Raw genomic sequence first — 54,500 nt, forward strand, 5'->3', positions numbered from 1 at the left:
TACCGGGTGCATCAGGGGCTCGATCTCGCGTTCGAGGAGGTGATCGTCACCTCAGGCGCTACCGAAGCGATTGCCGCCGCGATCTTCGCGCTCGTCTCGCCGGGCGATGAAGTGGTGATGTTCCAGCCGATGTATGATGCCTATCTGCCGCTGGTCGAGCGTGCGGGCGGGGTGGCGCGGCTGGTGCGGCTCGAGCCGCCTGAGTGGCGTATCACCGCTGAGGCGCTGGCCGGCGTGGCCGGTCCGCGGACCAGGCTCGTCATCCTCAATAGCCCGCTCAACCCGACCGGTACGATGACCAGCGTCGCGGAACTCCAGCTGCTCGCCGATTTCTGCACGAGCCATGATGCGATCGCGATCTGCGACGAGGTTTGGGAGCATGTCGTGTTCGACGGGGCGATCCACCGGCCGTTGATCGGTTTTCCCGGCATGCGCGAGCGGACGGTGAAGATCGGATCGGCCGGCAAGATCTTCTCGCTGACCGGCTGGAAGGTCGGTTGGATGTGCGCCGCGCCGCCGATCGCCCAGGTGCTGGCCAAGGCGCACCAGTTCCTGACTTTCACCACGCCGCCCAACCTTCAGGCTGGCGCGGCTTATGGCCTTGGCAAGGACGCCGCCTATTTCGCGGAGATGCGGGCTGGCTATCAGCGTTCGCGCGATCGGCTGGCGGCGGGGCTGACCCGGCTCGGCTATGCGGTGCTGCCGAGTGCGGCGACCTATTTCCTGTCGATCGATCTGCCGCGATCGGGCGTGAATATGGACGACGTCGCTTTTTGCGAATGGCTGATCGAGGAGGCGGGGGTGGTCTCGGTGCCGGTCTCGGCTTTCTATGCGCAGGACCCAGTCACCAGTGTGGTCAGGCTGTGCTTTGCCAAGCAGGATACGACGCTGGATGCGGCGCTGGAGCGGATGATCAGGCGACCTTGACGGCATCGGGGGGCCGCCAACCCCGCCTTCGATGTGACGCCTGCTCGGCTGGTGACGAGCTACCTCACTGAGCGGGGTTTGTTGGACCAGGCCTGACGAATTATGTCACACTCTCCAACACGAGCGCGATGTTGGAGATTTAATCAATATATTGATATATAATGATAATACTACGAGTGACATAATGCCACTTCGCGCCAAAAGGGCCGAAGGGCATGACATAATTCGGGCCGGATCTAGCGTGCACGCGGATGCTCCCACCCTCGCCCGCGACATGCGTAACCTCATCGGCGCAGCGTTCCTCGATTGGCACGTCAGCCCCGGTCGCGGTTCCGGCGTCCAAGGTCGTGTAGGGCAGGGCGACATGGAAGGGCACGTCATTGTCTTCGCTGCGAGCGCCTTCATTCAAAACGGCCAACGATGTTGCGTGATCCCTATTCGCGGGATGTCTCGAGCAATTGTAGCCACCTCGCGAAGATCAGTCGCCCGTATGCGTTACTTCCAATCTGGTAAGCGCCCAGAGAATAGCCGTCATTTGCTTCCACCAACGCCGTTTCTCCCGACGCCAGAATGCCAAAGTCGATGCCATAAGCGACGGGTGCTTCGCCCGATTGAGCATAATCTTTGATAGCCATGGCGACGACATCCAGATCAAGCGTCACATCCTCATCGCCGTCATAATGGTCGACTGAGACCAAGTCGGTTCCGATGACATACACGCGATATTCCGATCGCCAGGCGACAACGTCGGAGCACCATACCGGCTCGTGCCGGCTTGTCCCGCCTGTGTGATAGAAATCGGCGTGGTTCGAAAAGACGCGACCCGTGAAGATTTTTGCCCGGGATGCCGGCTTTGCAAAGACGGGTGTGCCCGCGTCGTGGAGGCGCGTTCGGACATTTCCCAATGTCTCTTGCCAGACATTGCGATGCAGGTACTTCCTTAACGAGGCTGGATAATATCTCGCGTCGGGAATGGGAATCTTCAGCTGACGCATCGCGCCGTGCATGCAATCGATATTACCAAAAACGAGAGATCGGCTAGTCAAAGGAAGCTGGCGCCGTTGAATACGCTTCGGGGTGTAGAGCTCGGTATCGATCCCCTTTTGGATACAATGATCTCGTACCAGCACGCTTTCGTGCATCAGCCGGCCGCTGCCCTCTTCCTGTATGAACGCAACGTCAAACACTCAGGGCCTCGCTGGTGGAGTCTTAAACCTATGCGACTTTGGCCGATGTGCCGCCACAGGCTTCAACGGCGTTTGCCCGGCTCGGTGGATACGACAGGTATAGGTCGGAGGCTCGGAGTATCACACCTTTTCCAACAAACCCCGCTCAGTCAGATAGCCCGTCACCAGCCGGGCGGGCGTCACGTCGAAGGCGGGGTTGGCGGCGCCCGATGCCGTCACGCGGATGCTCCCGCCTTCGCCGGCGACATGGGTGACCTCGTCCGCGCTGCGTTCTTCGATCGGCACGTCAGCCCCGGTCGCGGTGCCGGCATCGAAGGTCGTGTAGGGCAGGGCGACGTAGAAAGGCACGTCATTGTCCTTCGCCGCGAGCGCCTTCAGATAGGTGCCGATCTTGTTGCAGACATCGCCGTTCGCGGTGACGCGGTCAGTGCCGACGATCACAGCATCGACCTGCCCCTGCATCATCAGATGGCCGCCGGCATTGTCGGCAATGACGGTGTGCGGCACGCCGTGGCCAGTCAGTTCGAAAGCGGTGAGCAACGCACCCTGGTTGCGCGGCCGGGTCTCGTCGACCCAGACATGGACCGGGATGCCGGCATCATGGGCGAGATAGATCGGCGCGGTGGCGGTGCCGTAATCGACGGTGGCCAGCCAGCCGGCGTTGCAATGCGTCAGGATGTTGAGCGGGCGGTCCGGGTGTTTCGCATGGAGCACGCGGAACAGCTCGAGGCCATGCTCGCCGATCGCGCGGTTGAGCTCGACATCCTCGTCGCAGATCGCGTCGGCCCGGGCAAAGGCGGCGGCGGCGCGCTCGGCTGGCGGCAACGGCCGCACCGCATCGACGATCTTGTCGAGCGCCCAGCGGAGATTGACCGCCGTCGGCCGCGATGCGAGCAAAGTCGCATAAGCTGCGTCGAGCGCGGCGTCCGATCCGTCCTCGGCCAGCGCCATCGCCAGGCCGTATGCCGCCGTCGCCCCGATCAGCGGCGCGCCGCGCGTCCACATCTCGCGGATCGCCTGCTCGGCCTCGGCCATGCTGCGGAGCTCGACCCAGACGATCTTCCACGGCAGTTCGCGCTGATCGAGGATACAGGCGCCGCGGCCGTCAGCGGTGCGTTTGATCGAGCGCTGGTGGGTACCGTCGAGCTTCATGCGTCCACATCCTCGAAGGTGGCGATATCGCCGGCCGCGCCGTCACGATCGATCAACAGCGCCGAGAGGCGGGCCTCCCGCGCGGCGACGATCTCCTCGGGCGTGTCCGACAGGAACAGGATCTCGTCACCCGCCAGGCCGATCGCATCGGCGATGGCACGATAGGATGCGGCCTCGCGCTTCGGCCCGGTGGTCGTATCGAAATATCCCGAGAAGAGCGGGGTCAGATCGCCGGCGTCGCTATGCCCGAATAGCAGTTTCTGCGCGGCCACCGAGCCTGATGAAAAGACGTAGAGCGCCATCCCCGCCTCATGCCAGCGTCGCAGTGCCGCCGCAGCATCCGGATAGATATGCCCGGTAAAGGCGCGCTCGCGATATCCGTCAGCCCAGATCATCCCCTGCAGCGTCTTGAGCGGCGTCGCTTTGCGATCCTCGTCGATCCAGCGCGTCAGCGTTGCGACCGGGTCACCCGGCTCCATGGCCGCGACCTCGGCGAGGATCGGCGCCGTCTCGTCCGGATGGGCCGCCACGAAAGCGGGCAACCGTGCCCGCGCATAGGGAAACAGGGTCTCGGCAACAAAGGCGATGCTCGAGGTCGTGCCCTCGATGTCAGTCAGGATCGCGCGGGGCATTCAGGCGAGTGCTGGCTCGTGGCGCGGGAAGCGCGCGGCGATATCGTCGCCGGTGAAGCGCGCGACCCAGCCATCCGGGTTCGCGAACAGCCGGATCGCGGTGAAGCGCGGCGCGGGGCCCATATCGAACCAGTGGCGCATGCCGGCGGGCACCGAGATCAGATCGCCTTTGGTGCAGAGCATGTTGAAGACGCGTCCTTCGTGATGGAGCGTGAACAGCCCCTCGCCATCGACGAAGAAGCGGACCTCGTCTTCGCCGTGCGTATGCTCGGAGAGGAACTTGCCCCGCAGCGCCTCGCGGTCGGGATGATCGGGCGCGAGCGCGACGACATCGACTGACTGATATCCGGCTTCCGCCTTCAACGCCTCGATCTCGGATGCATAGACCTGGAGGATCGCTGAGGGCTCAGGCAGCTCGCGGGTCGGCCAGCGCTCGAAGCGGACGCCGATGGTGGCGAGCTCAGCGGCAATCGCGTCGCCATCGCCTGTGTCGAGCAGCGGTGCGGTGCCGTCCGCCTCGTCGAAAACCTGCAATCGGCTCATCGCCTGCCTCCTTGCCGGAATGTGAGCTCGGCGAGCTCGGTGGCGATCATCCATTCGACCGCCTCGATCACCCGCTCGGCCTCGGCCATGTCGCGGCCCCAGCCATAGAGGCCGTGGCCGCGGATAAGATAGGCGGGCGGCGCACCCGGCGCCAGCAGGCGCGGCGCGACGGCGGCGTCGATCACGGTCATGTCCTGGCTGTTGTCGACGATCGGCAGCGTGACCTCTGTCTCATGGGTGACGATGCCGGGCAGGGCCTTCAGCATCTCATGGTCGGCCAGCGTGTAGCTGTCAGCGTCGGGAAAAGCGCGGGTCAGCCCGACAGCGGCGGGGGAATGGCTGTGGAGCACCGCACCCACCTCGGGGAAATCGCGATAAAGTGCGAGGTGGAGCGCGGTCTCGGCGGAGGGCTTCTTGCCGTCGAGTGCATGCCCCGCCGCATCAACGCGCATCACGTCGTGCTCAGTGAGTCGGCCCTTGTGACGTCCAGAGACCGTAACCGCGAAGCTGCCGTCGTTGAGCCGCATCGAATAATTGCCCGCGGTCGCCGGCGCCCAGCCCTTCGAATCGAGCCAGCGCCCGACCGATATGATCGCTGCCCTCGCGTCGAGCGTGCTGGCGGCCATCGCGTGCGATTCCTCAGGAGATTGGAGCGGGTAGCGGGAATCGAACCCGCGTATTCAGCTTGGAAGGCTGCTGCACTACCATTGTGCTATACCCGCGCTGGCGCCGAATTACCGACAAGGTGGCGATGGCGCAAGCGCTCCGGATGTGCAACGAGCAACTCCAAGGATTCTGGGTACTTAGGGGATTCGCAATGGCGCGTATCGCGATCGTCACTGGCGCCGGCAGCGGCATAGGTCGCGCAGTGGCGCTTGCGCTCAGGGAAGCGGGCTGGTCCGTCGCGCTGGCGGGGCGCAACGCCGCCGCGATCGAGGAGACCGCGCGGCTCGCAGGCGGCGCACGGATGCTGCCGGTGGCGACTGACGTGACCAATCCCGCCGCGGTCGACGCCTTGTTCGCGCAGGTCGCGAAGACCTTCGGGCGGCTCGACCTGTTGTTCAACAATGCCGGGGCCAGTGCGCCGGCAGTCCCGCTCGACGAACTGCCGGTCGAGACGATCTGGGAGATCATCGACGTCAACCTGACCGGCAGCATGCTCTGCGCCCGGGCCGCGCTCGGCATGATGCGGCGGCAGACGCCGCAGGGCGGGCGGATCATCAACAACGGCTCGGTCTCGGCCACGTTGCCGCGGCCGATGTCGGCGCCTTACACCGCCAGCAAGCACGCCATTACCGGCCTCACCAAGTCGCTGATCCTCGATGGGCGCGCCTGCAACGTCGCGGCCKGGCAGATCGATATCGGCAATGCAGTGACCGAGATGAGCGGACCGATGGCGACCGGCGTCCTTCAGGCCAATGGCAGCACCAGCCCGGAGCCGCGCATGGACGTCGCCCATGTCGCCCGGTCGGTCGTCCATATGGCAAGCCTGCCGCTCGACGCGAACATCCCGTTCATGACGATCATGGCGACGGCTATGCCGCTGTACGGGCGGGGGTAAAGGAGCGCGCGGGGGTATCCTTCACGGCTTGCTTACCATTGCGGGGCTATGTCGCCCGCAATGTATCACGACACCGCTCTCGCCGGCGCGGCCAAGGCCGATCCGCGGCCCCAATCCGCGGTCAGCACCGGCGTCGGCATGGTCGGGCTCGCCGGCATGCTCAGCTGGATCGGCGTTGCGCGCTGGTTCGGGATGGACGGGCCCTTTGCGGCTCTGGTCAATGTCGCGGCGTGCGCTCTGCCGATGGTGCTGTGGTCGGTTTTCGTCGACAAGGTCCATCGCAACCCCTCGACCGGCATGGACTGGTCGAACCGCAAGCCATGGCGCGAGACGCTCGACATCAGCCTGACCAAGCTTGCCGGCCTGTGGCTCACCTGGGCTGGGATTGCGCTGATCTACGGCACCGGGCGCTTCTACTGGGAGGGCAATTTCTCCTTCTCGATGTGGTGTTTCATGGCTGCCGCGCCGATCCTGTTCGTCGCTTCGATCCCCTATATCCTGTGGATCGATCGCCATGCGGTGGAGCCGAAGGACGGCTGCTGGTCGCTTGGCGCCTGGCTGATGGGGCTGAAGGAGCCGGTCGACAGCGAGGCGATCTTCAACCATTTGCGCAGCTGGGCGGTGAAGGCGTTCTTCACGGCCTTCATGGTGGCGATCGTGCCGGGCGGCTTCGGCGATGTCATCCGCGGCGACGTCAGCCAGGTGCTGCACGATCCGGTGGCGCTGGCCAATTGGCTGATCACCTTCATGTTCATGATCGACGTCGCCTTTGCGACGGCCGGTTACATCGTGGCGCTGCGCCCGCTCGATTCGCATATCCGCACGGCGAACCCGTTCGCAGCGGCGTGGATGGCGGCGCTGATCTGCTACCCGCCCTTCATCCTGATGAGCGAGGGCGGCCCGCTCGATTATCATATCGGCACGGCTGACTGGACTCACTGGTTCCAGGGGCATCCGCTGCTGCTGACGCTGGTCGGCGCGGTGCTGGTCGGGCTGACCGCGATCTATGCCTGGGCGACGATTGCGTTCGGCTTCCGCTTCTCGAACCTCACGCACCGCGGCATCCTGACGCACGGGCCGTATCGGTTCTCGCGACACCCGGCTTATCTTTCGAAGAACCTGTTCTGGTGGATCTCGACCATTCCGGTTCTGACAACGGGCAGCGTGGTCGATGCGGCGCGGGCCACCTTGCTGATGTGTGCGGTGAGCGGGGTGTATTACTGGCGGGCGCGGACCGAGGAGCGGCATCTTGGGCTTGATCCGGCCTATCGGGACTATTCGGCCTGGATGGAGCGCAATGGGGCTGTGCCGAGGTCCATTGCCTGGGCGATGGGAAAATCCCCTCCCGCTTCGGGGAGGGGCTAGGGGAGGGCTAGGTCGGAACGGCTCGTTGTGAGTCCCATGACCCGTTCCGACCTAGCCCTCCCCTGGCCGGCTGCGCCGGCTTCCTCTCCCCGATGGGAGAGGAGTTTAGAAGCGCATCTCGTCATACACCTTGCTGACATCGCCGCCCCAGGCGACGTGATATTTGTCCAGCAGCAACTCAGCCGGCACCTTGCCCGACCGCACGATCTCGCGGAGCGGATCGAGGAAGCCAGTCTCGTTGCTGCCCGACGCATCGACGCGGTTTCGCGCGGTAAGCCCGGCATTGGCGATATCGAGCACCTGGCCCGCAATATCGCGCAGCTTGCCGCCGCCCGGGATCGGCGCGTCCAGCGCGAGTTTCGGCACCGCATCGCGCAACGCCTGGCGCTCCTCGATGGTCCAGTGCTTGACCAGATCCCAGGCCGCGTCGAGCGCGGTGCCATCGTAAAGCAGCCCGACCCAAAAGGCCGGCAGCGCGCAGATACGGCCCCAAGGCCCGCCGTCAGCGCCGCGCATTTCGAGGAAAGTCTTCAGACGCACCTCGGGGAAGGCGGTCGAGAGATGGTCGTTCCAGTCATCGAGCGTCGGCTTCTCGCCGGGCAGCACCGACAGCCGGCCTTCGAGGAAGTCGCGGAAGCTGAGGCCTGCCGCATCGATATAGCGGCCCTCGCGGTAGACGAAGTACATCGGCACATCGAGCGCATACTCAGTGTAGCGATCATAGCCGAAGCCGTCCTCGAACACGAAGGGCAGCATGCCGGTGCGCGCCGGATCGGTATCCGACCAGATATGGCTGCGATAGGAGAGCATGCCATTGGGCTTGCCCTCAGTGAACGGCGAGTTGGCGAACAGCGCGGTCGCCAGCGGCTGGAGCGCGAGCCCAACCCGGAACTTCTTCACCATGTCGGCTTCGCTCTCGTAGTCGAGATTGACCTGGATGGTGCAGGTGCGGAGCATCATGTCGAGGCCCATGGAGCCGACGCGCGGCATGTGCCGCAGCATGATCGCATAGCGGCCCTTGGGCATGATCGGCAGCTCGGCGCGGGTCTTGTCGGGCCACATGCCGAGCCCGAGGAATCCGATGCCGAAGCGGTCGCCGATCGCCTTGACCTGTTCGAGGTGCCGGCCGGTTTCGGCGCAGGTCTCGTGGAGATTGTCGAGCGGCGCGCCGGAAAGCTCGAACTGCCCGGCTGGCTCGAGGCTGATCGCCCCGTCGGCGCCGGAAAGCGCAATCACCTTCCCGCCTTCCTCGATCGGCTGCCAGCCGAACTCCTTCAGCGCCATCAGCAGGTCGCGGATGCCGCCGGGTTCATCATAGCTCGGCGCGTGATGGTCCGAGAGCGAATAGACGAACTTTTCGTGCTCGGTGCCGATCCGCCAGCGGTCGGCGGGTTTCTCGCCCCGGGCGAAGCTCTGGACGAGCTGATCGCGGTGCTCGATGACCGCCTTCTTTTCTGTGGAAACGGTCTTCGTGCTCATGGCGCGCATGTAGCGATGGCGAAGGTGGGGCGCTAGTGGGCGCCGTTGCGATTACCAGTCGCCCGCGGCCGCCATCCACAGGCTGACCGCCGCCGCAGCAGCCGTGTCGGCGCGCAGGATACGAGGGCCGAGGCTTATGCCCACCGCGCCGGGCACCGCGCGGATCGCCTCCCGCTCCTCTGAATCGAAGCCGCCCTCAGGACCAATCAGGATCGCGGCAGCACCCCGATGTGAGCGCATTGCTTCCAGCGCGGGCTCACCGCCGGTTTCGTCAGCAAAGAACAGGGTCCTTCCCGCCGGCCAGTCGCGCAGCAGGGCGGGAAGCTTCACTGTTTCGGCCAGCTCAGGCACCGCAGTCCGCCCGCATTGCTCGGCTGCTTCAATCATGTGTGCACGAAGCCGATCCAGATTGAGCTTGTCGACTACCGCGCGCCGGGTGAACACCGGCACCAGCCGCGCAACCCCCAATTCGCAGGCCTTTTCCGCCATCCAGTCGATCCGCACTTTTTTCAGCGGCGCGGCGCACAACCAGAGATCGGGCACCGCCTCGCGCTCGCGCAGCAGTTGAGTCACATCGAGCATCAGATCGCGCTTGTTGACCGCGATCGCGATGCCGAGCCACTCGCCGCTCTCGCCGTCGAACAGCTTCACCGGATCGCCGGGCTTCATCCGCATCACCGCGATCAGATAATGCGCCTGCGGCCCCTCGACGCGAAGCTGCACGCCCTGGCTGAGCGCGGTTTCAACGAACAGCCGCGGGGTCGATTGCGGCGGCCAGGCAGGGGTGGCGGGCATCAGGCTTCTTAGGGGGCAAATCGCGACTTTGGTACCCGCCCGAAGACAGGCCGAATTCCAACCAATAGTGTCATTGGCAGCCCAACGGTTTGATGGCACCCATCAGAAATGCGAGCCGGCTTCAATCCCACGAGACGCAATCGAGATATTGGCACTGTCAAACAGGGTCACGGGCAGGACAACCGCATGGTTGTGCCCAATCCCGGGGGCCATTCGGTGCTCGATCGGATCGGCGAACATAGCGTCGTGCGACGGCGCGTTGCTGGAATCGACATGACATTCATCGTCGAAAATCTGAGAACCGGCTGCCGGCATCCCTGCACGGTGGACGATGTTGCCGCCGTGCTCGAACTGGTTCCGGTATCGGACTGGGCTGGCATCAAAACCGTGGTTTTTCGGCAGCCGACGCGAAAGCAAGCTATCTTGGCCCCTGTATGGGGACGCCTGCGCTATGCCGGCGAAATCTCGACCACGCGGAAGCGAATTGTGGCGACCGGCCCCATGATACTCCTCGATTCCATAGAGGCGGATTTGGTTATCGATTGGTCGGCCGGACTAGCGTTGGATGACCAGGTTGAACTGGATCGTTTGCGCGTTGACGGGCATGTCGTCGAGCGTGTCGGAAATCGCTATCGAATCCATGTCTCACCGAACTCCGCGAGGAGCACCCAACTCTTTCGCACCCTGCTGCATGAGATCGGACATTGGTTCGACTGGCTCGAAAAAGTAGAAGCCCCAGCGATGCGCGGCGAGGATTTCGGAACACTCGTGGAGCATTATTTTGCCCGGCCACAAGCGGAGCGAGAAGCGTTCGCACATCGCTATGCCGATGGCATGAGCAATATGCTGAGGAACGCAGGCGTGATTCCGTTCGAGCCTCGGACTTAGGAAGGACTAAGCTGTATGCCCTGGGGCGAGCGCGGTTTCGACGAAGAGCCGCCGGGTCGATTGCGGCGGCAAGGCAGCGGTGGCGGGCATCAGGCTTCCTGGTGGCGAAACCACAGCTTTGGTACCCGTCTGGGGAACGGCCGGGTCGATCAATGTCAGCCGCTCCAGGCGTGTTTATCTGTGCGGAAAGCGGGCAGCTGTGGCGCAATGAATCGCTTCACAACTGCCTGATAGAAAATAGATGGAAAGGGTCCGGGCGGCAGTCGACCCCCATGTATGGACCTTGGCTAGCCAAATTGATCGCTAACTGTTCGCTGCTGGAACGTGGGAAAGCATCCTGATAAAAGAGGTCCATGCAGCCAAGACCCTATTTTCGTCTCCGTGATATCGCAATTTTAGGGGCGATTGCCATCATGATCGGCGTCGTGGGGGACGCTCTCTCCGCGAGAACGACGATCCGATCGCCGCGGCTGCCTTCCTGGATTGATCTGACGAATTCGCGACTTTCGCCCATTCACCTGGATCAGCGCGTGTCCGTGGAGGCCGAAAAGGTCCGGGTTTGCCGAGTGATCAAGAACGTAAGCGCACACGCGTTGGACATGCCAATCGACTTGGGTGCGGGCGACGTCTCCGGTCAACTATCTACTTTCACCTTCGATAACAGCGGAGCGATTTTCACCGACCACCGGCGTGGATTTATGCCGGGCCCGTCCGTGCTCCCGCCACCGCCAAATCCCGATGGCTCGACCCCTTCTTTGAAGCTCGATGCCGGCGCGGAAGTGATCAATTGCACTGAGTTCGCACAACCGAAGCGTCGGTCATTCAGCGTCGTCAGCTTCTATTTTCCGCACGGACATTATACGTCCCCGCTCGGCACTAAAGCGCAATATCGAGTCGCTTCCGACCCTTGCTTCATCGAGCACCTCGAGATCAGATGCGGCGAAAAGGCGCATTGACTGCGGCAGGCGTGATGTGAGCAAAGTCCATATGAACCGCCCCGTCCTGCGCCCGCTACCGGAGCATTCGCTGCTCTTCGCCTATCATGCCAAGGGTGATTACACCGATTGCTTCACGGCCGATGTTGCCGGCGACGTTTCGCAGCAGCAGTTCGTGACGGCGTTCTACACGAGCCGCCTGTTCAAGGTCGAGCGGTTCATCCTGAAATGGCTTGTTGCCAAGCCCTCGACCGATCGACAAGCCGGCCTGCTGGCCGCCGGTTCAATTGACAGCTTTGCCGCCTGGACCGTGGAGGGGCGGAAACGTCATCAACTGCTCGTGTTGGACTACCAAGGGTGCACACGATCATGGCTGATGGTGGAACCGATGAAGGTTGGCCATGGTGCCGCCACCCGACTTTTTTTCGGCACCGGCATCGCATCGGCGACGGATCGAAAAACGGGACGCAAAACCATGCCGCTGCTCTTCCGTTTGCTGCTCCGTTTTCATCGCCGATATGCACCAGCATTATTGCAGTCTGCGGTGACGAAACTGGCGGCGAACGGCCTGAGCAATTCGCAAGCCGAGGATTCAGATCGCCAGATCAAGGGTTAGAAACTGGTTGTGCGGGCTGGGCTGGTAATCGGCGAACGCCCCGCAAGAGACGAAACCCGCGCTACGGTACAGCGCGATCGCCGGGGCGTGCAGCGTTGCCGTTCCGGTTTCCAGGCTGAGGCGTGCATAGCCGCGTTTCCGCGCTTCCATCACGATGTGGCCCAGCATGGCGCGCCCAACCCCGGTGCCGCGTGCGGCCGGCGCGGCACGCATCGACTTCACCTCACCGTGGGCGGCGTCCAGTTCCTTCAAAGCCCCAAAGCCGACCAGCGCATCACCCTGCCAAGCCGTCCAGAATGTGACGTTTGCCGCCGATAAGCCGGTCGCGTCGAGGGCGAAGGCGTGTTCGGCCATCACGTCCTGCAATTCCCGGAGATGATGCGCCAGCAGGTCGGCCACATGTGGCGCCGCTGGATTATCCTGCCGTATTTCCATTGTCGGTTCCTTCGATGCGCCTTTTGCCACTATCCTGGTTCCAGTCGCATGTTCCATCCCTCGCGATTCCTGTTAGCCTCAAGCGCGAAGCGGGTGGGAAGCCCGACGGAATGGGGGATGGTCTCGATGAACGATCAATCTGTCGCCGCGCAACCTGCCGCGCCATCGGGCGGGATTGATCCGGACGGCGCGCCTTACGGCGCGGGCGCGCTCGGCCTCGGCATTATCGGCCTCGTCTTCGCCAGTTTCGCGCTTCAATGGCAGCCCGTTCCGGCCTGCATTGCCCAGCACGGCGCCCTTGCGATCCTCAGCGCCATCATCCTCGCGCTTGGCGGCGTCGCGACCATGCTTCGCCGCACCGCGACGCTCGGCGCGATCATGCTTGCCTTGTGGTACGGCTTATGGGTTCTCGCCCTCCATGTGCCGGTCGTTTTCGCCAAGCCGTCGGTCGCCTCGCTGCTGGGTGTGGCGGAGATATCGGCGCTCGCCAGCGCCGGGCTGCAGCTCCAATATGTCAGGCGCCTCAGAACCGGCCCGGTGCTGGTCTGGGTGCGGATCCTGTTCGGGCTCTGCCCGCTCGTCTTCGGGCTCAGCCATTTCGTCTATGCGGATTTCACCGCGCAGATGGTCCCAGGGTGGATTCCGGCGCCGCTCTTCTGGGCCTATGCGACGGGCACTGCGCACCTCGCCGCCGGCATCGCGATCGTCACCGGCATTCGTGTCCGGCTCGCCGCAACCCTGCTGGCGACGGTGTGCGGGCTGTTCGTCCTTCTGCTGCACCTGCCGCGGGTCATCGCGACGCCGGGCAGCCAGCTGGAATGGACCATGTTGTTCGTGGCGCTCTCGATCACCGGCGCGGCGTGGATCATGCGCACCGCGGGCGGCTCGCGCTGAGGGCGAAGAAAGCGCGATTGTAATTCCCACTTCTATGATATGCTTTCACGCCTGGACGGGTGGAGGAAAGCATGAAAGCATCTTATCTCGGCGTCATCCTGGTGGCGGGTCTTGCCCTCTCGGGTTGTGACAAGGCCTCGTTCTGGACTGAAGACGACACCAAGCCACATCACGGGCGCTATACCGGCATCGGCATCTATTCGGCTGATCCCACCTGGTCCCATATCGCGGGTGCCGACAAGCCGAAGGATGAGCTCGCGGCGACGACCGCTGACGATCAGAACATCATCGTCGTAGTCGATGGCGAAACCGGGGAGATCCGCCAATGCGGTAATCTCTCGGGGTACTGCGTGGGCATGAATCCCTGGAGCCATAAACTCACCGGCAAACAGATCGCGCCTCTGGGTCTGGACAAGCATGCCGCCGATCTCAGGAACGAGAGCGCAGTGTCGAATGAGACCGAGCTGCCCGACAACGCTGCTGAAGCGGCACCGGCCAAGCATTAGCCTTGTCGCGACGATCGCGGTTGCCGCCGGCTGCTATCGGGCTAGAGACGGGGCATGACCACGCCCGAAATCGTGCCCGACAGCCAGCATCGCGGACTGGTCGGGATGCTGCCGGCAACGATCCGTCCGTTCGCGCTGCTCGCGCGGTTCGATCGGCCGATCGGCTGGTGGCTGCTCTACTGGCCGTGCGCCTGGGGCGTCGCGCTGTCGGGCAATCCGGACGGCGGCTGGTGGCTGCTGCTGTGGTTGTTGATCGGCGCGATCGCGATGCGCGGGGCGGGCTGCGTCTACAACGACATTGCCGATCGCAAACTCGATGCGAGCGTGGAGCGCACCCGCAACCGGCCGCTCGCCAGCGGCCAGGTGTCGCTCCGCGCGGCGTGGATCTGGCTGCTCGCGCTGGTCGCGATCGGCTTCGCGGTGTGGGGGCACATCAACATCTACGCCAAGGGGCTGGCGCTGCTGACAATCCCGCTGGTCGCGATCTATCCTTTCATGAAGCGGATCACCTGGTGGCCACAGGCATGGCTCGGCCTTGTCTTCGGTTCGGGCGCGGTGGTCGGTTTCGCCGCTGCCGATGCGGCGATGTTCGAGGCGCGCTGGTGGCCGATGATCGAGGCGATGATCGCGCTCTATGGCGGCGCGATCCTGTGGGTGATTGGCTATGACACGATCTACGCGCTGCAGGACCGGGAGGATGACGCGCTGGTCGGCATCCGGTCCTCGGCGCGGCGGCTGGGCGGCCATGTCAAAGCCGGGGTAGCGGCTTTTTATCTCGGCGCGCTCGGTTTCTGGGCGGGAGCGATCTGGCTGATCCGTCCGGATGTCATCGCGCTTGCTGCGCTGCTCCCGGTCGCACTCCATTTCGTGTGGCAGGTCGCGACGCTGGTTCCGGACGACGGCGACAATGCCCTCGCCCGATTCCGCTCGAACCGGTTCGCCGGCTTCCTGATGTTTGCGGCCTGTCTGGTCGTCGGTGTGTCATCGGCACTTTGACGTTGGGCCTGTGCATCCCTAAGTCCGCGCCATGCTTACCGTAGAACAGGCGCGCGATCGCGCTCAGGATATCGTTGCCCGCGCCAAGGCCGCCGGCGCTGACGCAGCCGACGCAGTATTCGCCGACGATACGTCGCTCGATGTTTCGATCCGCCTCGGGGCGCTCGAGGATGTCGGGCGTTCCGAAAATGCCGAGCTTGGCCTGCGCGTCTTTGTCGGACGCCGCTCGGCCAGCGTCTCGACCTCGGATCTGTCGGGTGACGCGATCACTATCCTCGCCGAGCGCGCGGTCGCCATGGCGCGCGAGGCGCCCGAGGATGCCTGGGCCGGCCTTGCGCCTGAGGATCGCCTGCTGCGCGGTGCGCCGCCTCATCTCGACCTTGACGATGGCGGCGAGGCATCGCCTGAATCGCTGAAGGAAGCCGCGCTGGCGGCCGAAGATGCGGCGCGCGCGGTGCCTGGCGTGTCGAACAGCGAAGGCGGCGGTGCAAGCGCGTCGCGGTCGATCTGGGCGCTCGCCACCAGCCATGGTTTTGCGGCTGCGTACGCTGCATCAGGCTATGGTCTCTCGGCGAGCGTGCTTGCGGGAACGGGCGGGTCGATGGTGCGCGATTACGCCTATCATTCGGCGCGCCACCGCAACCGGCTCGAGGCGCCCGAGGTGATCGGGGCGCGGGCAGGCGAGCGCACTGTCGCTCGGCTCGATCCGGGTCGCATTGCCAGCGGCGCGATGCCGGTGGTGTTCGATCCGCGCGTGGGATCGAGCCTGATCGGGCATCTGATCGGGGCGATCTCGGGCCAGGCGATTTCGCGCAAGACCAGCTTCCTGCTCGATGCGCTCGGCACCCAGATATTTCCGGCCGGCGTCACCATCTGCGACGATCCGCACCGCCCGCACGGCCTGCGCTCGCGGCCCTTCGACGGCGAGGGCCTGCCGGTGTCGCCGGTCGAGATCGTGTCGCACGGCGTGCTCGAAACCTGGCTGCTCGACAGCGCTTCGGCCCGCCAGCTCGGGCTTGAGCCGACTGGCCATGCCTCGCGCGGCGCCAGCGGCAGCCCCGGCGTCTCGACCAGCAACGTCCATATCGCCGCAGGGCTCGTGCCGCCGGCAACGCTGATTGCCGATATCAAGCGCGGCGTGTTCGTGACTGAGCTGATCGGCATGGGCGTCAACGGCGTGACCGGCGATTACAGCCGCGGTGCCGCGGGCTTCCTGATCGAGGACGGCGAGATCACGACGCCAGTCGCCGAGTTCACCATTGCGGGGAATCTGAAGGACATGTTCCTGAACCTCACCCCGGCCAATGATCTCGAGTTCCGCTATGGCACCAATGCGCCGACCCTGCGCGTCGACGGAATGACGGTGGCGAGTGGCTGAGGTTCTGGCGGACGCCATTGCGGCGATCGCGCGCGAAGCCAGCGCGCTTGCCCTGTCGAAGTGGCGCACCGACTTCAAGCAATGGGAAAAGAGCCCGGGCAATCCGGTCTGCGAGGTCGATCTCGACGTCAACGACCTGATCCGCCGTCGCCTGTCTGCCTTGGTGCCGGATGCCGGCTGGCTGTCCGAGGAGACGGTCGACAATGCCGATCGGCTGGCGCAGTCGCGGCTCTGGGTGGTCGATCCGATCGACGGTACGCGCGACTTTGTGCGTGGCCGCCCGGGCTGGGCCGTTTCGATCGCGTTGGTGGAGGACGGCCAGCCTTTGATCGGTGTGCTCGATGCGCCAGCGCGGGACGAGGTCTGGCGTGCTGAGGCCGGACGGGGCGCGACGCGCAATGGCGAGCCGGTCCATGCCGGGGACCGTATTGTATTTGCGGGTGCGCGGGTGCCGACTGACGTGCTGCCCAAGGTCGATCAGGATCTGGTCGCAATCGCCAAGCCCAATTCGATTGCGCTCCGCATCGCGATGGTTGCGGCGGGCGAGGCCGATCTCGTCGCGACGCTCCGCTGGGGGTATGAATGGGATATCGCCGCCGCCGTGCTGATCGCCAGCGAGGCAGGCGCTGCGGTGAGCGACGCGTTCGGCAAGCCGCTTCACTTCAACACGCCTAGTGCACAGGCTTTTGGCGTTTTGGCGACTGCTCCTGGTATACACGCAGCGGCGGTGGAACGGCTGGCCGACCGGGCCAGGGTAGCTACTACTTAATTCCTCCCCGAGCTTGCTCGGGGAGGGGGACCGCCCTGCTTCTTCAGCGGGGTGGTGGAGGGGCTTGGAGCGCGGCACGGTCTCCCCGCTCCAAGCCCCTCCACCATTCGCCGGAAGTGGCGAATGGTCCCCCTGCCCGTGCCGGGGAGGAACAAGGGAGCGCGCTTGCCCACTCCCAGCACGCCCCCTACGCTCCGCCCATGCGCACTCTCCTCCTCGCCACCGCCGCGCTCGTCGCGCTTGCTTCGACCCCTGCCGCCGCCGAGCCCGACTATGCAGCCCGGGTCGCCCGCGTTCTCAAGAAAACCCCGCTGATCGACGGCCATAACGACTGGGCCGAGACGCTGCGCGAGCGCGAGGGCGACAAGCGCTGGATGATCGATCTCACGCGACTGCCCGCGACCGGCGACAAGCGCTATAATACCGATATCGAGCGGCTCCGCGCAGGGAAGGTCGGCGGGCAGTTCTGGTCGGTCTTCGTGTCGCCGGGCCTGCCGCCGCTGGAGCAGATCAAGGAGACGCTCGAGCAGATCGATCTCGTCCGCGCCATTGTCGCGCGTTATCCCGCCACCTTCGAGCTTGCCCGCACCGCTGCTGACGTTCGGCGCATCCATAAGGCAGGCCGGATCGCTTCGATGATGGGTGTGGAGGGCGGTGGGCAGATCGCCGACAATCTCTCCGTGCTGCGTGCCTATCACGATCTCGGCGCCGGATATCTGACGCTGACCCATGCGCTCACCATCGACTGGGCCGATTCAGCGACCGACAACCCCAAGCACAACGGTCTCACGCCCCAGGGCGAGGCGGTGGTGCATGAGCTCAACCGGATCGGCATGCTGGTCGATCTCAGCCATGTCAGCGAGGCGACGATGCGCGGGGCGCTGCGCGTGTCGAAGGCGCCGGTGATCTTCTCGCATTCCAGCGCGCGCGCGCTGGTCGATCATCCGCGCGACGTGTCGGACGATGTGCTGAAGCTGGTCGCTGAGAATGGCGGTGTCGTCATGGTCAACTTCGCGCCCGACTATGTATCCGATGCCACGCGGCATTGGTCGGCCGAGTTCGCGGCGGAGAAGGCCCGGCTCAACACGCCGCCCTTTGGCGGGCTCTATATCGGCCAGCCGGACAAGGCCGATGCGGCGCTGAAGCAATGGCAGCTCGACAACCCCAAGCCGCAGGCCACGCTCACTCAGGTCGCCGACCATATCGACCATATCGCCAAGGTCGCGGGCGTGGACCATGTCGGCATCGGATCGGACTTTGATGGCCTCAGCAACCAGCTGCCGGCCGGGCTGCAGGATGTGGCGACCTATCCAGCTTTGCTCGCCGAGATGATGCGTCGCGGCTGGAGCGATGCCGATGTCGCGAAGCTCGCCGGGGGCAATGTGCTGCGAGTGATGGCGGCCGCGGAGACAGTCGCAGCCTCGATGCGGGACGAGGCGCCGGGGACGATGGCCATCGAGGCCGGCAAATAGGGGCTCAGCCCCCCATCGCGTCGTCATCCCGGTACTTGATCTCCAAGAACCGGCCGCGCGTTGCGAGGCTGTCGAGATCACCCTGGGCGAGCTGGGCTGACATCTCACTGATCTCTCGGTCGATGAGCTGAAGCCCTTCCGCGAGCTGTGCGTCGGGCGTCTTGCCGTTGCGTTCGACGGTGCGCAGCGGCTGCGGCACCCGGGCATAGCCCTTGAGCAGCTCGGGCAATTGCTCGCCGACCAGCTTGCGCACCTCCGCCGCCGCGGGCTCCTGTTCGTTCAGCGTCGCGAGCTGCGGCGCCAGCGTTTCGAGCCGCACGCCGATGCCGTCGAGCAGGGTCTGCATTGGCGCGGGGAGGGCGGGGCGCTGAGTCTCGAGCCATTGCTCGGTTCTGAGCGGGAGAGCCTTGAGCGGCACCTCGACGAGCTTTTCGGGTGTCACCGGCGCTTCGAGCGACACGAAGGCAAGCAGCAAGGTCACCGCGACCAGCAACGCCGCGACCAGCAATGCGCCGCCCATGCCGAGCGGCATGATCCAGCCGACCACGATCGCGGCGATCACGATCGCGAGATCGGCGCCGACAATCAGCCCGGCACGCTTGGCAAGCCCAGTGCCCTGACGCCGGCGTCTGCGCTGCGTCAGGACGCGGTCGCGCGACCGATCGAGGAACTCGTTGCTGCGCGCGATCTGGCGATCGACGTCGGTCATGTTACACGGCTTCCAGCTTGAAGGTTTCGCCACCCGCGCCCGCATTCTGCGCAGCGCCCTCGGCCCGGGCGATATAGCCCTTCGACTTCTCGACCTCGGTGCCGAGAAGATTGACCGTGGTCTTCATCGAATCGAGCGCCTTGAGCTTGAAGGCGTCGATCGTGTCCATCGTATCGTAGATATTCTGGAAGGCGCGCTGCAGCACCTCGATCGGGATGGTTGCGCTCGCCGCCTGCTCATGGATCGTCGCGGTCTGGCTCTTCAGGAGCTTGCCGGTCGAATCGATAATGTTCGCGGTCGTTGTGTTGAGCGCGGTGATCTGCTCGAGCACCAGCTTCTGGCTGGTCAGCGCCTGCGCCACCGTCACCGCGGTCCGCAGTGCCGAGACAGTGGTGGTGGAAGCGCGGTCGACGCCCTTCACCAGCTCGACATTGTTCTTCTTGACGAGATCGAGCGCGAGATAGCCCTGTACCGTCACCGCCATCTGGGTCAGCAGGTCCTGGGTGCGCTGGCGGACATAGAAGAGGGCGCTCTCGCGGATCGCCTTGGCCTTGGCCGGATCAGTGTGGTCGAGCTCGTTGGCCTTTTCCTCGAGCCTCTCGTCCATCGTCTTGGACAGAACGATCATCTGCTCGAGCCGGCCCATCGCGTTCCAGAGATTGGACCGCTCGACGTCGATCGCCGCATTGTCCATCAGCAGCTCGTCCTTGCCGCCCTGAAGCGATTTCAGGATCGAGGCGATGTGCGTTTGCGAGCTTTTATAGCTGTCGAAATAATTGCGCAGCTTGTTGCCGAACGGGATGATCCCGAACAGCTTTTGCGGCGCGAGCAGGTCGCCCCGCTTGCCGGGATCAAGGTCCTCGATCGTGCGGCGCAGCTCGGCGAGGTCGCTGCCGACGCTGCCTTCCTGATCCATCGCCTTGACCGGCCGGTCGAGGAAGCGGTTCGATTGCCCGGCCGCCTCGCGGATTTCCTTCTGGCCCATCGCGCTGATCGCATCGACTCGCTTGCCGAATTCGGGGCTGTTCACGTCCTGCGCGACCAGATCGTCGATGAAGGTCTCGACGCGCTCCTGAAGCTGGGTGCGCTTGGCATCGTCCACCGGCACCAGTCCGACCGCCTTTTCGGGCGCTAGGGCAGGAACGGGCTCTGGCGGGGTCAGCACCAGATCGGTGGTCGCGGTCTCTGTCTCGGTCGCCATCACTGTCTCCACGCTGTTGCCGCCTAGATGACGGCTATTCGAGCGCGCTTCAAGTGTATCACACAACTAATACGCCTGTCACGGACCCCATTATCGTCAATACGACAAACAAATATGATAAATCAGTTGCCACAAGCCGGGTCGACGCTGCACGATAGCCGAAAGGGCCAGGGAGAGGGAAATCATGATTGGATGGACACGTCGTGCGGCGCGCACGGCATTGGCCTGGGCAATGCTCGCCTCGCTGATCGGTGCGCTGCCGGCAGCCGCGCAGGAAGTGATCGACCCCAATCACCTTCCGCCATCGCGCGATCCAACGCGTACTGCCATTGGTCTCGCCCTTACGCCGCCGATGGGCTGGAACAGCTGGAACAAGTTCGGCTGCAATGTCGACGAGAAGATCGTCCGTTCAGTCGCTGACGCGATAGCGGCGGGCGGCATGCGCGACGCCGGATATCGCTATGTCGTGATCGACGATTGCTGGCACGCGCCGCGCGACGAGAATGGCTTCATCACCGCGGACGCGAAGAAATTCCCGTCCGGCATGAAGGCGCTTGGCGATTACATCCATTCGAAGGGCCTGAAGTTCGGCATCTATTCCGATGCCGGCACGAAGACCTGCGGCGGCCATCCCGGCAGCCAGGGCCATGAATATCAGGACGCGATCACCTATGCCCGCTGGGGCGTCGATTATCTGAAATATGACTGGTGTTCGACCGGCACCCGCAATGCCGAGGAAGCCTATGCGCTGATGGCGGACGCACTGCGCTCGACCGGCCGCGATATCACGTTCAGCCTGTGCGAATGGGGCCAGAACCGCCCCTGGCTATGGGGCAGCAAGATCGGCAATCTGTGGCGCACCACCGGCGATATCTGGGACAGCTATTCGGCCAATGACAAGGCGCATTCCTGGGCGCACAGCATGCTGGACATCATCGACCTGAATGAGCCGCTCTGGCCTTTTGCCGGGCCGGGTCACTGGAACGACCCCGACATGCTCGAGATCGGCAATGGCGGGATGACCGACGTTGAATATCGTACCCATTTCAGCCTCTGGGCGATGATGGCGGCCCCGCTGATGGCCGGAAACGACATTGCGAACATGAGCCCGGAAACGGCAGCGATCCTGCTCAACAAGGACGTGATCGCGATCGACCAGGATCCGCTTGGTTCACAAGGCCACCGGGTTCGCAAGACTGGCGAGCAGGAGGTGTGGGCGCGGCCGCTCGCGGACGGCGGCCGCGCGGTGGTTCTGTTCAACCGGGCAGCGGCACCGGCCGAGATTTCAGTCGACTGGACCGAACTCGGCTATCCGCGCGGCATGAAGGCTGAGGTGCGCGATCTGTGGGCGCACAAGTCGCTCGGCCGGTCGGCGGGCAGCTTCAAGGCGACCGTTGCGCCGCACGGCGTGGTGATGGTGCGGTTGCTGCTTTGAGCGAGGGTGTTTTCCTTCACGAAGCGTGACCGCCGTCACGGAGTGAGCCTTGTCAACTCGGCTATGGCCGACCGTCTCCGTGGTTCTTGTTGCGCGGTGGCACTGCTTGGCAAGCTTCTCGATCCGGGATAGTCTTCGTTGCCGGAATAGGGGGTCCGCAATGACTGAAAATCAAAAACAAGCGGCTGCTTATCTAGGCGTCGGCTTGCTGGTCATTGCCGTCATCGCGATGATCTGGCTTGCCGTGCAAGCAGGCAATTCCGATATTCTTGATAAATCAGACCCTGACAATGAGAAGCTGAATCACACTTGGCGGGCGGTAGCCTGGTTCATGAAAGCTGGGGTAGGCTTGAATACCCTGTTCGCAACACTGCTTACGGTCATATCCACCACTGTTACCATTGTCGGTGAAACCTACAAGAAGACGTTTGAGATTCTGGTCATCTGCGTGCTGTGTCTGATCGGTATCGTCGCGGTCATCTTTGTCCTCACTCAGTTCACTGCAACCAACGATTTGCGCTATTATGGTGAGTTCAAAGGGGTCGACAATGCCGGGGTCAAAAAGCTTCTGCTTAGTTTTCTCGGCCCGGTGATCGGCTGGTTCAGTCTTTTTCTCGCCACGCAGCTCGGCGTGAGTGTGGTCAACAAGGAAGGGTCCGTGCGCAAGCTGACGGGCTTGTGACGTGCAATCGGGAGTTGTGGGGATGATATGGAAGATTGGACTTGTCCTGGTCGCTATGCTGGCGTTGGGCCCAGTGCGCGCTACCCCACAAGCTTCGCAGTGCGAACAGGCAGCGTCGATCATCGTCGGCTGGGAAAATACCCCGCCCCCGAAACGCATATCCTTCGACGGTGGTGGCGATCTTGCACCGTGCCCCACCAACTTCAGAGGCGCAGTCTCCAAGCCGGGCAGCGTCGCCCGCAGTAATATTGCCGTAGTTTATGACAATTATCAGATGCAGCTCAACCTGCTTCTCCGCACGGCGGCCGATCCCGCGCAATTTCGCGTCTACAACGCGCAATATGGCGAATGCGAACTCGATGAGGTGCGGGAAATCTATGGCACTGAGACCAGCGGTACGACGGTGAATTTTCGAGTCGCTCTTATGATGCGGGCGCGCCGGTTGCTCTATCTTACCGGTGAATCCTGTCCGGCGCGGGAGCGAAGCAAGCTTATCCGAGCCTATTTCCGCACCAGCTGCTCACTGGCGAGCGAGGAGAAGCCGACCTTCGTTATATCGCCCGAAGCGCGTGCCCTTTATGTCACCGATGCGCGTACGCCCGCCGAAGCCAGGGAGGCGAAATCCTGCACTGGTCTCGCTGAGCGGAAACCGATCGGCCAGATGCTCGCGCTCCAAGGCGAGGCTATCAAGCGCGGCGACGTCGCGGCGCTCGGCCAGGTCACCGACGAACTGCTCACTCATGCCACGGATGACGCTTGGCAGGACGGATTCGACGCGCTGCAGGTCGATGCCGACGATGTCCGGCAGACGCAAATTCACGCATTGTCCGATCTGCAGCGTCAAGCAGGCAATGCGGGTCAATTGGACCGGGCAATCCAGCTCAATCAAGCACTGGTCGCGCTCAAGCAGGATGAATCTGCCGCGGCGGCATTTAGGGCGCAGGGGTTGAGCGACGAGGTGCTCGCCGGCAGCTTGGCGCAATATAAAAGTGCGTCGCGGGAGCAATAGCGACAGGAGGACTGAACACCCTCGATCCGGCGGCACTCGCCTTATGTGTGGGGTGCGACCTCATACTGCATCGCGCCGATATCGTTGCCCTCGGTGTCGAGGAAGCGGATGAGCGCCCCCACGGTCGGGATCACAGCCTTGGCGTAGGTGATGGTGCCGCCATTGGCCTCGACCAGAGCGGCGATCGCGTCGACATCATCGACCGAGAAGCTTGGCTCGACGCCGTTCAGGCCAGTCCCGGTGCGCGGCACCTGGCGTTTGTGCATCAGCCCCTGGATGCCGGGTGAAGCCTCGTCACCGGTGTGGATCAGGTAGAAGCCGGGTGGTCCCCAGGGCTCGAACTCCCAGCCGAATATCGCTTCATAGAAGCGGCGGGCACGATCCACATCGTCGACATGGATGGCGAAGGAGGCGAGGTTGGCTGGCATGCGCACATCCTGCTCCGCTGGCAGGTGAGCCGCAATAGCGCTATTGTGCCAATCAATGTCGCAAAAACGTCGTACGGCGGCTGACGAGCCCTATCTGGTGGTGCGCAGCGCCGCCTCCGATCTCGCGAATGGCCAGGCGATCCGTGAGCATGCGCATGACTGGCACCAGCTCATCCATGCGACCAGCGGCGTGCTGATGATCAGGACCGAGCGCGGATCCTGGGTCGTGCCGCCGAGCTGGGGCGTCTGGGTGCCGGCCGGTATCCGCCACGGCATTCGTGCATCCGGCCATTGCGCGTTTCGCACTGTCTATGTCGCCCCCGGCTGCGTGCCCGACCTGCCGGCGGCGTGCCTTGCCGTCACGATCTCGCCCTTGCTGCGCGAGCTGATCCTGCGCGTGGTCGCGAACGGCATGGTCGATCGGCGCGACACGATCGAATCCGCGCTGGCGATCCTGCTGCTTGACGAAATGCGCCGGTCGCCGGTCCCGCCCTTCGATCTGCCCGAGCCTCAGTCCGACGCGACCCGCCGCGCCGCCGCCTGGCTGTTCTCGCACGGGGCCGACGCAGCGATCCCCGCCATCGCCCGCGAGGTGGGACTCAGCGTGCGGGCCCTGGAGCGTCGTTTCGTGGCCGAGACGGGCATGAGCCTTGGCCGCTGGCGCAGGCACGGCGCTCTGCTTGCTTCGCTCGAGCGGCTGGGTTCGGGCGCGAGCGTCAAACAGGCCGCGGCGGCTGCCGGTTATGCGACTCCCAGCGCGTTCGTTGCTGCCTTTCGCGGCGTATTCGGCGTAACCCCTGCGCGCTATTTCGAGCAGGCCTGACGCCGATTTACAGCGGCGTGCCGCAAAAAATCGGACTCGTTCGCTCAACGGTTGGTATCCGAGCACCGCTGACCGCCACCGGGCTTGAGGCGCAAATTCCCTGTTCCGCCGCCGATAACAGGGAATTTTTATTTTTTCGACGCTGTCTCCAGCCTGGTTTTACTAATATCACATCTATCACAATGGGTTACCGAAATTCCCATCAACCTGATCAGCGCGGAACAGGGAAATAACAGGGAATTATCAGGGAAATCCGCCGCGCAAGCGCCATCCGTGGCGGCGCGCGCGGCATTCAGAAAGCCAGACCATTAGAAAGAGCAGCTCGGGCTTCTGAGATGTCCCGTGCCTGTCCTATGGCCGATCCGGCGATGCAGTTGAATCGCGGTCCTCCGTCACAGCCAGTGGACGGTTCCGATCGGGGCTGCTGCTTTCCTAGCGCAGCGTTGTCGTGGTCTGGATCGCCTCCACAAGGCCGGGAACCCAATGGTCGCCGTCGCGGAGCTTGAAGGTGTTGGTATAGGCCCAGGCACAGCTCTGCACGCCGATCGACGCATAGGCCGAGGTCATCATGCGATAATATCGGATCCGGTCACTCACCGGAACCGCCGGATTGTCGGTCGCCCCATATTCGCCCATGAACGGCACGCGCCCGGTGTGGGTCATGAAGTTCCGGACCGCCTGGAGATTCCCGTTCAGCTCGGCGACGTCTGCCGCGCTGCCAAGGGCGCGGCCCAGGGGCGGCGTCGGCTTGATGAAGGTCGCGCCCTGGTGGGTGAACATGAAGGGATCATAGGAGTGGAAGGTCGGCACGACATATGGGTCGGCCGGCATCGGCAGCGTCGCGAGGCTGCCGATCCCGCTATAGCCTTCGCCCCCGACGATCACCGGCCGGGTCGGGTTGCTCAGCCGGATCGCGGCGAGCGCCGGGTTGAAGACTGCCAGCAGGTTTTTGTTCGTCAGCTTGTCATGCGGCTCATTGCTCAGCTCGAACCAGACGCTGGTCGGTGCCTTGGCAAAGTCCGCAGCGACCAGTTTCCACAGGCCGGCGAAGCGCGCGGTATTGGCCTCGGGGTCAGTGAACAGCTCATCATAATTGTGCAGATCGATGATGATGTTGAGTCCGGCGGCGGTTGCCAGATCGACGACATGATGGACGCGCGCCATGAATGCCTTGTCTATCGTATAGGGTGCGGCGGCCAGGGCATGAGCCGAAAAGCGCACCGGCAGACGTACGGTGGCAAAGCCGGCCGCCTTGATGATGGTGAAATCATCATCGGCGATCCGGCGGCCCCATTCACCCTCATTGGGCGGTTCGAGATGGTTGCCCATATTGACGCATTTGCCGAGCGGCAGCGCGATTCCCGCGGTCGGCCGCGCGGCGGCCACGGGCACATAGGCTGGTACATCGGTGGGAGCCGGTTCGGGAGCGGTCGACGCCATCGCGCCGCCACCACCGGATGCCGCCGCGCATAGCGCCAATATGCCGACAAGGCTGAACCGCTGCTTCATTGGACCTCTCCCGACGCCTTCGTGCCGCGCATTGTCCGCGAGCGGCCGAAGGTTATTACTAACGTTGTCAATTCGCACGACGCGTGATCGCGTGCAAGCGACTTCGCGAGGGCGGATGGTTGGGCGCGCGCGTCAGCGCGTCTTCGATGCCTTGTCGGCGACCATATCGTTTTGCCACACCGTGTAACGGGCCTTGCGGGTCGACCGCATCGCGCGCCGAATCGCTGTTTTGTCAAAGCTGGGGCTGTTGCAGATCCAGCTGAAAAACCCTTCGTCGATCGCCTTGCCGCTCTGCATGACAAGCAGGATCTTGTCTTCCGCATCGGCCAGCAGCCAGCAAAGATCGGCACGCGGTCCGGTTTCCCGGGCCTGGACCATCACCTTGGCAACATTGCTGAGCACTTCACGGCTAGCGAAATCGTTGATCCGGGCTGGTCGTGGCGTTTTCGGCGGTTGTTCGGGTTTGGACCGGCGAAAGCCAGCAGGCGCGATCTGCCCCTGGCCCATGCCTTCGACAACATTATGAAGCAAATCGAACAGCTTCATGCGACCCCCCGCTTTCGAGGATATTGCAGGTCGAGGGGTAACGAAAGGGTTAACATCGCGAAAATGACTCGATCTGGCGCAAACTGCGCCAGCGGTCGTTTGCGAGTCGCGGACTTCCACCCTTTCCGCGGCGCAGCATTTGCGCTATCGGCGCGCCCAACCTCATTCTCTTAAAACACCGGATACCCTTATGAGCCTCCGCAACGTGGCGATCATCGCCCATGTCGATCACGGCAAAACCACCCTGGTCGACCAGCTTTTCCGCCAGTCGGGCACCTTCCGCGACAATCAGCGCGTCGAAGAGCGCGCGATGGATTCGAACGATCTCGAAAAAGAGCGCGGGATCACGATCCTCGCCAAGTGCACCTCGGTCGAGTGGGATGACCATCACGGCCACAAGACCCGCATCAACATCGTCGACACGCCAGGCCATGCCGATTTCGGCGGCGAGGTCGAGCGCATCCTGTCGATGGTCGATGGCGTGGTCCTGCTGGTCGATGCAGCCGAAGGCGCGATGCCGCAGACCAAGTTCGTCACTGGCAAGGCGCTGGCCCTCGGCCTCCGCCCGATCGTCGTCGTCAACAAGATCGACCGTTCGGACGCGCGTGCGCAGGAAGTGCTCGACGAGGTGTTTGACCTTTTCGTGTCGCTCGACGCCAATGACGACCAGCTCGATTTCCCGGTGATCTTCGCCTCGGGCCGCAATGGCTATGCCGGCGACAATCCCGATGTCCGCGAGGGCACGCTGGCGCCGCTGTTCGAGACGATCGTCAAGCATGTGCCGCCGCCCTCGGCCGATCCCGACGGCCCGTTCAAGTTCCTCGTGACCTTGCTCGACCGCGACAATTTCCTCGGCCGCATCCTGACCGGCTTGGTCTTCTCCGGCTCGGTCAAGACCAACATGCCGATCCATGCGCTCGATCCCGAGGGCAAGGTGGTCGAGACCGGCCGCGCCTCCAAGATCATGGCGTTCCGCGGCCTCGAGCGGGTGCCGGTCGACGAAGCCAATGCCGGCGACATCATCTCGATCGCCGGCCTGACGGTTGCGACCGTCGCCAACACCATCGCTGATCCATCGGTCAGCGAGCCGCTCCACGCTCAGCCGATCGATCCGCCGACGCTGTCGATGCGCTTCGCGGTGAATGATTCGCCGATGGCGGGGCGCGAGGGCACCAAGGTGACGTCGCGCATGATCCGCGACCGCCTGTTCCGTGAGGCCGAATCGAACGTCGCGATCAAGGTGACTGAAGCTGCGGACCGTGACAGCTACGAAGTCGCCGGGCGCGGCGAGCTCCAGCTCGGCGTGCTGATCGAGACGATGCGCCGCGAGGGCTTCGAGCTCGGCATCAGTCGCCCGCGCGTGCTGTTCGGCGAGGACGAGAATGGCAACAAGACCGAGCCCTATGAAGTCGTCATCATCGACGTCGACGAGGAATATTCGGGCACGGTCGTCGAGAAGATGAACATCCGCAAGGCCGAGATGACCGACATGCGTCCGTCGGGCGGTGGCAAGACGCGCATCACCTTCAGCGCACCGTCGCGTGGCATGATCGGCTATCATGGCGAGTTCCTGTCCGACACGCGCGGCACCGGCATCATGAACCGGCTGTTCGAGAAATATGGCCCGCACAAGGGCCAGATCGTCGGTCGCAAGAACGGCGTGCTGATCTCGAACGGCGCGGGCGAGGCCAATGCCTATGCGCTCGGCCCGCTCGAGGAGCGCGGCATCCTGATGGTGGCGCCGCAGGAGCCGCTCTATGAGGGCATGATCATCGGCGAGAACGCCAAGACAGACGACCTCGAGGTCAATCCGATGAAGGCGAAGCAGCTGACCAACTTCCGCGCTTCGGGCGGCAAGGACGACGCGATCCGGCTGACCCCGCCCTGGCGGCTGACGCTGGAGCAGGCGATTGCCTATATCGACGATGACGAGCTGGTCGAAGTGACGCCCAGGTCGATCCGGCTGCGCAAGCGCTATCTCGATCCGAACGAGCGCAAGAAGGCGTCGCGGGCCAAACAGGCGGCGTAACGCTTCGCCTTCAGGGGTGGCCATCGCGATAATATCCTGTAGTTTCTCCTGAATTTCCGGGGGGAACATGATGAATCCGATCGTACGTCCGTGGCGGCAGCTATTCGACTTTCGGGGACGGGCGACGCGCACCGAATATGCGTTGTTCCACGTCACCGCGATCCTGCTGTTCATCGCGTACGAACTCGTGATCGGCCTGAGCGCGATGATGTTCCTCGATGATTTAACGCCGTCGGGGCCGGGGCCGGTCAGCATCGTGGTCACGATGATCGTTGGGCTTGTCTCGTTCGCGTTGTTTGCGGTGGTCCTGATCGGGCACATATCGATAGCGATCCGGCGCCTGCACGATCATGGCGAGCCGTGGCTGAAATATCTCCTGACCTTCATACCGTTTATCGGCTTCATTTTCTGGATCATGCTGGTGTTCGCCAAGGGCGACGACTGCGAAAACGACTATGGCCCCGATCCGCGTCAGCCCGAGCAGATCGGGGTCGACGAACTGGGATCGGTCTTCAGGTAGAGCAACGAACGGTCGGGTTGAATCAATCGCTCAGGCCATCGCCAGCAGCGCCGCCCATTCAGCGTCCCGGACCGGGCTGACCGATAGCCGTGACTGGCGGAGCATCTCCATGCCGGCGAGCTTCGGCTCGGCCTTCATCGCGGCTAGCGTGACCGGCTTTGCCAACGGCTCGATCGGCTTTACCGCGACCGAGACCCAGCGCGCCTCGTCGCCGTCCTGCTGCGCGGTGCGGGTGATTTCCATCACGCCGACCGCGGCCTTTTCCTTGCCCGAGTGATAGAAGAGCGCGCGGTCGCCGACCGCCATCGCCTTCAGGTGCAGCGCCGCGGCCGGATTGCGCACGCCGGTCCACTCAGTCTCGCCCTCGCTGAGCAGATCGTCCCAGCTATAGCTTTCGGGTTCGGACTTGAGCAGCCAATATGCCATGTGATCTCCCCTGGATGTGCGTCGATGGTCCCATGATGCCGCGTACCGGCGATGTCGTCGAGCCGGCAGTCACGCTGAATGCTCGCTAAACAAGGCATTCCGACCCGGTTCAGACCGACTCCTGTACCCCTTGCAACAAGCTGGCAATTCCCGCGTTTTTCCATCGACGCGGAAAATCGGGCGAGCTGACAAGAGGAGGTTCGAGATGAACAACATGCTGAAAAAGGCCGGGCTCGGCGTGGCGCTCGCCGCGACCGCGCTCTCCACCGCAGCGCCCGCGGAGGCGCAGCGCTATCGCCATTATCGCCATCATGACAGCACTGGCCCTGCCATCGTCGCCGGGATCGCCGGACTTGCGATTGGCGCCGCCATCGCATCGAGCAGCCGGGATCGCGACGTCTATTATCGCGAGCGCGGCTATGATCCCTATTATGACGACGGCTATTACCGGAGCCACGGCTATTATCCGAACGATGGCTATTATGCCTATGAGTATCGCCGGCGCTATCCGCATTGCTATGTCGAGCGGCGCTGGGATCCCTATTATGGCGGACCTGTAAGGGTGCGCGTCTGCCGCTAAGCGCGACGACTGAATGAACGAGACGGCGCGGTGAAAGCCGCGCCGTTTTCGCATGCACTCTGGCGCCGTACGCAATCCCGAGGATGCTGACGCATCCGGGATTGAAACGCTCAGGCGCCGCGCGGGCTTGATGCCAGCGCCCGATGCGCTTCGCGCAGCGAACGCTGGCATCAGCCGCGATTTTGCGCCATGAGCCCGCGCCATGACTGATACACCGCCAGACCGCCTTTCATCCAACCCGCGCAGCCCGTTCTTCAACGAGGAACTGCTGTCGCGCGGCATCGGCATCCGCTTCAAGGGCACGGAGCGCAAGGATGTCGAGGAATATTGCATCTCGGAGGGGTGGATCCGGGTCGCGCTCGGCAAGAAGGTCGATCGCCATGGCCAGCCGCTCGCGCTCAAGCTGAGCGGACCGGTCGAAGCCTGGTTCGAGAATCCGGCGCCTGGGGCGGATGAAGAGGAAGCCAGCTGAGGCATAAGGCTCGGTAGAGCCTGCGCGCTTCGCTTTGAATCGCGTCCTTGGCGTAAGATCCGGCGGCCGCGCCTCCCGTCGCCTTTACTGCCAGTCGAAGGCTGCCTGCGCCGCCGCCGTGAGGGCGGCCATCGCGGTGCGATAGGGGTTGGGGCCGTGGCTGATCCGCGCCACGCCGGTGGCCGCGACCTCGCGGGTGCCGGGCGCGCCGGGAAAGGCCATGAAATTGACCGGGATCGGTACTGCGGTGCAGACCTTTTCCAGCAGCGCCAGATCGATCAGGCCGGGCACGAAATAGCCGCTTGCGCCGGCTGCGGCATAGGCGAGCCCGCGGGCGATCGCCTCATCGGTCTTTGCCTGATCATGCGTGGCGGGCGGGTTCTGCAGGAAGATGTCGGTGCGCGCGTTGATGAAGAAGTCGGGGCCAGTCGCGGCGCGGAACGCCTTGATCCGGCCAGCCTGGAATTCAACGGGGTGGAGCCCCTCGGCGCCGACCACCTGATCCTCGAAATTGCAGCCGATCGCGCCGGTTGCCGCCAGCCGCTTTGCATTCACCGCCACCGCTGCGGGCTCGACCGCATAGCCGCCCTCGAAATCGATCGACACGGGCAGATCGACCGCGCCTGCGATCCGCGCGGCGCCGGCCAGCGCCAGTTCGAGCGGCAGTGCCTCGCCATCGCCATAAGCGAGTGCTGCGGCGACCGACCAGCTGCCGGTGCCGATTGCTTTGGCACCAGCTCTGGCCACCGCGCGGGCACTGCCCGGATCCCAGGCGTTGTACAGGATCAGCGGATTGCGCGGCACATGCAAGGCTGCGAACGCGTCAAACCTGTAGTTCATGATCCCTCCCGCTCTTTTCGAGAGCGGCCTTAATGCACGAACCGCGCGACCACGTCACGATAGGAGCGCGACACCTTTACCTGTGCGCCCGAACCGAGCACCAGGAAGCATTCGCCGTTGGTGTGGGGCTTCACCTCTTTCACCAGATCGAGATTGACGATGGTCGAGCGGTGGACGCGCTGGAAGCGACGGGGGTCGAGGCGCTTTTCGAGATCCTTCATCGTTTCGCGCAGGATCAGCGTGTTGTCGCCGGTGTAGATGCACATGTAATCGCCGGCGGCATCGATCCGCTCGATCGTATCGACATCGACGCGGAAGATCTGGCCGCGATCCTTGATGTTGATGAGCTTCTCGAAGCGATTGGCTGAAACCTGGTCGCTATGATCCGTGAGGTTCTCGACTGAGTCGGGCGCGATCTCGGCGATCACTTCCTTCAGCCGATCGACCTCCTCGACGCCGCGCTTCTCGGTGAGCCGCTGGCGGACCCGGTCGAGCGTGTCGGCGAGCCGCGATTCCTCGACCGGCTTCATCAGATAATCGATCGCCTGCGCCTCGAACGCCTTCAGCGCATGGTCCGAATAGGCGGTGACGAACACGAACAGCGGCGGCTCCACCTCCATCAGCCCCTGGACGACCGAGAAGCCGTCAAAGCCCGGCATCTGGATGTCGAGAAAGACGAGATCCGGCTTGTGGGTCTTGATACTGCGGATCGCCTCGCGGCCATTCTGGCATTTGTCGATGATCTCGACATCGTCATAGCCTGCCAGGCGGAGCTCGAGGCCCTGGATCGCCAGCGGTTCGTCGTCCACCAATATGGTTCGAATCGTCATTGTACCTCTCTAACCGGCTCATCGAGCTGGAACGGAATCTCTATCTCGACTCCGAAGCCGCCCCCGGGGATGGAGCGGCTCTCGAAGCGGTGGTCGGGCCCATAAGCCTGAGCGAGCCGCTCCTTTATATTGGCGAGCCCGACACCGGTTGAAAGGCTTGGCCGTGCTTTCATTTCGTGCAAGCCCGGGCCGGTGTCGGATACGGCGATCTGCACCCGATCCCCGTTGAGCCGCGCAACCACTGCGATTTCGGCACCTTCCTCCTTGGGCGTGACCGCATATTTTATGGCGTTTTCGACCAGCGGCTGAAGCAGCAAAGAGGGTAAACGCGCCTTGGCGACGCGTGGATCCACGTCGAAGCTCGGCCGCAGCCGATCCTCGAAGCGCATCTTCTCGATCTCGAGATAAAGCTTCAGCGTCTCCACCTCCTGCGCGATCGTGACATGGGCGGTCGGCTCGTTGGCGAGCGTGTAGCGCAGGAACGAGGAGAGGCGGCTCAGCATCGCGTTCGCCCGCTCGGTCTGTTTGAGCAGCACCAGGGTCGAGATTGAGTTGAGCGTATTGAACAGGAAATGCGGATTGAGCTGATAGCGCAGCATCGCCAGCTGGGCCGAGCTCGCCTGGTTGCCGAGCGCCGCGAGCTGATCGCTCTGCTCCTCGACGATCAGATAGAAATTGATGCCGAAATAGAGCGCCGACCAGCCCGCGAGCACCGTGAAATTGATGAAGATCGTGCCGAGCACCAGACTGAGGTTCAGGCCTGGCCGGTAGAGGCTGATGAAAGAGAAGGAGAAGGCATCGAGCACGGCATAGAGCACGGTCGCGGCGGCCAGGGTCAGGATGGTCAGGACCACCGTCGCGATACGCCGCTGGCGGCGATAATAATTGTACAGGGTCGAGAGCAGCAGCGTGATGCAATAGCCGACGATCGATTCGATCACGACCGGGATGATCGTGGTGATCGACGGGCCATTCGAGATGCTCGAGACGCTGCGCAGGATGAGATAGCCAGTCCAGCCGGCCGCCTGCAGCGTCCAGAACGCACGGCTCTTGTCTTCGAAGAAGGGCCGCGAGAAGATCGCGGGCTTGGTGAGCAGCGCCATGGGCGGCTCTTAACCCGGCTGGGAGAAGAGCGCAAAGTGGGTTAGCATCCCGGCGCAAGGAGAGAGGCCATGACTGAGCACCAGGACCGCGCGCAGTTTACCGCGATGACTGAGGGCACGCAGGAAGACTGGAGCATCATCGGCGGGCATTTCCGCGATTTCGCCAGGGACTTGCCCGGCCGGGTGCTGACGCATCTCAACCTGCTGGCGGGCGATTTCGGCGGCTTTCCGGTCGACCGGCTCGAACATTCGCTCCAGACCGCGACCCGCGCCCACCGCGACGGGCGAGACGAGCGCTATGTCGCGATGGCGCTGCTCCACGACATTGGCGATACGCTCGGCACCTTCAACCATCCCGAGATCGGCGCGGCGATGATCAGGCCGTTCGTGTCGGAGGAGGTGCACTGGATCGCCAATATGCACGGCGTGTTCCAGGGATATTATTTCTTCCATTATCTCGGCATGGACCGCGACCAGCGCGAGATTTACCGCGGCCACCCCCATTTCGAGGCCTGCGCTGAGTTCTGCGAGAAATACGATCAGACGTCGTTCGACCCGGCCTATGAGAGTGCGCCGCTGAGCTTTTTCGAGCCGATCGTGGGGCGCGTGTTCGCGAAGCCGCTCAACAGCATTTATGCGAAGGCGGCTGAGTGACAGCGCTATCGAGCCAGAGCGGGACGAGAATGCCCGTCATGGGAAAGAGCGACGCGCATCGCTTCTGACGGTCCGCGGTGTCGCCATGGGTGATTCCAGGCACGGGGCGAATCGCGTGCTTGCGCCGGGCGGATATGTTGGAAGTGTGACATAATTCAGGGCGGATTTCGGCCCTTGGAAGGGGCTAGTACGAGGAGAAAGCTCGGAAAACCGGCGTTACGTGTTGGAGAGTTTTGTCATGCCTATCGGGTAGCTGAGGCGGATCTGTACAGAACATTGTACAGGTCTGTCGAAGCCGAAGCGCACCTACTCGGACCCGCACCGATCTTCAGGCGACGACGGCAATCGGGCCCGTTTTGCACATAAAAAAGGCCGCCGTCCCAAAGGACGGCGGCCGATTTCTTGCCCTTGGGCGACGATCAGAACTGTGCGTTGAGTGTCGCGATGAAGGCGCGTGGGCTGCCGATCTGGACGAACGGCACGTTGAACTGCGTCGTCGAGCCACCCGTGAAGCCGCCAACATAATAGGTGTTGAACAGGTTCTGCACGTTGAGCTGCAGGTAGGTCGTGTCATTGAGACCGGCCCAGGACATCTTCAGGCGCGCATCGAGATCGACCTGGGTGTAGGCCGGCGTCTTTGCCGGATATACCTGGTACACGAAGCCACGCGTTCCCGTGTAGGTCGTCGCCGTGTTTGCCGCGGTTGGGCAGACCTGATTGACGAGTGATGCAGTGCACTGCAGGTTCGGCAGATTCTGGTCGTTCAGATAGCGCGGGCCAGTCCGCTTCGCCTGGATGGCAAGCGAGACCGGGCCGAGATCACCCTGCAGGCGACCGCCAAAGGTATAGACCGGCGACCCGGACTCACGTTTGCCGGCAGTCATCGCCAGGATCGGCGCACCCGCAACCGTACAATTGAGGGTCGCATTAGCAGTCGACAGCGGCGATGCGCACTTGCCGATCTCCACGTTGGTCTTGATCTCGGAATGCAGATACGAGCCGAAGGCGTAGATCGTGACTTCGCGGATCGGACGATAGGAGACGCTGCCGTCGATGCCGTATTTGTCGACGCGACCCAGGTTGCGATAGATCGTCTGATCGGTCGTGACGTCATAGGCGCTTGCCAGGCGGTTGGTGAATTTCGTGAACCACGGGCTGATCGTCGCCTGGATCTTGCTCGAGGTATAACGCAGGCCACCGTCGAAATTGTCGGTCGTCTCCGGAACCGGGTTGGCGGCCGCAGTCCCCAGTGCGTAGAAGAAGCTCTGATACAGACTGTCCGTGCCCGGAACCTGCAAGCCCTTCGAGTAGTTCACATATGCGGTGAAATGATCCGCGAACTTGTAGGTCGCGCCGACGTTCGGCAGCACGCGATTATATTTGAACTGCCGTGCCTGCGGAGCGGCGTAGGTGGGGTTCGAGGCTGCGTAAGTGGTATTGTCCGCTGTGTTGCCGCGACCAAGGCAATCGACGTTGCCGTTCGCCGCAGTCGTGAAGCAGAAGTTGTTGAGATTGCGCTTGAAGAACGGTGCACGGACACCGAGGTTCACCGTCAGCCCGCCGAAGGTGCCACGATACTCGCCGGATACCTGGTCGAGGATTGCGAAGGACAAGCGATCACGCTTCTCGATCAGGCGACCATTGGCGCCTACCACGCCGTTGTTGATCGGGAAAACATCGGTTGGGAAACCGTTGATCTGCAGAGGGGCGAGTTCGCCGGTCTGCCGATGGCGGCCATAATCATGCGAATAGGCGATACGGATCGAGTTGTCGTCGTTGATGTCGTAGCGCAACGACGAGATCAGGCCATAGCGATGGGTAACCGTTTGGCTCGGTGCCAGGAACGTAACACCGGTGAAGCCGCTGCAAGCTGAGCCTGCCGGCGTGCAAGTATCAAGCTTATCGCCGTCAGCGTTAAGATCACGCCCGAGATAATAGCCGCCGCCGATGAAGCCTTGATAAGAAACACCACCGATCGTCCGGACGCCTTCGCGACCTGTCACGGTGCCGCCGCCATTGGCCTTCACATACTGGAAGCTTGGCTCAACCGTGAGGACGACACCGGGCGCGAGCGTGAAGCGTGAGCTGACGCGAATATTGCCGGTGTTCGACGGATTATAACGCTCATCGAACGTCGTGCCGCAGGTGTTCGTAGAGTCCTGCACGCCAGTCTGGCCGACCGCAGTTTGGCAGCGGGCGACGCTGTACGGTAGCTCGTCGCGGCTCTGGGGGAAACGATTAGTCGAGCCGGTGCCAGGGGTGCGGACGGCACCGACGATCAGAAACGGGTTTTGCGGCGTGATCAATGGATCGGTCGCCGTCCCGGCGACAGGCGCACCGGCATTGGGCTTTGTAATCTGCGAAAGGACATTGTTGTCGTAACGCAGCGGGGCCGAGCCGAAGAAGTTGTTGCGGTTGACGTTGTAGTTGCCCGAGATCGAGACGAAGTCGCCATTGCTGCCAATCGGCTGATAGACGCGCGCATTGTACTGCGCCTTGCGGATCTTGCCGAAATTGTTGAACACGACATCGTTTTCGGCATGGCTCGCGGAAATCCATGCCTTGGTGCCGAACGACGTGAACGTGCCCGTGTTGACGATGCCGAAGATGCGGAAGAAGTTATAGTCGCCAACCGAACCTTGCAGCCGCGCACCGAACTTGTCGGTCGGGACGATGGTGGTGTAGTTGACCGTCGAACCCGAAGCAGCCGCGGTCGGGCTGTCGACGTCGGTCGAGCCGTAGCTGACATTGACCTGCTGGATCAGCTCGGGATCGAGCTGCTGGTTCGAATAGAGCGCATAGTTGCCGGTGTCGTTCAGCGGAACGCCATCAAACGTCAACGCGATGCGGCTTGAATCGAAACCGCGAATGCTGAGCGTGCCTCCGGCCGAGCCGAACGGATCGTTGTTCTGGAAGCTGACGCCTGGCAGCTGATTGATCGTGTCGAGGATCGAGTTGCCGGGGGTCTGCTTGGCGATGAATTCCTGGGTCAGAACGCCCTTCGCCTTGGTGGAGTCAGGAATCTGAACGCCGCCGACGCCTGCCGCGCGGGCTGCGGTAACGACGATGTCGCCCTGATCGAAATCAGTTGAGCCGGTCGACTGCGCGAAAGCGGCGCCCGGCAGCATGAGGGCGCTGAACGCGACTCCCAGAAAAAGATTATTGCGCATGGTTTTCCCCTTTGAGGCTGAGTCGCGGATAGCTCGGTGGTGTTCACCGTCGCTGGCCCCATGCGACTCGATTATTTCGGATAAATGACACAGGGGAATCTTCAAGTGGGGCGCAGCATTCGCTTATGCTGCGTTGCAAAAAGGCATCACCCCGCAGTAGCGACGATTTCGGCCCAGGCGGCTTCGTCTATGACCCTAACCCCTAGTTCCGCCGCCTTTTTCAACTTCGATCCAGCGCCCGGCCCGGCGATCACCAGATCGGTTTTGGCCGATACGGACCCAGCGACGCGGGCGCCCAGCGCCTCGGCCTGGGCCTTGGCCTCATCGCGGCTGATCGTCTCGAGCGACCCGGTGAAGACGAGCGTCATGCCGCTTACCTGGGATTCCCGGATCTGCGACACATAGGGGACAGGATGAACCTCGCTGAGCAGATCGTCCCAGGCAGTGCGATTATGCTCCTCGGCGAAGAAGTCGACCAGGGCCTCGGCCACGGCCGGGCCGATGCCGTTGATCGCGATCAGCTCGGCGCGTGCTTCTTCGTCAGTGGCGGCGCGGGTCGCGACCTCGGCGACGCGCTCGACCGTGCCGAACGCCTTGACCAGATCGCGCGCGGTGACGCTGCCGACATGGCGGATGCCGAGCCCGAACAGGAAGCGCGCCGGATCGGGCGTGCGCTTGGTCTCGATCGCGGCGAGGAGATTGTCGACCGAGATCTCGGCCCAGCGCTCGCGCCCGATCAGCGCCTCACGCTGGTCCTTCAGGCGGAAGATGTCGGCTGGGGAATGGAGCAGACCGTCGCGGAAGAAGCTCTCGACGCTGGTCGCGCCAAGCCCCTCGATATCGAGCGCGCCGCGGCTGGCGAAATGGCGGAGCCGTTCGACGCGCTGGGCCGGGCAGATCAGCCCGCCGGTGCAGCGGACGTCGACCTCGCCCTCCTCGCGCACCGCGTCGGACTGACATTCGGGGCAGACCGTTGGGAAGGGCCAGGTGCCGCGGCTTTCGTCGCGCGAGAGATTCTCGGTGATCTGCGGGATCACGTCGCCGGCGCGCTGCAGCACGACGCGGTCGCCGGGCCAGACATTCAGGCGGGCGATCTCATGCTCATTGTGGAGCGTCGCGTTGGTGACGACCACGCCGCCGACGGTGACGGGGGTGAGACGCGCCACGGGCGTCAGCTTGCCGGTGCGGCCGACCTGGATGTCGATCCGTTCGAGCGTCGTCTGGGCGCGCTCGGCGGGGAATTTATGCGCCAGCGCCCAGCGTGGCGCCCTGGCGACAGCGCCGAGGCGTGCCTGCCAGTCGAGCCGATCGACCTTGTAGACGACGCCGTCGATATCGAAGGGCAGGTCGGCGCGAGCGGCCTCGATTGCGCGATAGTGCGCCAGCGCCTCGGTGATGCCCTCGACGCGGAGGAACATGTCGCTGACCGGCACGCCCCAGCCGGCAATTGACGTCATGACGTCAAATTGCGTTTCGCCCCGCATCGCTCCGACGACTTCGCCCCAGCCATGAGCGAGGAAGCAGAGCGGGCGGGTGGCGGTGATGGCCGCGTCTTTCTGGCGGAGCGATCCGGCGGCGGCGTTGCGGGGATTGGCGAACTGGCGCGCCTTGGCCGGATCCTCGGCCTCGGCGAGGAGACGGGCGTTGAGTGCGGTGAAATCGGCCTTGGCCATATAGACCTCGCCGCGGATTTCGAAGACCTCGGGCGCCTCACCGTTGAGCTGGGCGGGAATGTCGCCGATCGTCCGCGCATTCGCGGTCACGTCTTCACCGACCTGGCCGTCGCCACGGGTGAGTGCCTGGACCAGCCTGCCACGCTCATAGCGCAGCGAGCAGGACAGGCCGTCAATCTTGGGTTCGGCGGTCAGCGCAACGGCGGCGTCTTCGGGCAGGTTGAGAAAGCGCCGGACGCGGGCGACGAACTCGATCGCATCCTCATCGGCAAAGCCGTTCTCGAGGCTCATCATCGGCCGGGCATGCGAGACCTTGGCGAGATGGGCCGCCGGGGCCGCGCCAACCTGCGCATTGGGCGAATCAGTGCGGATCAGCTGGGGAAAGGCCGCCTCGATGGCATTGTTGCGGCGGACCAGCGCGTCATAAGCGGCGTCCGATATCTCGGGCGCATCGTCGCGGTGGTAGAGCGCATTGTGGTGGGCGATCTCGCCCGCGAGCCGGGCCAGTTCGGCGGCTGCGTCTTCATCGGTTTCGGGCAGATCGGCTTCAGGCCGATTGGTTTCAGGCTGGGATGCGCTCATGGCAAAGCGCTAGCGGAGGGCGGGGCAGGCGATCAAGCGCGAACGCTCAATCGTCTTCCATCATCTCCGCGATCATCTTGGCTTCTTCGTTGACCGAGCGGCGCTCGGCGGTCTTTTCGGCGCGGGTCGCCATTTCGTCCCAGGCCTTGGCGGCACGCATCCAGCGGGTGCGGACATTGTCCAGGGTCGCGGCATTTGCGTCAGCTTCAGCCTGACGTGCGCGATCGCGGTAGAATAGGGCAGTTGCGTTCGAGGAACTGTTCCCGCCCGTCTGAGCAGGAACGGAAGGGGCGTCGACTCCGTCGACGCCCACCCCTGATTTATGCGGCAGCGAGATTGACCGCGGACATCTTGCCCCGACGGTCCTGCTCGAGCTCATAAGACACGCGCTGCTCCTTATCGAGCGTGCGCATGCCAGCTGCTTCAACAGCGCTGATATGGACAAAGGCGTCGTTCCCGCCGCCCTCAGGCGCGATGAAACCATAACCCTTGTCGGCGTTGAAGAATTTTACGGTGCCGATCGGCATAACTATTTCCTTGGGTAGCCCGGTGGTGGCATCGCCATCCGCCGGTTTGGGGCCGAGAAGAGAGAGCGGAGCACCGTCCGGCCCCGGCCGGCGCATCCGAGCACGAGCGCACTATTCCGCGAACACGGAAGCAGTGCGAAAGAGAATGGGGAAGAGAACCAAAAGAGCGTTCCAACGGCTTTGCAAGCGGGAGCGCGAAGGTCTCTCAGTCACGCGATGCTTGTAGGGGAATCGCGAGATGAGCCGTTCCTAGCAGTGATTTGCGGCAATGTCGCCTTTTAAAGGACGGCTTGTCGCCCGGATCATTCGGTACACCGATGGCAGGCGAAACAGGCGAGGGCGGATCATGATCGCAGCTGCGTTGATGATGCTCCAGGCGGCCGGGCCGGCGGCGCCGGACGACGCGCCAGCCGCCCGTCCAAAAAGGATGCGGCCCTGCCCCGCGCAAGACGACGACAGCGGCGACATCGTCGTGTGTGGTCGCGTTGACACCGACGAGCAATATCGCCTGAGGCCGCTCACCCACCGATATGACCCGGTCGGCGGGCCCGGCATCGGCATGCGGGTCGGCCCGGGGCAGGCGAACCTCTATGCGACGGGGACGCAGAGTCCGGACGGTAAGCCGGACAAGCGCATCGTGGTGACGCTGAAGCTGCCTTTCTGAGCGAGCTACTTGCCGGCCGGCTCATGCGCCGGATCGGTGACGCCGATCGATTTCAGCCGCTCCAGCAAATCTCCGCCATGATCGCCCAGGCGCCAGGCGCCCATCCAGTACAGCTTCGCCGCCTTCGGATCCTTCCGGTAGGCCGCCAGATCGCCGAGCACCGTAAGAGCTATCTCGTTGGGGTGGATCTCGAAGGATCTTTTGGCATCCGCGAAGGCACCATCGATCTTGCGAAGATTGAAGCGCGCCCAGGCCCGACCACCCAGTGCGGCCCAGGATTCCTTGATTGCCAGTGACCGATCGAATTCGCGTTCGCCCGCCCAGCTGTGGCTTGCCCTGACATAGGCGAAGCCGAGATTGGCATGCCAATCCGCATTGCCCGGATCGAGTGCTACCGCCATCTGGCGATCGAATGTCGCATCCGCGTCATCGTCCGAAACCAGCCAGGCGACCGACCGCGCGGTAAGCACTTCAGCCCGGGCCTGGTTGGTGGGGGCGGCGAGATAAGCGGCGGTGCAGGTTGCGACCAGGTTCCTGCGGCTGAAATCACCCTTTTTGTCGGCTTCTTTGCAGATCTTGCCTGGATTTGCCTCAGCACCTTCGCTCATCAGCGCGAGGCGCTTGCGCAATCTGGCCGCGGTATTGCGAACGGCCTCGTCATCGGTTGCGGCGGCGCGCGCCTCGGCATGAGCGATATCGGCGCTCGCGTCGGCGAAACGGCCAGCGAAGAGCAGATCGTCAGCGCGTGCATTCAGAGCAACGCCATCCTCGGGCGCCAGTGCCAGGACCCGGTCGCGATCCGCGATGGCGCCCGCGATATCGCCCAGCTTCATTCTGGACAAAGCGCGCTCCTGGAACAGGCGCTTGGTCGCGACGCCGAGCGCCGCGCACGCCTCGAGATCGGCGAGTGCCGCGGCATAATTGCCGAGCTCGTTGTTGGTATAAGCCCGCTCCTGGCGCGCCGCGACGTTGTTCGGATCGAAGGCGACCGCCTTGTCGAGATCGACAAGGGCCGCGAACGAGTCGCCCTTCTCGTTCCACGCATAGCCGCGATAGAACAGGAGTTGCGCCTTCGCCGCGCTGTCGGCCGCCGCGATCGCCGTGTCGCAGGCGCTGGCGTCCGCGGTCCCCGATTTCGTCACCTCGGGAAGGGCGCAGGGGCCGGTAGGCGGCTCGGTCGCCTCCTGAAGCGACAGGAGCAATGCCATCAACATCATCATGCCGCCTCCAGCAAGCGCTCCGCCTGTGCCCGCGCTTCGTCCGTGATCGTCGCGCCCGAGAGCATGCGGGCGATCTCCTCGCGGCGCTGGCGTTCGTCGAGCAGGGATACGTCAGTACGGGTGACGACGCCGTCATGGCTTTTCGCGATCAGCAGGTGATGCGCGCCACGTGCCGCGACCTGCGGACTGTGCGTGACCACGAGAAGCTGGGTGTTCGCCGCCAGCCGTGCGAGCCGCTCGCCGATCGCGCTGGCGACCGCGCCGCCGACGCCGCGATCGATCTCGTCGAAGATCATTGTCGCGGCGCTGCCCTGCTCGGCCAGCGCGACCTTGAGCGCGAGGATGAAGCGCGACAGCTCGCCGCCGCTGGCGATCTTCACGAGCGGCGCGAACGGCGCGCCGGGGTTGGTGGAGATTTCGAACTCGACCCGGTCCTTGCCCGACGGGGCCCAGTGATCCGGCCCGAGATCAGCGACCATGGTGCGGAAGCGCGCTGCGTCGAGCTTGAGCGGAGCCAGTTCGTTTTTGACCGCGGCATCGAGCCGGGCCGCTGCCTCGGTGCGGGCTTCGGTCAGAGCCTTTGCGGCTGAGCCATAGGTGGACGCAGCCTCGGCGACGGTGCGTTCAAGGGCTGCGATGCCGGCGCCGCCGCTCTCGATCCGCTCAAGCCGGGCGGCGAGGTCCGCGGTGAGTTCGGCGAGGTCGTCGGGCTGGACGCGGTGCTTGCGGGCGAGAGCGCGGAGTTCGAACAGCCGGGTTTCGTCCGCCTCGAGCTGGGCCGGATCGAAGGCGAGCGCCTCGGCTGCCTCGTCGACCTTTTCCTGCGCCACCGTGCCCTCGATGAGCGCGCGGTCAATCGCTTCGAGCGATTCCGCCAGCGCCTGATGATCGCTGGCGACGCGTTCCAGGATTCGCGCGGCCTGACGCAGGCGGGAAAGTCCGCCGTCCGAGCCTTCGAGCAGATCGGCGATCGCCTGCAGATCGCCGGTGATCTTCTCGCCGCGCTGCATGCCGGCGCGGCGGGTGGCGAGGATTTCCTCCTCGCCCGGCTCTGGGCCGAATTTCGTCAGCTCGGCGACTGCATGTTCAAGCCATTCGCGGTCACGCGCGACGGTGTCGAGTTCGGCGCGGGCGACGGCGAGGGCGTCCTCGGCCTCGCGCCAGGCGCGGTGGGCGCGGGCAGCAGGGCCGGCGTCGATCCGCCCGAAGGCGTCGAGCAGGGTGCGGTGGCCGCGCGGGTTGAGCAGACCGCGATCGTCATGCTGGCCGTGAATCTCGACGAGGTGAACCGCGAGTTCGCGGAGCAGGCCGGCAGACGCCGGCTGATCGTTGACGAAGGCGCGGCTACCGCCGTCCGACTTGACGATACGGCGGATGATGAGCGGCTCGCCGGGTTCGACATCAAGGCCGTTCTGGGCGAGCAACGAGGCGATGGGACCATCGGCATGCGGGGTGTCGAAGCTTGCGCTCACCACCGCCTGGCCGGCGCCCTGGCGGACCAGGCCGATCTCGCCGCGCGCGCCGAGCGCGAGGCCGAGCGCGTCGAGCAGGATCGATTTGCCGGCCCCGGTCTCGCCGGTGAGCACGCCGAGGCCATCGCCGAAATCGAGGTCGAGCGCCTCGATCAGCACGACATCACGGATGGAGAGCGAGGTCAGCATCCAGGGCGGACCCACAGCATGAGCGCGGCGTCAGGCGCCCGTCTTGGGAGCGGAAGCTGCCCGAACCGGATGCTCCTGCATCAGCTTATAGGCGTGGCTATACCAGTCTGTGCCGGGATAGTTGGCGCCGAGTACCGCAGCAGCCTTTTGCGCCTCGACCGGAACGCCGAGCGCGAGATAGGTCTCGGTCAGCCGCATCAGCGCCTCGGGCACATGCGTGGTCGTCTGGTAATCGTCGACGACCTTGCGGAAGCGGAGCGCCGCCGCCAGCCACTGGCCGCGCTTCTCGTAGAAGCGGCCGACTTCCATCTCCTTGCCGGCGAGGTGATCGCGGACGAGATCGATCTTCAGCCGCGCATCGGCGGCATATTTGGAATTGGGGAAGCGACGGGTCAGCTCGCCGAGCGAATCGAGCGCCTGCTGGGTGATCTTCTGATCGCGCGTGACGTCGCTGATCTGCTCATAATAGCCGAGCGAGACGAGATAATAGGCATAAGGCGCATCGCGGTTGCCGGGGTGGACCGAGATGAAGCGGTTCGCCGAGTCGATCGAGTTGGTGTAATCCTTGTCCAGATAATAGGAGAAGGCGCTCATCAGCTGAGCACGGCGCGCCCAGATCGAATAGGGATGCTGGCGCTCGACCTCGTCGAAGATGAGAGCTGCTTCCTTGTAGCGGCGCTGATCGAGGCGCTTCTTCGCCATCGAATAGAGCGTGCCGACGTCGCGCGCGACATAGGGCAGATCGGTCTTCTTGTTGCGGCTGCCGGCGCAGCCACCAAGGGAAAGAGCCGTGGCGGCAATAAGCGCAAGCGCGATCGAGCGGGACATGGGGATACGCATCGCGCTACCCTTAGCCCAAGCCTTCCTACCCGAACAATGTTTTTCGCGCGGGTCTTCGTGTCGGGATCGGATGGCGGAATCGATGCGTTGGCGTTACCATCTGCCATCCCGGAGGAATCGCCAATGACTGCCACGTTGCTCGCCACCAAGCGCGTCGAAAAGCCATGGGGACGGCATAATCTGTGGCCGGGTTTTGCCGACCCGGCAAAGGACGGTGAGGCGGTCGGCGAGGTCTGGTTTCAGACGCCGCATGCGGCCGAGCCTGAGCTGCTGATCAAATATCTCTTCACCAGCGAGAAATTGTCGGTCCAGGTCCATCCCGACGACGCGGCGGCGCGGGCAGCCGGGTACAAGCGCGGCAAGGACGAGGCGTGGGTGATCCTCGCCGCCGAGCCGCATGCGACGATCGCGCTCGGCACCAAGGCGCCTATGACGAAGGATGAATTGCGCGCAGCCTCGCTCGACGGATCGATCGAGCATCTGCTTGACTGGAAGCCGGTCAAGGCGGGGGATTTCTATTATTCGCCGGCGGGCACCATCCACGCGATCGGTCCGGGGCTGACGTTGGTCGAGGTCCAGCAGAATGTCGATCTGACCTATCGGCTCTATGATTATGGCAGCGACCGCGAGCTGCATCTCGACGCCGGCGTTGCGGTTTCGGATCCGGTGCCGTTCGTGCCTCTGCCCGAGCCGGGGCGGGTGTCGGATGACCGGACCATCCTCGCCGAAGGCCCGAAGTTCGTGATCGAGCGCTGGCCCGGTGGGCGCCGGGTGGTGACCTTGCCGGAAGGGGTGACGGGCTGGTTCGTGCCGCTCGCGGGCGAGGGCGTGGCTGACGGCGTTGCGTGGCGCGCGGGCGAGTGCCTTACGCTGGAGGGCAGGGTGGAGATCGAGGCTTCCCTGGATAGCGATCTGTTGCTGGCCTATCCTGGCGACAGGCGGATCTGAGCAAAGGCGCCATCTCCAGCGGCAGGTGGTGGGTCCCCGCTTTCGCGGGATGACAATGTGGGTGGGGTTGCCCGACCATCTCCAAAGACTCAGCAAGAAATAACCCTCCCGTGCTACACCGGCGGCGCATGCTCCGCGTCCTGACCCTCTCCACCCTGTTCCCCGACGTGACGCGCCCCAATTTCGGGGTGTTCGTCGAGCAGCAGACGCTCGGCCTCGCGGCGCGCCCGGGTGTCGATCTGCGCGTGGTTGCGCCGATCGGGATTCCGCCCTGGCTGGTGAGCCTGGTGTCTCATCACCGCGGCTTCAGGAGCGTGCCCGAACGGGAGACGTGGAAGGGACTTGATGTCCGACGCCCGCGCTTCGCCACCATCCCCGGCACGGGCGGGCGCTTTCACGCGGTGGGGCTTGTCCGCTGGCTGATTCCCTTGCTGACCGGGATTCGCCGCGACTTCGCCTTTGATGTGATCGATGCCGAGTTCTTCTTTCCCGACGGACCCGTAGCGGTGGCGCTGGGCGCGCATTTCCGGGTGCCGGTGTCGATCAAGGCACGGGGCGCCGATATCCATCTCTGGGGCCATGCCGCCGGGACCGCGAACTCGGTACGCAAGGCGGGCGAGAGAGCCGATGGGCTGCTTTCGGTTTCCGAGGCGATGAAGGCGGATATGGTTGCGATCGGCATGCCGGCAGACCGAATCCGCGTGCACTATACCGGGGTGGATCTTGCCCGGTTCGCGCCCTGCGAGCGGGCGGCGGCGAAGCTGGCTTATGGCGTGACGGGGCCGCTGATCGTCTCGCTTGGCGCGCTGATCCCGCGCAAGGGGCATGATGTCGTTATCGAAGCTGTCGCGGCGATTCCCGGTGCGACCCTACTGATCGCGGGCGAGGGCCCTGAGCAGGCGGCGCTGGAGGCGCGGATCGCGGCGGGCGGACTTGGCGACCGCGTGCGGTTGCTCGGCAGCGTGCCGCATGATGCGCTGCCTGGCTTGCTTGCCGCCGCTGATGTGATGGCGCTTGCCTCGGCTTCGGAAGGGCTCGCCAATGCCTGGGTCGAGGCGCTTGCCTGCGGTACGCCGATCGTCATCACCGCTGCCGGCGGCGCTGCGGAAGTGGTGACTGAGCCTGCTTTCGGGCGAATCGTCGCGCGTGACCCGCAGGCCTTTGCGGCCGCGATCCGGAGCTTACTCGATGAGCCGCCCGCGCAAGACTATGTCCGGCGCGGCGCCGAGCGCTTCACCTGGGAAGCGAACAGCGCCGCACTGTTCGAGCATCTCGCCGGGCTGGTGGCTCATTTCTCCTTCTTGTAGGGCACGCCGCGCCATGCCGCCGCCTGATGATCGGCGAGCTCGACGAGATCTCCCATCGCGATCGGCATGTCGAGCAGGTGCAGGCCCCAGTCCTTCAGCGTGACCCCGCCGACCACGACATCGCCGACGATGGTGTCGGTGCGCGGATCCTTCGGATCGGCGTTCACGGTGGCGGCGAGATAGCTGAAGCCGTCCTTCGAGACGCACTCGGCCGAGATCAGCCCGGGCACTTTCACGAAACTGGTGGTGACGGGCGCGTTGTCGGTCGTCCAGGAGCCCATCGGCGCGCTACCGGCACCGGCACCTTTCGCGCCGAAGATCGCGTCGGTGACTGCCTTGCCGCCGGCGAGTGCCGCCGGGTTGGTGCAGGCGGCGAGCATCCCGGCATCCGCCACCTTGCCGAAACGGCTGTTCGCGGGCGGCGGTGAGTCGGCGCGGAAGGTGACATAGGAAACGACGCAGCCATATTGCGAATCGCTGCGGCACAAAGGCAGCCGCTTGAAATCGCCGCCGACATCCTTGCCAACGGGTACCGCGACATTGGCGCCGAGGAGCATCACCGAAATGAGGTGGCGGCGGGCGTCAGCATCCGTTTCGATCGCATTGGCGACCAGCGTCTTCAGCACCAGCGAACCCTGGCTGTGCCCGATCAGCACGACGCCGCGACCCTTGTTGTCGCGCTCGAGATAATCGTTCCACGCTGCCGTCACGTCGGCGAGCGGCGTGTCGCGGTCCATCGTCACGGGCTGACCGGCGATGAAGGCCTTGAGCGCGGTGAGGGTCACCTGACGGTAGAGCGGGGCGAACACCCGGCATTTCGACGCGAAGCGGGCTGCCTGGAAAGCGGCGACCTGAGTCTCTTCGGGGCCGGCATTCATGTCGCTGTTCGGCGTCGGATCGTTGGAGACGGTCGGGTAGACGTAGAAACAGTCGAACTGCGGGGTGGGCGAGGGTTTGAACTTCTCGATCTTCCGCTTGCCGTTCGCCTGGATGATGGTGACATCCTGATTCGCCGAACAGGCATCGGCACGGCCGGGGCGGCAGAGCCATGCGGTGTCCTGCTTATAGTCAGGCGCCGGAGCGGCGGCGGGTGCGGCCGGCGCTGTTTGGGCGGCGACTGCGGGAATCGATAACGGCGCCCCAATCGCCGCGAGCAATGCGATGACGATCTTCATATGGTTTCCCCCGACTTGCTTATTGCGCGTCAGGCTAGCGGAACCGCGCGTTCAATCAAGCGGGTAGAGAGCGCCTGCGATCCAGCGGCCCTCGCCGCGCAAGACCGCCCAGGCGCGGGCGGCGGCGCGGCTGTCCATCGCCTCGATGCCGAGCCCGCGCGCCTCGACAGCGCGGACGAAGACGAGGGGCGGCCGGACCAGCAGCGGGCCGGTGCCGAGCAGCAGGAATTCCGGAAAGGGGTCGAGCGCGAGGAGTGGCGCGACATCGTCTGCGGTCAGCGCCCCTATAGGGGGCGGCGACCAGCCATCGGCGCGGACGGGTGTGATCAGCAGCGCGCGATAGACCCCGTCATCGACCTTGAACCCGCCGCCCGAAAAGCCCGAAATGATTGGGCCGTCGGTCTGCTGGCCCTGCTCCATCCTCATCGCGCGCCTGCCCGCATCACGGCATAGCCCTCAGGGCATATCCTTGTACGCGACCCGCTCGGCCTTCTTGGCGGCCGTGGCCGTCGCATCCGCCTGGGGCTCGGCACGCAGGCCGAGCGAGATCAGCAGCGACGACGACACATAGATCGAGGAATAGGTACCGACGAAGATGCCGAGGATCATCGCCGCGGTGAAGCCGCGCAGCACATGGCCGCCGAAGATCAGCAGCGCGAACAGGGCGAGCAGGATGGTCAGCGAGGTCATCACCGTGCGCGGCAGGGTCTCGTTGACGGAGAGATCGACGATCTCGGGCATCTCCATCTTGCGATAGCGGCGCATATTCTCGCGGATGCGATCGTCGATCACGATCTTGTCGTTGATCGAGTAGCCGATGATGGTCAGCACCGCGGCGACGATGTTGAGATCGAATTCGAACTGAGTGAGTGCGAAGAAGCCGAGCGTCATCAGCACGTCGTGCATGATGGCGACCACGGTCGAGACGCCGAACTGCCATTCGAAGCGGAAGATCGCAAACATGCCGATACCGAGCACCGCGAGGACGACGGCGAGCACACCCTTCCAGATCAGCTCGTTCGAGACCTTGCCGCTGACCGCATCCTGCTTCGAGAATCTCGCGTCCGGATAGATCTTGTTGATCGCGACCTGCACTGCATCGACGACCTTGTTGGTCGCGTCCTTTTCGGTGCTCTGGGGCGGCGGCAGCTTGATCGAGATGGTCTTGCCGTCACTGCCGACGGTCTGCAGCCGCGCCTCGCCGAGATGGAGATTGTCGATCGCGGTGCGGAGCTTGTCGGTCGATGGCGGGGTGACGAACTTTTCCTCGATCATCAGGCCACCGACGAAATCGACGCCGAGGTTGAGCCCGCGCGCGAACACAAGCGCGACTGCCGCGAGGGTCAGCAGGATGGTCAGCCCGAACGCCCATTTGCGCAGCGAGACGAACGGAAGATTGGTGTTGTCGGGGACAAGTTTGAGGAGACGCATAGACTGTCGCCGATCAGATATTGAGGTGGGCGGGCCGCGTGCGGCGGACCCAGTGCACGACCAGCATGCGGGTGAAGGTGACAGCGGTGAACACCGAGGTCGCGATGCCGATCAGCAGCACCACGGCGAAACCCTTCACGGGGCCCGAGCCGAGCAGCAGCATGATCACGCCCGAAATAGCGTGAGTCGCATTTGCCTCGAAGATCGTCCGGCTCGCTTCCTTGTAGCCGAGCTCGATCGACTGGATGACCGAGCGGCCACGCCTTTGCTCTTCCCGGATGCGTTCGTTGATCAGAACGTTGGCATCGACCGCGGTACCGATCGTCAGCACGAAGCCGGCGATGCCCGGGAGAGTCAGAGTGCCGCCTATGACCGCGAGCACGCCCATGATGACGACGACGTTGATGACGACTGCGTAGTTCGCATAGAGGCCGAAGCGGCCATAAGTCACCAGCATGAACGCGATGACGAGGATCACCGCGATCGCCGAGGCCTTGATGCCGGCTTCGATTGAATCGCGACCAAGATCTGGGCCGACAGTACGTTCCTCGACTACCTTCAGCGTGATGGGCAGCGCGCCCGAGCTCAGCGAAATGGCGAGCTCGCTGGCTGACTGGACGGTGAAATGGCCCTCGATATAGCCCGAGCCGCCAAGGATCGGCGTGTTGATCGAGGGCGCCGAAATGACCTGGTTGTCGAGCACCACGGCGAACCGTTTGCCGATATTCTCCTGGGTGATCTTTGCGAACTTCTTGCCACCCTGGCTGTTGAAGGTGAAATCGACGATCGGCGAATTGTCTTCCGGCTTGAACGCCTGTTTCGCCGAGACGAGATCGCCGCCGGTCAGAACAGCCGATCGCTTGACCAGGATTGAGCCGCCGGTATCGACATTGGGGAGGAGCTGAGTACCGAGCGGGAGAACGCCTTTGCTCGCCTGTTCGAGATCGGCGGGATTCTCGTCCACCATCTTGAATTCGAGCTTCGCGGTCTTGCCAAGCAATGCCTTGAGCGCCGTCGGATCCTGCAAACCCGGCACCTGGACGACGATGCGGTTGGTGCCCTGGCGGACGATCGTCGGTTCCTTGGTGCCGATCTTGTCGATGCGCCGGCGAACCACGTCAACCGCGGTATTCATCGCGTTGTTGATCGCCTGATCGAGGCCGGCCTTGGTCGGCGTGACGACGAAACGAGTGCCGTCGACGACGCTGATGTCCCATGCCCGCTGACCGGTGAAGCCAACACCGCTGCCGGCAAGCGGGAGCAGTTTCTCCCGCGCCGCATCGACCCGGGTGACGTCGCGCACCATGAAGCTGATCTTGCCGTCACGGGTGGAGATGTCGCCGATCTCGATCCGCGGCGTAGCGCGGCGCATCTCGTCAGCGACCTGGTCGCGCATCGTGTCGATCCTGCCAGCGGCGAACTCATCGACATCGCCTTCGAGCAGCAGATAGCTGCCGCCGGCCAGATCTAGGCCGAGACTGATCCGCGAGTGCGGGATCGCGCCCCATTTGTTGGTCTGCTCTTCGGGCAACAGGCTGGGAATCGCCAGCGCCATCAGCGCGGCGAGAAACACCAGGATCGAGACGACCTTCCAGCGCGGGAAATCATTCATGGGATTAGTCGTTCGCCGGCTTTGCGGTGCCCGAGCCGGTTACCTCGGCCAGGGTCGACTTGACCACGCGGATCTTGACGGTCGGCGCGATCTCGAGCTCGACGAAGCGCTCCTCTACCTTGGTCACCTTGCCAGCGATGCCGCCCGCCGTGATGACCGAATCGCCCTTCTTGACCGCGGCGATCGTCGCCTGATGTGCCTTCATCCGCTGATTCTGCGGGCGCCACAGCAGGAAATAACCGACAAAGGCGACCGCGATCATGGGGAAGAAGAAGCTGAACGTGGCGGCTGCGCCGCCGGAAGCGGTGCCGGCGGTAGCTGCGGCAAAGGCTATGGTTGCGAACATGGCATCCTGAATGACTTGGCCAAAATGGCTGGGGTATCGGACCGGTATGGCCCACTCTCATAAGCGCCGCGCGCTATCACTAGTCCGGAGAGCGCGCAACAATCGGTTGGATGTCAGAGGCGTGACCTGACGCGGGGAGGGACGGGCGATCCGGATCGTCATGGTGCTGTGTAGCGTCTCTGTGGGCGAAGTTGAATTGGATGGGTTGTTGGGAATGTCATGCGGGGCGCTGACATTTTTTCGACTGGCGCACTTGGGATCGATAAGAATATAGTTATTATTAAACAATAGCTTATATGCAATAATGGCGGAAGCGCCCGTCGCGCCGCTCACCCTGATTGTGTCTAAGGGCGGTTCACCTTGAGCGGGTGGTGGAGAGTGGGGTTCGAGCCTTTCGGACCGTCAATCGGGCCTCAAACGGCAGAAGCGCGACGTCCACCCAACCCAACTTCGCACCGCCCGCGCCACGGCGCTTGCATCGCGGGCGCCACGCGCATATGTGCCCCACCCTCGGTCGGGGCGTAGCGCAGCCTGGTAGCGCATCACACTGGGGGTGTGGGGGTCGCAGGTTCGAATCCTGTCGCCCCGACCAAGATTACCAAATTTTTTGTAGCTATTATGCGAGCACCGTTGGGCGCTCGCAGCTATCGAGAGTTGTAAGCGTTGCCTGCTGCACCCGTCTCAAGGCTCTACCGCGGCAAGTTTTCCACTCGTCCGTTCCGATGGAGGATGAACTGCCCGCTCCCGTAACCGGTCGCGCCAGTGGTTGCTCTCACGTCATATTCGACTTCGCGCCGGAGCGGCTTTGGCGTGACCTTCCCCCGATCCGACAGAGCCTTGCCACTAAGCGATGATCCGTACGGCAGCGGATAGGTGTTGGCGCAACCGTCGGCATAGTCGACGCTCTCGAACCAGAACGTGCCATGGTCCACTCGAGATTCGTCGTCGCCTGAAGCAGCCGTCGCCCCGTGATCTGAGCGCACCGTAACCTCGATCTCCCTTAAACAGGACGGGTGATTGCGTGATTTAGGATCAACGACGAACATCAGCCGCCCATGCTGAACCACCGCGAGAATGTCATAGGCATAGGAACAGCTGCTCAACAACACGCAGGCCAGTAGTGAAAAGAGGATGCGTCGCGTCATTCTATCTACCCATCAGCCTCCCGATTGGTGGATAGGCTATTTGTAGCACGCGGCTGTACCAAATTCGTGTCTCCCGCAGGGGTGCACCTCCATCACAATAGTGTCCCGCTTTTAGTCCCCAGGCTGCGTTGCCGCCTCCCCGAACCAATACGCCGCCACGGCCTCGATATTCCCCTCGCCCGTTTTGACAGCGAACTTCCACTCGTAACCATGCGGATCGATACAGGTGAAGGTGCGCTCGCCCCAGGGTTGATCCTGAATCGGCCCCGTGATCTCGCAGCCGCTCTGGACACAATGTTGGTGGATTAGCTCCAGATCCGGCACCTCGATCCCGATCACGCAGCCGAGACCGCGTGGGCCCTGTTTGATCATTCTCTCTCGTTCCGTGTCGGGAAAGGGCAGCCCCACCAGCGCGTCGAGTATCAGATGAAATTGATCAAGGACCATCACCGCCAGGACCGGCGACCCCGCGGGTCCGGGAACGGAAGCGGCCAGCTCGAACCCCAGGCCCTGGTAGAAGACCGTTGCCTGAGCGACGTCAGCGACCCTGATGCCGATCTTCACTTCGCGCATTCGGGCCTCCGATCTCGTGAGGAAACTCGTCTACACGCCACCGATCCGAGCCGCTACCGTCGGAAAATGCCATGCCGGGAGCAATAAGGGTTCCCCTTTCACCACTGGCAATGATCGGGCGCGGCTTAGTGGCGAGCGCCAGGTTGCGTCGGTTCATCCCCCCGCAATCAGAGCCGTGCGACTTTCCGGCCGGATCACAGGACAGGAGAGGGGGGATGGGGACGGACTTCAAGCGCAGCACCGGGCTGGCTGCCTCGCCGCTGATGCTTGCGCTCGCTCTGAGCCTGGCGAGCCCGGCTTTCGCCGAGCGGCCCGCCAATCCGCAACCCGCTGCCGTTCAGCCCGCCAATCCGCTCATCGACTATCACGGCTTTGCTGCGCTGACGGCCGAGATCGCGCCCTATCGCGCGCAGCGGCTGTTATCGCTCGGCGACTTTACGCAGCGCCGGCGGGACCGCCATGTGCTGCTGCTCGATGCGCGATCGGCATCGGCGTACAAGGCCGGGCATATCAAGGGCGCGGTGAACCTGCCCTTCACGGATTTCACCGCGGCCAGCCTTGCCGAGGTGATCGGCAAGGACGCGAACCGGCCGATCCTGATCTATTGCAACAATAATTTCCGCAACAATGTGAAGCCGGTGGTGACCAAGGCGCTGCCGCTCGCGCTCAATATCCCGACCTTCATCAACCTGGTCGGCTATGGCTATGCCAATGTGTGGGAGCTGGGCGAAGCGGTCGATATGAACGACCCCGTGATTGAGTGGCAGCGGGGCTGAGCGCTCCGGGGACAGGAGCGTTCCCGACCGGGACCTTTCGTTGTAACGAAACCGCCGGTCTTTGACGGCATGCATTGATTACAACTGTAGTCTGTGCGACTACAGTTGTAGTCGGACGGTGTCGGGGTGAATCACATGCTGATCACAAGGCGAGACGCGCTTCTCGGATTCGGGGCGGCGTCCTTGGGTTTGAATGCCGGCCCAGGCAAAAGCTTCGGGGCATCGTTGTTGGCAGTGCGGCCGGGCGACGACTTCTACCGATATGCTGACGCGGCCGATATCGCGGCGATGAACATACCGGCAGACCGCTGGGATTATGGGCAATTCGACGTGGCCGGCAAGGAGGTCATGGGCCGGATCGCGGCGCTTGTGGAGCGCGCGGCGAATCCGGGGGCCGCCAATTCTCCCACGGAAAGGCGGATCGCTGCCGCCTATCGTTCGATCCTCGATGAAGCCGCGATCATGCGGGCCGGCCCTGCGCGCCTCAAGCGGGATTTGGGGCGGATCATGGCGGCGGGCTCGCA

Annotated in this window: 58 protein-coding genes, 2 tRNA genes and 1 pseudogene (2 of these 61 cut by a window edge); 28 read left to right on the plus strand and 33 right to left on the minus strand. The window is 63.8% G+C overall.

All coding sequences use genetic code 11. The annotated features are described in order from the left end of the window. Together AC1DVS_RS20515 and AC1DVS_RS20520 are read left to right on the plus strand one after the other, a co-directional pair. A protein-coding gene (locus AC1DVS_RS20515) for an aminotransferase (protein ID WP_478025900.1) crosses the window boundary here: on the plus strand, positions 1–927 show its 3' portion. 216 nt of this gene lie to the left of the window's left edge; only the last 927 of its 1,143 coding nucleotides appear in the window; its start codon lies off the left edge, out of view; it ends in the stop codon at positions 925–927. Between the two features lie 21 nt (positions 928–948). Then, positions 949–1,023: pseudogene (locus AC1DVS_RS20520) on the plus strand (hypothetical protein); the annotation flags it as partial. A gap of 43 nt (positions 1,024–1,066) precedes the next feature. Here the strand turns inward: AC1DVS_RS20520 and AC1DVS_RS20525 are convergent. The 7 genes from AC1DVS_RS20525 to AC1DVS_RS20555 form a co-directional block, all read right to left on the minus strand. After that, positions 1,067–1,345 (minus strand): hypothetical protein, encoded by a 279-nt coding sequence (locus tag AC1DVS_RS20525; protein WP_478025902.1) that lies wholly within the window; start codon positions 1,343–1,345, stop codon positions 1,067–1,069. Between the two features lie 16 nt (positions 1,346–1,361). Then, positions 1,362–2,114, minus strand: coding sequence for an ATP-grasp domain-containing protein (locus AC1DVS_RS20530; RefSeq protein ID WP_478025904.1), 753 nt, complete (start codon positions 2,112–2,114; stop codon positions 1,362–1,364). A gap of 120 nt (positions 2,115–2,234) precedes the next feature. Next, positions 2,235–3,266, minus strand: coding sequence for an S-methyl-5-thioribose-1-phosphate isomerase (mtnA, locus tag AC1DVS_RS20535; RefSeq protein ID WP_478025906.1), 1,032 nt, complete (start codon positions 3,264–3,266; stop codon positions 2,235–2,237). Next, positions 3,263–3,898: an acireductone synthase gene (mtnC, locus tag AC1DVS_RS20540; protein WP_478025908.1), complete on the minus strand. Its 636-nt coding sequence runs from the start codon at positions 3,896–3,898 to the stop codon at positions 3,263–3,265. The genes mtnA and mtnC overlap by 4 nt, the downstream gene beginning before the upstream one ends. After that, on the minus strand, positions 3,899–4,441 hold the full coding sequence (locus tag AC1DVS_RS20545; protein ID WP_478025909.1) for a 1,2-dihydroxy-3-keto-5-methylthiopentene dioxygenase: 543 nt from the start codon (positions 4,439–4,441) through the stop codon (positions 3,899–3,901). Beyond that, positions 4,438–5,067: a methylthioribulose 1-phosphate dehydratase gene (locus tag AC1DVS_RS20550; RefSeq protein ID WP_478025911.1), complete on the minus strand. Its 630-nt coding sequence runs from the start codon at positions 5,065–5,067 to the stop codon at positions 4,438–4,440. Before AC1DVS_RS20550 ends, AC1DVS_RS20545 begins: the two co-directional genes overlap by 4 nt. A gap of 22 nt (positions 5,068–5,089) precedes the next feature. Continuing rightward, positions 5,090–5,163 (minus strand) — tRNA-Gly (locus tag AC1DVS_RS20555). A 95-nt stretch (positions 5,164–5,258) separates the two neighbouring features. On the opposite strand from AC1DVS_RS20555, the gene AC1DVS_RS20560 reads away from it, so the two are divergent. Continuing rightward, entirely contained in the window at positions 5,259–6,002 is a 744-nt protein-coding gene (locus tag AC1DVS_RS20560) for an SDR family oxidoreductase (protein WP_478025913.1), read from the plus strand. Between the two features lie 60 nt (positions 6,003–6,062). Further along, positions 6,063–7,367, plus strand: a complete 1,305-nt coding sequence (locus AC1DVS_RS20565) for a methyltransferase family protein (protein WP_478025914.1) — start codon at positions 6,063–6,065, stop codon at positions 7,365–7,367. 105 nt (positions 7,368–7,472) lie between these two features. Here AC1DVS_RS20565 and AC1DVS_RS20570 read toward each other — a convergent pair whose 3' ends face one another. After that, positions 7,473–8,846: a glutamate--cysteine ligase gene (locus AC1DVS_RS20570; RefSeq protein WP_478025916.1), complete on the minus strand. Its 1,374-nt coding sequence runs from the start codon at positions 8,844–8,846 to the stop codon at positions 7,473–7,475. A gap of 51 nt (positions 8,847–8,897) precedes the next feature. Next, the gene (locus AC1DVS_RS20575) at positions 8,898–9,641 is read right to left on the minus strand and encodes a 16S rRNA (uracil(1498)-N(3))-methyltransferase (protein ID WP_478025917.1); all 744 of its coding nucleotides are present in this window, start codon (positions 9,639–9,641) and stop codon (positions 8,898–8,900) included. A 186-nt stretch (positions 9,642–9,827) separates the two neighbouring features. On the opposite strand from AC1DVS_RS20575, the gene AC1DVS_RS20580 reads away from it, so the two are divergent. From AC1DVS_RS20580 to AC1DVS_RS20590, 3 genes are all read left to right on the plus strand, one after another. Beyond that, the gene (locus tag AC1DVS_RS20580) at positions 9,828–10,529 is read left to right on the plus strand and encodes a hypothetical protein (RefSeq protein ID WP_478025919.1); all 702 of its coding nucleotides are present in this window, start codon (positions 9,828–9,830) and stop codon (positions 10,527–10,529) included. Between the two features lie 353 nt (positions 10,530–10,882). Next, a complete protein-coding gene (locus tag AC1DVS_RS20585) occupies positions 10,883–11,485 on the plus strand; it encodes a hypothetical protein (protein WP_478025921.1) in 603 nt (200 codons plus the stop codon). 31 nt (positions 11,486–11,516) lie between these two features. Then, entirely contained in the window at positions 11,517–12,080 is a 564-nt protein-coding gene (locus tag AC1DVS_RS20590; RefSeq protein ID WP_478025923.1) for a hypothetical protein, read from the plus strand. Here AC1DVS_RS20590 and AC1DVS_RS20595 read toward each other — a convergent pair. After that, positions 12,057–12,515: a GNAT family N-acetyltransferase gene (locus AC1DVS_RS20595; protein ID WP_478025925.1), complete on the minus strand. Its 459-nt coding sequence runs from the start codon at positions 12,513–12,515 to the stop codon at positions 12,057–12,059. The genes AC1DVS_RS20590 and AC1DVS_RS20595 overlap by 24 nt on opposite strands. A gap of 126 nt (positions 12,516–12,641) precedes the next feature. Here AC1DVS_RS20595 and AC1DVS_RS20600 point away from each other — a divergent pair, with 126 nt between their 5' ends. The 6 genes from AC1DVS_RS20600 (at position 12,642) to AC1DVS_RS20625 (ending at position 18,530) form a co-directional block, all read left to right on the plus strand. Then, positions 12,642–13,409: a DoxX family membrane protein gene (locus AC1DVS_RS20600; protein ID WP_478025926.1), complete on the plus strand. Its 768-nt coding sequence runs from the start codon at positions 12,642–12,644 to the stop codon at positions 13,407–13,409. A 71-nt stretch (positions 13,410–13,480) separates the two neighbouring features. Then, positions 13,481–13,915 carry a hypothetical protein gene (locus AC1DVS_RS20605; protein ID WP_478025928.1) on the plus strand — a complete coding sequence of 145 codons (435 nt, stop codon included), beginning with the start codon at positions 13,481–13,483 and terminating at the stop codon, positions 13,913–13,915. Positions 13,916–13,969: 54 nt separating this feature from the next. After that, complete coding sequence (ubiA, locus tag AC1DVS_RS20610) at positions 13,970–14,911, plus strand: 4-hydroxybenzoate octaprenyltransferase (RefSeq protein ID WP_478025930.1); 942 nt, start codon at positions 13,970–13,972, stop codon at positions 14,909–14,911. Positions 14,912–14,942: 31 nt separating this feature from the next. Further along, the gene (locus AC1DVS_RS20615; RefSeq protein WP_478025932.1) at positions 14,943–16,289 is read left to right on the plus strand and encodes a TldD/PmbA family protein; all 1,347 of its coding nucleotides are present in this window, start codon (positions 14,943–14,945) and stop codon (positions 16,287–16,289) included. Further along, complete coding sequence (locus AC1DVS_RS20620; protein ID WP_478025933.1) at positions 16,282–17,058, plus strand: 3'(2'),5'-bisphosphate nucleotidase CysQ; 777 nt, start codon at positions 16,282–16,284, stop codon at positions 17,056–17,058. The genes AC1DVS_RS20615 and AC1DVS_RS20620 overlap by 8 nt, the downstream gene beginning before the upstream one ends. Positions 17,059–17,258: 200 nt before the next feature. Beyond that, complete coding sequence (locus AC1DVS_RS20625; RefSeq protein WP_478025935.1) at positions 17,259–18,530, plus strand: dipeptidase; 1,272 nt, start codon at positions 17,259–17,261, stop codon at positions 18,528–18,530. Between the two features lie 4 nt (positions 18,531–18,534). On the opposite strand, the gene AC1DVS_RS20630 is transcribed toward AC1DVS_RS20625, so the two are convergent. Beyond that, a complete protein-coding gene (locus tag AC1DVS_RS20630) occupies positions 18,535–19,239 on the minus strand; it encodes a hypothetical protein (protein WP_478025936.1) in 705 nt (234 codons plus the stop codon). Between the two features lies 1 nt (position 19,240). Further along, positions 19,241–20,440: a toxic anion resistance protein gene (locus AC1DVS_RS20635; RefSeq protein WP_478025938.1), complete on the minus strand. Its 1,200-nt coding sequence runs from the start codon at positions 20,438–20,440 to the stop codon at positions 19,241–19,243. A 184-nt stretch (positions 20,441–20,624) separates the two neighbouring features. Between AC1DVS_RS20635 and AC1DVS_RS20640 the strand changes: the two genes are divergently transcribed. The 3 genes from AC1DVS_RS20640 to AC1DVS_RS20650 all read left to right on the plus strand — a co-directional run bounded on the left by AC1DVS_RS20640 (position 20,625) and on the right by AC1DVS_RS20650 (position 23,566). Continuing rightward, entirely contained in the window at positions 20,625–21,875 is a 1,251-nt protein-coding gene (locus AC1DVS_RS20640) for a glycoside hydrolase family 27 protein (RefSeq protein WP_478025940.1), read from the plus strand. A gap of 160 nt (positions 21,876–22,035) precedes the next feature. Further along, positions 22,036–22,557 (plus strand): hypothetical protein, encoded by a 522-nt coding sequence (locus AC1DVS_RS20645; protein ID WP_478025941.1) that lies wholly within the window; start codon positions 22,036–22,038, stop codon positions 22,555–22,557. A 55-nt stretch (positions 22,558–22,612) separates the two neighbouring features. Continuing rightward, positions 22,613–23,566 (plus strand): hypothetical protein, encoded by a 954-nt coding sequence (locus AC1DVS_RS20650; RefSeq protein ID WP_478025943.1) that lies wholly within the window; start codon positions 22,613–22,615, stop codon positions 23,564–23,566. Positions 23,567–23,607: 41 nt separating this feature from the next. Here the strand turns inward: AC1DVS_RS20650 and AC1DVS_RS20655 are convergent, their stop codons facing one another. Continuing rightward, the gene (locus AC1DVS_RS20655; RefSeq protein WP_478025945.1) at positions 23,608–23,994 is read right to left on the minus strand and encodes a VOC family protein; all 387 of its coding nucleotides are present in this window, start codon (positions 23,992–23,994) and stop codon (positions 23,608–23,610) included. A 55-nt stretch (positions 23,995–24,049) separates the two neighbouring features. Here AC1DVS_RS20655 and AC1DVS_RS20660 point away from each other — a divergent pair, with 55 nt between their 5' ends. After that, entirely contained in the window at positions 24,050–24,817 is a 768-nt protein-coding gene (locus AC1DVS_RS20660) for an AraC family transcriptional regulator (RefSeq protein WP_478025947.1), read from the plus strand. A gap of 432 nt (positions 24,818–25,249) precedes the next feature. Here the strand turns inward: AC1DVS_RS20660 and AC1DVS_RS20665 are convergent, their stop codons facing one another. Next, the gene (locus tag AC1DVS_RS20665; protein ID WP_478025948.1) at positions 25,250–26,326 is read right to left on the minus strand and encodes a glycoside hydrolase family 5 protein; all 1,077 of its coding nucleotides are present in this window, start codon (positions 26,324–26,326) and stop codon (positions 25,250–25,252) included. Between the two features lie 132 nt (positions 26,327–26,458). Next, positions 26,459–26,872, minus strand: coding sequence for a hypothetical protein (locus AC1DVS_RS20670; protein ID WP_478025950.1), 414 nt, complete (start codon positions 26,870–26,872; stop codon positions 26,459–26,461). A gap of 190 nt (positions 26,873–27,062) precedes the next feature. Between AC1DVS_RS20670 and typA the strand changes: the two genes are divergently transcribed. After that, positions 27,063–28,901, plus strand: coding sequence for a translational GTPase TypA (typA, locus tag AC1DVS_RS20675; RefSeq protein WP_478025952.1), 1,839 nt, complete (start codon positions 27,063–27,065; stop codon positions 28,899–28,901). 67 nt (positions 28,902–28,968) lie between these two features. Continuing rightward, complete coding sequence (locus tag AC1DVS_RS20680) at positions 28,969–29,421, plus strand: DUF805 domain-containing protein (protein ID WP_478025953.1); 453 nt, start codon at positions 28,969–28,971, stop codon at positions 29,419–29,421. A 30-nt stretch (positions 29,422–29,451) separates the two neighbouring features. Here the strand turns inward: AC1DVS_RS20680 and AC1DVS_RS20685 are convergent, their stop codons facing one another. Beyond that, a complete protein-coding gene (locus tag AC1DVS_RS20685) occupies positions 29,452–29,847 on the minus strand; it encodes an EVE domain-containing protein (RefSeq protein WP_478025955.1) in 396 nt (131 codons plus the stop codon). A 205-nt stretch (positions 29,848–30,052) separates the two neighbouring features. Between AC1DVS_RS20685 and AC1DVS_RS20690 the strand changes: the two genes are divergently transcribed. Both AC1DVS_RS20690 and AC1DVS_RS20695 read left to right on the plus strand, forming a co-directional pair. Continuing rightward, entirely contained in the window at positions 30,053–30,427 is a 375-nt protein-coding gene (locus AC1DVS_RS20690) for a hypothetical protein (RefSeq protein ID WP_478025957.1), read from the plus strand. A gap of 202 nt (positions 30,428–30,629) precedes the next feature. Next, entirely contained in the window at positions 30,630–30,899 is a 270-nt protein-coding gene (locus AC1DVS_RS20695) for a DUF3297 family protein (protein WP_478025959.1), read from the plus strand. 84 nt (positions 30,900–30,983) lie between these two features. Here the strand turns inward: AC1DVS_RS20695 and AC1DVS_RS20700 are convergent, their stop codons facing one another. Genes AC1DVS_RS20700 through AC1DVS_RS20710 form a run of 3 tightly spaced genes read right to left on the minus strand, consistent with a single transcriptional unit; the run spans position 30,984 to position 33,672 of the window. Further along, a complete protein-coding gene (locus AC1DVS_RS20700; protein WP_478025961.1) occupies positions 30,984–31,739 on the minus strand; it encodes an isocitrate lyase/PEP mutase family protein in 756 nt (251 codons plus the stop codon). A gap of 29 nt (positions 31,740–31,768) precedes the next feature. After that, positions 31,769–32,569 carry a LytR/AlgR family response regulator transcription factor gene (locus tag AC1DVS_RS20705; protein ID WP_478025962.1) on the minus strand — a complete coding sequence of 267 codons (801 nt, stop codon included), beginning with the start codon at positions 32,567–32,569 and terminating at the stop codon, positions 31,769–31,771. Beyond that, positions 32,566–33,672 (minus strand): sensor histidine kinase, encoded by a 1,107-nt coding sequence (locus AC1DVS_RS20710; protein ID WP_478025964.1) that lies wholly within the window; start codon positions 33,670–33,672, stop codon positions 32,566–32,568. Before AC1DVS_RS20710 ends, AC1DVS_RS20705 begins: the two co-directional genes overlap by 4 nt. Positions 33,673–33,741: 69 nt before the next feature. Between AC1DVS_RS20710 and AC1DVS_RS20715 the strand changes: the two genes are divergently transcribed. Beyond that, on the plus strand, positions 33,742–34,326 hold the full coding sequence (locus AC1DVS_RS20715) for an HD domain-containing protein (RefSeq protein WP_478025966.1): 585 nt from the start codon (positions 33,742–33,744) through the stop codon (positions 34,324–34,326). A 419-nt stretch (positions 34,327–34,745) separates the two neighbouring features. Here the strand turns inward: AC1DVS_RS20715 and AC1DVS_RS20720 are convergent, their stop codons facing one another. The 4 genes from AC1DVS_RS20720 to AC1DVS_RS20735 all read right to left on the minus strand — a co-directional run bounded on the left by AC1DVS_RS20720 (position 34,746) and on the right by AC1DVS_RS20735 (position 40,278). Then, a complete protein-coding gene (locus AC1DVS_RS20720) occupies positions 34,746–37,496 on the minus strand; it encodes a TonB-dependent receptor (RefSeq protein WP_478025967.1) in 2,751 nt (916 codons plus the stop codon). Between the two features lie 146 nt (positions 37,497–37,642). Further along, on the minus strand, positions 37,643–39,751 hold the full coding sequence (ligA, locus tag AC1DVS_RS20725; protein WP_478025969.1) for an NAD-dependent DNA ligase LigA: 2,109 nt from the start codon (positions 39,749–39,751) through the stop codon (positions 37,643–37,645). A gap of 46 nt (positions 39,752–39,797) precedes the next feature. Continuing rightward, complete coding sequence (locus tag AC1DVS_RS20730; RefSeq protein ID WP_478025971.1) at positions 39,798–40,064, minus strand: hypothetical protein; 267 nt, start codon at positions 40,062–40,064, stop codon at positions 39,798–39,800. A gap of 7 nt (positions 40,065–40,071) precedes the next feature. Continuing rightward, positions 40,072–40,278: a cold-shock protein gene (locus tag AC1DVS_RS20735; RefSeq protein WP_332719192.1), complete on the minus strand. Its 207-nt coding sequence runs from the start codon at positions 40,276–40,278 to the stop codon at positions 40,072–40,074. A 346-nt stretch (positions 40,279–40,624) separates the two neighbouring features. On the opposite strand from AC1DVS_RS20735, the gene AC1DVS_RS20740 reads away from it, so the two are divergent. Beyond that, entirely contained in the window at positions 40,625–40,942 is a 318-nt protein-coding gene (locus AC1DVS_RS20740) for a hypothetical protein (RefSeq protein WP_478025973.1), read from the plus strand. A gap of 5 nt (positions 40,943–40,947) precedes the next feature. On the opposite strand, the gene AC1DVS_RS20745 is transcribed toward AC1DVS_RS20740, so the two are convergent. Genes AC1DVS_RS20745 through AC1DVS_RS20755 form a run of 3 tightly spaced genes read right to left on the minus strand, consistent with a single transcriptional unit; the run spans position 40,948 to position 44,663 of the window. Beyond that, entirely contained in the window at positions 40,948–42,162 is a 1,215-nt protein-coding gene (locus AC1DVS_RS20745; protein WP_478025975.1) for a tetratricopeptide repeat protein, read from the minus strand. Further along, entirely contained in the window at positions 42,159–43,823 is a 1,665-nt protein-coding gene (recN, locus tag AC1DVS_RS20750) for a DNA repair protein RecN (RefSeq protein ID WP_478025977.1), read from the minus strand. Before recN ends, AC1DVS_RS20745 begins: the two co-directional genes overlap by 4 nt. Before the next feature lie 30 nt (positions 43,824–43,853). Beyond that, entirely contained in the window at positions 43,854–44,663 is an 810-nt protein-coding gene (locus AC1DVS_RS20755; RefSeq protein WP_478025979.1) for an outer membrane protein assembly factor BamD, read from the minus strand. Positions 44,664–44,786: 123 nt separating this feature from the next. On the opposite strand from AC1DVS_RS20755, the gene AC1DVS_RS20760 reads away from it, so the two are divergent. Beyond that, on the plus strand, positions 44,787–45,611 hold the full coding sequence (locus AC1DVS_RS20760) for a class I mannose-6-phosphate isomerase (RefSeq protein WP_478025981.1): 825 nt from the start codon (positions 44,787–44,789) through the stop codon (positions 45,609–45,611). Positions 45,612–45,739: 128 nt separating this feature from the next. Next, positions 45,740–46,918, plus strand: coding sequence for a glycosyltransferase (locus AC1DVS_RS20765; RefSeq protein ID WP_478025983.1), 1,179 nt, complete (start codon positions 45,740–45,742; stop codon positions 46,916–46,918). Here AC1DVS_RS20765 and AC1DVS_RS20770 read toward each other — a convergent pair. The 5 genes from AC1DVS_RS20770 to yajC are packed head-to-tail and all read right to left on the minus strand — an operon-like array spanning position 46,900 to position 51,482. Beyond that, positions 46,900–48,093, minus strand: a complete 1,194-nt coding sequence (locus AC1DVS_RS20770; RefSeq protein ID WP_478025984.1) for a DUF3089 domain-containing protein — start codon at positions 48,091–48,093, stop codon at positions 46,900–46,902. The two genes, AC1DVS_RS20765 and AC1DVS_RS20770, sit on opposite strands and share 19 nt — an antisense overlap. Before the next feature lie 51 nt (positions 48,094–48,144). After that, positions 48,145–48,519, minus strand: coding sequence for an MTH938/NDUFAF3 family protein (locus tag AC1DVS_RS20775; protein ID WP_478025986.1), 375 nt, complete (start codon positions 48,517–48,519; stop codon positions 48,145–48,147). A gap of 30 nt (positions 48,520–48,549) precedes the next feature. Then, on the minus strand, positions 48,550–49,524 hold the full coding sequence (gene secF, locus AC1DVS_RS20780; RefSeq protein WP_478025987.1) for a protein translocase subunit SecF: 975 nt from the start codon (positions 49,522–49,524) through the stop codon (positions 48,550–48,552). A 13-nt stretch (positions 49,525–49,537) separates the two neighbouring features. Continuing rightward, positions 49,538–51,136 carry a protein translocase subunit SecD gene (gene secD, locus AC1DVS_RS20785; RefSeq protein ID WP_478025989.1) on the minus strand — a complete coding sequence of 533 codons (1,599 nt, stop codon included), beginning with the start codon at positions 51,134–51,136 and terminating at the stop codon, positions 49,538–49,540. 4 nt (positions 51,137–51,140) lie between these two features. Further along, positions 51,141–51,482, minus strand: a complete 342-nt coding sequence (gene yajC / locus AC1DVS_RS20790) for a preprotein translocase subunit YajC (RefSeq protein WP_478025991.1) — start codon at positions 51,480–51,482, stop codon at positions 51,141–51,143. Positions 51,483–51,997: 515 nt separating this feature from the next. Between yajC and AC1DVS_RS20795 the strand changes: the two genes are divergently transcribed. After that, positions 51,998–52,074 (plus strand) — tRNA-Pro (locus AC1DVS_RS20795). A gap of 97 nt (positions 52,075–52,171) precedes the next feature. Here AC1DVS_RS20795 and AC1DVS_RS20800 read toward each other — a convergent pair. Together AC1DVS_RS20800 and AC1DVS_RS20805 are read right to left on the minus strand one after the other, a co-directional pair. Continuing rightward, positions 52,172–52,627 (minus strand): hypothetical protein, encoded by a 456-nt coding sequence (locus tag AC1DVS_RS20800; RefSeq protein ID WP_478025993.1) that lies wholly within the window; start codon positions 52,625–52,627, stop codon positions 52,172–52,174. Positions 52,628–52,738: 111 nt separating this feature from the next. Further along, positions 52,739–53,200, minus strand: coding sequence for a VOC family protein (locus AC1DVS_RS20805; RefSeq protein WP_478025994.1), 462 nt, complete (start codon positions 53,198–53,200; stop codon positions 52,739–52,741). Positions 53,201–53,415: 215 nt separating this feature from the next. Between AC1DVS_RS20805 and AC1DVS_RS20810 the strand changes: the two genes are divergently transcribed. Both AC1DVS_RS20810 and AC1DVS_RS20815 read left to right on the plus strand, forming a co-directional pair. After that, positions 53,416–53,976: a rhodanese-like domain-containing protein gene (locus tag AC1DVS_RS20810; RefSeq protein ID WP_478025996.1), complete on the plus strand. Its 561-nt coding sequence runs from the start codon at positions 53,416–53,418 to the stop codon at positions 53,974–53,976. Positions 53,977–54,210: 234 nt separating this feature from the next. Continuing rightward, positions 54,211–54,500, plus strand: the 5' portion of a protein-coding gene (locus AC1DVS_RS20815) for a M13-type metalloendopeptidase (RefSeq protein WP_478026128.1). 1,615 nt of this gene lie beyond the right edge of the window; only the first 290 of its 1,905 coding nucleotides appear in the window; its start codon is at positions 54,211–54,213; the stop codon falls past the right edge of the window.

The sequence above is a fragment of the Sphingomonas sp. P3_C5 genome (genome assembly GCF_056402635.1).

Coding starts and splice junctions, on each gene's coding strand:
- mtnA (WP_478025906.1), bottom strand. CDS start 3,266: ATGAAGCTCGACGGTACCCACCAGCGCTCGATCAAACGCACCGCTGAC.
- mtnC (WP_478025908.1), bottom strand. CDS start 3,898: ATGCCCCGCGCGATCCTGACTGACATCGAGGGCACGACCTCGAGCATC.
- AC1DVS_RS20545 (WP_478025909.1), bottom strand. CDS start 4,441: ATGAGCCGATTGCAGGTTTTCGACGAGGCGGACGGCACCGCACCGCTG.
- AC1DVS_RS20550 (WP_478025911.1), bottom strand. CDS start 5,067: ATGGCCGCCAGCACGCTCGACGCGAGGGCAGCGATCATATCGGTCGGG.
- AC1DVS_RS20565 (WP_478025914.1), top strand. CDS start 6,063: ATGTATCACGACACCGCTCTCGCCGGCGCGGCCAAGGCCGATCCGCGG.
- AC1DVS_RS20570 (WP_478025916.1), bottom strand. CDS start 8,846: ATGAGCACGAAGACCGTTTCCACAGAAAAGAAGGCGGTCATCGAGCAC.
- AC1DVS_RS20575 (WP_478025917.1), bottom strand. CDS start 9,641: ATGCCCGCCACCCCTGCCTGGCCGCCGCAATCGACCCCGCGGCTGTTC.
- AC1DVS_RS20580 (WP_478025919.1), top strand. CDS start 9,828: ATGGTTGTGCCCAATCCCGGGGGCCATTCGGTGCTCGATCGGATCGGC.
- AC1DVS_RS20585 (WP_478025921.1), top strand. CDS start 10,883: ATGCAGCCAAGACCCTATTTTCGTCTCCGTGATATCGCAATTTTAGGG.
- AC1DVS_RS20590 (WP_478025923.1), top strand. CDS start 11,517: ATGAACCGCCCCGTCCTGCGCCCGCTACCGGAGCATTCGCTGCTCTTC.
- AC1DVS_RS20595 (WP_478025925.1), bottom strand. CDS start 12,515: ATGGAAATACGGCAGGATAATCCAGCGGCGCCACATGTGGCCGACCTG.
- AC1DVS_RS20600 (WP_478025926.1), top strand. CDS start 12,642: ATGAACGATCAATCTGTCGCCGCGCAACCTGCCGCGCCATCGGGCGGG.
- AC1DVS_RS20605 (WP_478025928.1), top strand. CDS start 13,481: ATGAAAGCATCTTATCTCGGCGTCATCCTGGTGGCGGGTCTTGCCCTC.
- ubiA (WP_478025930.1), top strand. CDS start 13,970: ATGACCACGCCCGAAATCGTGCCCGACAGCCAGCATCGCGGACTGGTC.
- AC1DVS_RS20615 (WP_478025932.1), top strand. CDS start 14,943: ATGCTTACCGTAGAACAGGCGCGCGATCGCGCTCAGGATATCGTTGCC.
- AC1DVS_RS20625 (WP_478025935.1), top strand. CDS start 17,259: ATGCGCACTCTCCTCCTCGCCACCGCCGCGCTCGTCGCGCTTGCTTCG.
- AC1DVS_RS20630 (WP_478025936.1), bottom strand. CDS start 19,239: ATGACCGACGTCGATCGCCAGATCGCGCGCAGCAACGAGTTCCTCGAT.
- AC1DVS_RS20635 (WP_478025938.1), bottom strand. CDS start 20,440: ATGGCGACCGAGACAGAGACCGCGACCACCGATCTGGTGCTGACCCCG.
- AC1DVS_RS20640 (WP_478025940.1), top strand. CDS start 20,625: ATGATTGGATGGACACGTCGTGCGGCGCGCACGGCATTGGCCTGGGCA.
- AC1DVS_RS20645 (WP_478025941.1), top strand. CDS start 22,036: ATGACTGAAAATCAAAAACAAGCGGCTGCTTATCTAGGCGTCGGCTTG.
- AC1DVS_RS20650 (WP_478025943.1), top strand. CDS start 22,613: ATGCTGGCGTTGGGCCCAGTGCGCGCTACCCCACAAGCTTCGCAGTGC.
- AC1DVS_RS20655 (WP_478025945.1), bottom strand. CDS start 23,994: ATGCCAGCCAACCTCGCCTCCTTCGCCATCCATGTCGACGATGTGGAT.
- AC1DVS_RS20660 (WP_478025947.1), top strand. CDS start 24,050: ATGTCGCAAAAACGTCGTACGGCGGCTGACGAGCCCTATCTGGTGGTG.
- AC1DVS_RS20665 (WP_478025948.1), bottom strand. CDS start 26,326: ATGAAGCAGCGGTTCAGCCTTGTCGGCATATTGGCGCTATGCGCGGCG.
- AC1DVS_RS20670 (WP_478025950.1), bottom strand. CDS start 26,872: ATGAAGCTGTTCGATTTGCTTCATAATGTTGTCGAAGGCATGGGCCAG.
- typA (WP_478025952.1), top strand. CDS start 27,063: ATGAGCCTCCGCAACGTGGCGATCATCGCCCATGTCGATCACGGCAAA.
- AC1DVS_RS20680 (WP_478025953.1), top strand. CDS start 28,969: ATGATGAATCCGATCGTACGTCCGTGGCGGCAGCTATTCGACTTTCGG.
- AC1DVS_RS20685 (WP_478025955.1), bottom strand. CDS start 29,847: ATGGCATATTGGCTGCTCAAGTCCGAACCCGAAAGCTATAGCTGGGAC.
- AC1DVS_RS20690 (WP_478025957.1), top strand. CDS start 30,053: ATGAACAACATGCTGAAAAAGGCCGGGCTCGGCGTGGCGCTCGCCGCG.
- AC1DVS_RS20695 (WP_478025959.1), top strand. CDS start 30,630: ATGACTGATACACCGCCAGACCGCCTTTCATCCAACCCGCGCAGCCCG.
- AC1DVS_RS20700 (WP_478025961.1), bottom strand. CDS start 31,739: ATGAACTACAGGTTTGACGCGTTCGCAGCCTTGCATGTGCCGCGCAAT.
- AC1DVS_RS20705 (WP_478025962.1), bottom strand. CDS start 32,569: ATGACGATTCGAACCATATTGGTGGACGACGAACCGCTGGCGATCCAG.
- AC1DVS_RS20710 (WP_478025964.1), bottom strand. CDS start 33,672: ATGGCGCTGCTCACCAAGCCCGCGATCTTCTCGCGGCCCTTCTTCGAA.
- AC1DVS_RS20715 (WP_478025966.1), top strand. CDS start 33,742: ATGACTGAGCACCAGGACCGCGCGCAGTTTACCGCGATGACTGAGGGC.
- AC1DVS_RS20720 (WP_478025967.1), bottom strand. CDS start 37,496: ATGCGCAATAATCTTTTTCTGGGAGTCGCGTTCAGCGCCCTCATGCTG.
- ligA (WP_478025969.1), bottom strand. CDS start 39,751: ATGAGCGCATCCCAGCCTGAAACCAATCGGCCTGAAGCCGATCTGCCC.
- AC1DVS_RS20735 (WP_332719192.1), bottom strand. CDS start 40,278: ATGCCGATCGGCACCGTAAAATTCTTCAACGCCGACAAGGGTTATGGT.
- AC1DVS_RS20740 (WP_478025973.1), top strand. CDS start 40,625: ATGATCGCAGCTGCGTTGATGATGCTCCAGGCGGCCGGGCCGGCGGCG.
- AC1DVS_RS20745 (WP_478025975.1), bottom strand. CDS start 42,162: ATGATGATGTTGATGGCATTGCTCCTGTCGCTTCAGGAGGCGACCGAG.
- recN (WP_478025977.1), bottom strand. CDS start 43,823: ATGCTGACCTCGCTCTCCATCCGTGATGTCGTGCTGATCGAGGCGCTC.
- AC1DVS_RS20755 (WP_478025979.1), bottom strand. CDS start 44,663: ATGCGTATCCCCATGTCCCGCTCGATCGCGCTTGCGCTTATTGCCGCC.
- AC1DVS_RS20760 (WP_478025981.1), top strand. CDS start 44,787: ATGACTGCCACGTTGCTCGCCACCAAGCGCGTCGAAAAGCCATGGGGA.
- AC1DVS_RS20765 (WP_478025983.1), top strand. CDS start 45,740: ATGCTCCGCGTCCTGACCCTCTCCACCCTGTTCCCCGACGTGACGCGC.
- AC1DVS_RS20770 (WP_478025984.1), bottom strand. CDS start 48,093: ATGAAGATCGTCATCGCATTGCTCGCGGCGATTGGGGCGCCGTTATCG.
- AC1DVS_RS20775 (WP_478025986.1), bottom strand. CDS start 48,519: ATGAGGATGGAGCAGGGCCAGCAGACCGACGGCCCAATCATTTCGGGC.
- secF (WP_478025987.1), bottom strand. CDS start 49,524: ATGCGTCTCCTCAAACTTGTCCCCGACAACACCAATCTTCCGTTCGTC.
- secD (WP_478025989.1), bottom strand. CDS start 51,136: ATGAATGATTTCCCGCGCTGGAAGGTCGTCTCGATCCTGGTGTTTCTC.
- yajC (WP_478025991.1), bottom strand. CDS start 51,482: ATGTTCGCAACCATAGCCTTTGCCGCAGCTACCGCCGGCACCGCTTCC.
- AC1DVS_RS20800 (WP_478025993.1), bottom strand. CDS start 52,627: ATGACGCGACGCATCCTCTTTTCACTACTGGCCTGCGTGTTGTTGAGC.
- AC1DVS_RS20805 (WP_478025994.1), bottom strand. CDS start 53,200: ATGCGCGAAGTGAAGATCGGCATCAGGGTCGCTGACGTCGCTCAGGCA.
- AC1DVS_RS20810 (WP_478025996.1), top strand. CDS start 53,416: ATGGGGACGGACTTCAAGCGCAGCACCGGGCTGGCTGCCTCGCCGCTG.